We start from the raw sequence: 53,278 nt of genomic DNA, 5'->3' as shown, positions 1-53,278 counted from the left end.
TGGCACCACCGATCAGCAGGCCCAGGGCAAGGCCAAGACGCAGACCGACGAGCAGGCTCAGCGCAAGGCCGGCACCACCGATCAGCAGGCCCAGGACAAGACCAAGATTCAAACCGATGAGCAGGCTCAAGGCAAGGGCGGCACCACCGAGCAGCAGGCTCAGGATAAGGCCAAGATGCAGACCGACGAGCAGGCCCAGGGCAAGGCCTCGACACAGGATACGACGTCGACCGGCTCCATCAACAACGTGACGGTGGAGCAGAAAACCCAAGTCACTCAGGTCATCCGGGAGACGAAGGTCGAGCCTGTGTCTAATGTCGATTTTGATATCACCGTCGGCGTCGAAGTTCCGCGGCAGAAGGTCAGGCTGCATCGTTTGCCGGCTCGTATCGTCAAGATCGTTCCCGCTTACGAGAGCTACGAGTATTTCGTGCTTGCGGACGGACGGATCGTCATCGTTGATCCGGATACGTTCAAGATCGTGCTGGTTTTGACCTGATATGTCCACCAGCGGTCCGCCCTCTAGAGGGCGGACCGTCATTGCTGGACTGCCATGGGTTCAAGCAACGCAGAGGACCGCAGTCGGCCAGTTGGTACATCCACCCGGTTAGAGGCGCCCGAGCACGACCAGGACTATGACTACAAGCAGCACCAGACCGAGGCCGCCGCCACCGTAATAACCGGTGCCGTAGAAAGGCCCGCCGCCAAGCCCACTAAAACCGCCAAGCAATGCGATAATCAGAATGATGATAAGAATTGTGCCGAGACCCATGACTTGCTCTCCTGTTTGCGGCTTCGCGCCGTATAGACGGAGCGGCGGTCGGCGGCTGATGAGAATAGGAACTCGCTACAAGCCTTCCTGTTCCCGACTGAGACCTCATGACGCTGCCAGGTTCAAAGATGTCGGGCGAACAAAGGTTACCCCGAGACCCCCAAGTAGCCCCGGTCTTTCAGCAATCCAGCGAGATGGGCGGCGTTTGATGCTGCCATTTCGATCGCACCCGAGACTTTTTCCGGAGTTGCCGGCAGGTCGACATAGTTGACATCCTCCATGGCCTCGCCAACCCAGTAGACCCCGCCATTGGCCGGGATGGTGAAGCCAACATCGTTCAATGCCTGGAAGCATTCCGCGTGGCAGTGATGCGCACCGTCCTCATTGCCGACGATGGCCACCAAGGCCACCTTTCCTGCTGCCGGCATGCGCCCTTTGTCATCGGTCTCCTCGAGAAACGCATCCATCCGCTCCAGGACGCGCTTGGCCACACTCGAGGGCTGGCCAAGCCAGATCGGGAGGCCGAGTACGAAAATGTCGGCCGCCAGTATTTTTTCTCTGAGTTTCGGCCAATCGTCGCCCTCGCCCATGTCGGAGAGCACGCCGGGCTTGATATCGTGACTGAGCGCACGCACGATCTCGCCCTTCACCTCGTATTGCATCAGCGCCGCCAGGACATCGGCGAGCAACCGATCGGTGGAGGATTTTTCCCTGTCGTTCGAAGCTTTGAGCGAGCAATTGAGTGCGAAGGCCGTAAGCGGCATCTGGATCTCCCTGCATTGTCCTAATTGCAAATCGCCGCGACGACGTCGCGACAGCCCATTCGCCCGTTGCGGGAGCGCCCGGCATTTAACGCCAGGGTTGAATGCTTGTTCCGCCAAGCGGACCAACAGGCCGGGGGCGAGATGGCCCCCTCCTCCCACTTGGTGACGGTCCAGCCGGCTCACAGGGGCACTGACCACTACTGGAGGACAGACAGCGATGAGCGATTCCGACGCAGGCTGTCTGGCGCAAAGAACCTGCAAGGTCACATGATCGCCAACTGCGGCGAATTCCTGCCGATCGAGGCACCGGCAGAATTCGTCAAGGCGTTGGTGGAATTTGCACCGAGATAGGTGAAGCGATCCGCGTTTATGCAGGTGCCTACTGGCTCGCGGAAGTTACGCGCCAGACCGTGTTTCCGACATCGTCGGCGATCAGCAACGCGCCCGATTTGTCGACGGCAACACCGACCGGCCGCCCGTGCGCCTTGTTGTCCTTGTCGAGGAAACCGGTGACGACATCCTGCGGCTTGCCGTCTGGATGACCGTCCTTGAACGGCACGAAAACGACCTTGTAGCCGTTGAAGCTCTTGCGGTTCCAGCTGCCATGCTCGCCAACAAAGGCGCCGTTGCGATACAGGTCCGGCAGGTTGGTTCCAGTGTAGAACGCCAAGCCCAGAGGTGCGACGTGGGAACTCAAGGCATAATCGGGAGGGATCGCCTTGGCGACCAGGTCCGGCCGCTGCGGCATCACGCGCGGGTCGACATGCTGACCATAGTAGCTGTACGGCCAACCATAGAACGCGCCGTCCTTGACCGAGGTCATGTAGTCGGGAACCAGGTTAGGACCGAGCTCGTCGCGCTCGTTGATAACAGCCCACAGCGCGCCGCTCTGCGGCTCCCAGCTCAGTCCGTTGGGGTTGCGCAGGCCGCTCGCGAAAACACGATAACGGCCAGTGGCCCTGTCGACTTCCCAGATGGCGGCCCGGTCCTTTTCCGCCTGGATGCCGTTCTCGGTGATGTTGCTGTTGGATCCAATGCCGACATAAAGCAGAGACCCGTCGCGGCTGGCCACGAGAGACTTTGTCCAGTGGTGATCGATAGGCCCGCCGGGCAACGGCGTCAGCACGGTGCCCGGGGCGGTGATCTTGGTGTCGCCCGACGTGTAGGGGTACCGCACGATGGCGTCGGTGTTGGCGACGTAGAGATCGTTGCCAACCAGGGCCACACCAAAGGGCGAATTGAGATGATCGAGAAAAACCTCCTGGACATCGGGCACACCATCGCCGTTGGTATCGCGCAGCAGGGTGATACGGTTGCTTCCTTCGGTGCCGCCGCCCGACGTCGCCATGGACTCGATCCAGCCCATGACCAGGTCTTTCGGCCGCTTGATCGCCGCACCGGGCGGCGCCACGGATTCGACCACCAGAACGTCACCATTCGGCAATGTGTAAAGCGAGCGCGGATGCTTCAATCCCTTGGCGAAGGCCTGGATTTGCAAACCCTTGGCGACCGTCGGCCTTTCCTCCTGTTTCCAACCGATGACCGACGCGACATGCATCGGCGGCACCAGATACTGGATCGGTTCAGGCAGCGTCGGGTTCGCTCCGACCTGATCGGTGGGATCCGGTTCGTTGTCGCTGCATGCGGGCAGCACCAAAATCGATCCGCACAGCAGACCGAGGCTGGCGATCCGCGGGATATATCTGGCGGAGACATTCATTCGACCACCTCCACTTGAGTGCGGCCGGAACTCCATCCCAGCAGGCTCAGCAAGAGAATAACGATCACGGCGGCGGCGGACAGGATGAGCCCCGTCGGCATGACCGAGGTCCAGGCATCCCGGCTGTGCACCAGTGCGTTGAAGAGCGATATGACGAGCACGACGAGGCTGCCGAGGAGATATGGCCATACGCGCCCGGCTTCACCGGAAAGCCGGTCGGTAAACAAATCGACCAGTGCTGCAAGAACCGCGAGCACGCCTACAAGCAGGCCGGCAAGCAGCAGCCAGGCGGAAAAATCGGCCCACATCATTTCAGCGCTTCGCCAATAGGCAACGTCGGTCAGCAATGTGCCGACGAAACATGCATTTGCGACTGCCATCGGCGTTCTATGCAACGGACGCCTGGCGGCCACCAACACGGATCGGGCGCGGGCCATGGACATTCTCCACCTTTGAAGCTGTACCTGTCCTCCAAACCAACTTGTGGTTGGGAGGTTCCCGGAACCGTTTGCGTTCAAGAACTCGTGATGGCGCTGACGATGCCTCAGAACGGCGAGGTGCGCGATGCTCCTGCGGAGTTAGCGCAATGTCCGCAAGGTGATCGAGTATCGATGCAGGTCAACTGGCGGAATGCTGTGCTCCCATTCCGTGCGCGATGATCCAGTCATGAGATACGCCGACCTTGGTTCGACGACGATGGTCCGGCGATCCCACTTGGCGCCATTCTTCCGCCGGAGCCGGAAGCTGCAAGGCGCCAGTAACGAAACACCCGCAACGTCTTCGAAATGAGGTTTGTCTCGATGCCAGCCGATGCCGGCGCCGGGCCGGTATTCATTGATCAACACTTGCGCGAAGGCATCGGCGGGCTTGCCTGCCAACGCCGCGATCTGGTCGCGCAGGGCCAACAGGAAGTCAGGGATCGGCGGGGCCTCGACCACCTGGCGCCTATCGTAGTCGTAGCGCAGGCCAAAACCCACGACGCGCCGGTTTGCCAGATGGCCATGGAAATCGAACGCCTCGAAAGGCAGGCCTTCGAGATGCCGGGCGAGTTCGGTTTCTTCTTGCGCGGTGATAAGATCAGGCTGGTAGAGGAAACCTTCCGGCAGGTCGTCGGCGGCACCAAAGAGATCGTGCTGGAGCCCGGATGAGCCGGAGCCGAGTGCTTTCGATTTAGGTGTCGCCATCCCAGCTAGATGGTGAAGGCCAGCCCGCCTGGCAATATCGGAACCGAGCCAGCAAATCTGCACTCCGCCCTGCGGATATCACCGCGCTGACCGGACAAAGCCTGTCAATCCGGAGTCTATCGGGGTGACTGTATTCAATCCAGGATTCCGCGGGCATGCCTTGAATGCGACCGAGGGAGGTTGCATGCATGTACGTACGGTTCTTACCAAACCGCGAGCCTTCGTTGCCAGTTGCTTGTCAGCAACTAGATTGGCAACGCGGCATCCCCAAAACATGCCGCAGTGGCCGGCGCGGGTTTGGGCAACGGTGTCTCACCGGCATCATCGCGTCGGCCACTCGAAATGTCTTCTTGGCGGTTCAGTGGCGGAGAAGCCTCTGTTGGCCCCGGCCCTCAAGCGAGTGGCCGCTCCTGCCTCGCAGGATGCTTCGAGCCCAAATCTCCGATCAGCCGGCGGTACTGGGTTTCGGGTGGACCGTAAGAGTCTCGCGCCAACTTTATGAGACCATCTCGATCGCGGATCGTGATCTCTCCGCGGCGCGCTCGGATATAGCCGTAACTCTCGATCATCTGCAGACCGACGGTAACCCCCGGACGCCTGACACCAAGCATGATGGACAGAAATTCATGGGTTATCATAAGTCTGTCGCCGACAGTGCGGTCGCTGCACATCAAAAGCCATCTCGCCAGCCGGACTTCCAGGCTCTGCCGTGCGTTGATCGATGCCGTGTAGCTTGTCTGAACATGGAAATATTGGACATAGCGCAACAGGAACGGCCGCAATGTAGGACTGTCCTCCAGGGCTTCGACGAATGGAGCAGCCTCTATCCGGAGGGCCTCGCATGTCGACTGGACGTAACAATCAAAGTTCGCCTGGTCGTCCCCCATGATCAGGGCCGAACCGGTCATTCCTTCGAACCCGATGATTCCGACTTCCGCTTCGGTTGCCTCCGAAGTACTGGCCACCACCGATGCCAGTCCGCTTTCCAGAAAATAGACGGCTTCGATCTTCTGCCCCGCAGTCTCCAGCGGCGCGCGCAACTCCAGGAAAACGCTCGCCAGATGCGGCCTCAGCCGCGCGAGATCGTCCGCGCTCATGCGGCGAAGCAATTCGCTCTTGGCTTGCAGTATCTGGTAATCCACGAGACTCTTTTCCCTTGGGCAAGAGCACTGGAATCTCTTAGCCGGCCGCGCCCGTCGAACGAGCGGACGGTAACGAACCATAGACTTCGTCTCGCGCAGCACTAGACGAGCCGGCGTGTTGGTATGAAACCGACAGTTACTGCTGAAGACTCGAAGGCCTTGTTGGCTGACCATCTTTCGCCAGCAAACGAGCCTCCCGCAGGATAGAGGCGCGATCGAACCCGAGGAGCGATATGATATCATGTATCTGTTGTTCAGCGGCGCCTGTATCCCGCGCAAGCGCGGTTATCGCGACTACTGGCAGACCGGGGTGCTCGGGCTCCTTCGCCATGCAACGCCATGCCTCGTGATGGGCAAGAGCGATGGTCACTCCCAAGCGTCAACGCCCAAACTGTGCTGCTGACGATTGCCCTTTGTACGCTTCCGTACAGAGCTTTGCGAGTCAATTCGGGCCGAGGCTGATTTGAGGGTTCTTGCGTCCTTGCGTCGTCCGTCCGTCGCCCCGAAATTCTTCGGAACGATTGCCCGGCTGAGAGGTTCAAATATTCCACCCAACAGGAGTCCGAACGATGGATCACACCAACCACGTACGCCTCACAAGCACTGAACTGACGCCAGACATTCTCGAAGACGCCACCATTTACGACGCGGACGACAACAAGGTCGGCAGCGTTTCGCACGTCCACGGCTCTGGAGCCGCCAGTCAGGTCGTCATCGACGTCGGCGGCTTTCTCGGTATAGGCGCCAAGCCGGTGGCCGTTCCCGCGAGCCAGCTGGAATTCATGCGCGATGAAGACGGCGACGTTCACGCGGTGACGAACTGGACCAAGGATCAGCTCAAGAGCATGCCCGAGCATCACGATGCATGATTCGAGGAAATCACCTTCAATGGGAGCGGCCGCTTGGCCGCTCTCTTAACGTCGCTTGGGCGCGACAGGATGGACAGACAATGCGGCGCGAGACCGGAGCCTGCTTCTGCGGAGGGATCGCCGCAGCCATGGACGGAGAGCCTTTCTGGATATGCTACGACCACGACGACGATTGCCGCCGGGCCACCGGAAGTCCGCTGACGATCTGGGTCGGTTATCGGCCGAAGCAATTTCAGCTTCTTAGGGGAACACCGAAGGCCTTTTCCAAAACGCCGGGCGTCACCCGCACGTTCTGCCCGGATTGTGGAAGCTCGATAGGCTATAGCGACGAAGGTCTGCCGGACGAGTTCTACGTGACGGTCGGCTTTCTTGACAAACCTGAAGGTTTTCAGCCGCAAGCCCATGCCTATTGGGACCTGAGGCTGCCGTGCATCGAGTTCGACGACGGCCTGCCACGCATCGACCGATATTCAAGGAAGCGCGACCCGAAGTTTGGCAACCCGCGCGACCGGTAGTCGCGGTGCAAGGCGCGAGGGTATCGGCGGAACCTGACGATCGCTAGCGGGTTATTCGGGCAGACCCGTCGGGTGCCATTATGCCATCGACCGTGATCCGAAACGCACAATACGATCCCGCTACCAGGATCCTCTCGGTCTGGTTTGTGCCGAGCGGCAGACGTTACGACTATGAGGATGTTGCGCCGGCAACTTATGCCGCTTTCACCAAGGCTTCCTCAAAAGGCCGCTTCTTCAATGAATTCATCCGAGACCGCCATCGGTACCGCCGCGTGGCGTGACAAGTTCGACATGAGCAGGCGATGCACGGAACCTGACCGGCATCGTCTCGTTGACGTCTCGTCGAAGCAAACCAGGCAATGACAATTCATCTGGATATGCTCGGGTGTTCGCACCGGCAAAGATCGGAGTTCAAGAGCCATGACGGCCAAGAAGCAGAAGACCGAAAGCAAGGACAAGAAGGCGCTGCGCTTGGCAGAGACCACCGACGTCTCACCCAAGCAGGCCAAGGAGCTCATGCAAAAGCATGGCAAGGACAGCCCCAAGGTCGAGAAGGAAGCCAGAAACTTCAAGGCGGAAGGATAGGATCCGCATTGAGGCCGGCCTGTATGGCCCCTGTAAGCGACAGGCCGCCAGGCAATTCGAGTTTAAGGGGATGGCCCGGCTCTTTCGGCCGCGAGCGCAAAGGGAAAGCGCAGCACCAGGTTGCGGTTCTCATCAAAAATCTCGAAGGCCAATCCGGTACGCAGCGGCTTGCCATGCAGCAGCTCTTCGGCGAGGATTTCCTTCGCCGACGCCATCGCGTTTTCCTCGGCGCTCGCGAGATCCGAAAATTCCTGGCCCTCGGGATCCTCCTGCAAGCTTCCGCTTTCGTCTCGAAGGTTGAAAAAGTACCTGGACATGCCGGCTGAACTCCTGCTTATCGCGAGCCGGCATCGGAAGCCAGCCTCAGATTTCAGTGCCTGATGTACCCGGATTGTCGAAGAGCACAGCGAGGCCATGCTCGATGGCGCAGGCCGCAATCAGATCATCGAAGGCCTTTCCCGAAAGCGGGCAACTTGGCATCACCTCTCGAATTGCGGTTCCCGCCTTGGCGGTGGAGATCACATCGTGGCGTTTCTTGCGTGTCTCGACATATTGCTCGACCAGGATTTTCAGGCGCCTCACCGCAACGTCGTTCGTGAACATGGATTCCTCGGCCAATGCCTGAAGTAAGGCTGTCGGCCTGATCATCCGCCGACGATCTCGGGGTTAGCCGGGATTGCTCGCAAAATACTTCCATAGGCAGTTGGTTCCCCCGACTGCTTGCTTGGTAATTTTCGTACAGGAAATACCCTTGCCCCGCGCTTTCATCGGCCCGAACCGACAGCCGATTTTCCGATCCCGATGGCTTCAGGCTTGCATCACCATGCGGCTGTGACGTGCAACGACACTTTCCTCATCGGTCGCCATCACGCGTACTTCCACCTTGCTCTCGGGAAGACTGATGATCTCGGCGTGGGTGTCGTTGGCGTGTTCTTCAAGCACCACGCCAAGCCAGGTCAATTTTTCGCATATGGCCTTGCGGATGGACGCGGACCGTTCGCCGATGCCGGCGGTGAACACCAGGCTTTCCAGACCACCCATCGTGTTTGCGAGCGCCGCGGTCTCTCTCGCGGCGCGAAAGGCGAAAAGCGCCATCGCCTCATGAGCGCGAGGATCATTGCTCGCTTCCAGCGTCCTCATGTCGCCCGAAATACCGGATACGCCGAGCAGTCCCGACCTTTCGTAAAGCATCGTCTGCAGTTCCTCAGCCGCGATGCATGTTTCCAGCAGGAAGTACAACAGCACGCCGGGATCGATGGCGCCGCACCGCGTGCCCATGACGAGGCCATCGAGCGCCGAAAACCCCATCGTCGTATCGATGCTCTTGCTCTCGCGCAAAGCGCAAAGGCTGGCACCGTTGCCGAGATGGGCGACGATGGTGCGTTTTGCCGCAAGAGTTGGCGATATCCCGCTGAGCCGCCCGGCGATGTATTCATAGGAGAGACCGTGAAACCCGTAGCGGCGCAGGCCTTGCCCTTCATACTGGCGCGGAAGGGCGAAGCGCCGCACGAGTGGATCGATCGTCTGGTGGAACGCGGTGTCGAAACAGCCTACCTGTGGCAGGTCCGGTTGCATGGCACTTATCGCGCGGACCGGCGCGAGACTGCGGGGCTGATGCAGCGGAGCGAGCGGCGTCAGTCTGTCGATGGCGTCGATGATCTCTGGGGTCAGACGGACAGGTTCGATGAATTCGCTTCCGCCATGCACGATGCGATGGCCGGCGCAGATCAGGTTTCTTTCGCCAATTTCGCCCTGCACCCAATTCAGCATCTCGCCTATGGCCGCGTCACGCGGCTTGTCGGCGGCGAGCGGCCGATCGCACTGCACCGTTCCGTCGGCCGCTTTTGCGCGGAGTGTGGGTTTGTCGCCCAGATCCAGCGTGCCGCGCGAAACGAGCTGCATATCCTGCGACGAGGCAAGATCGTAAAGCGCGAACTTGATGCTGGACGAACCGGCATTCAGCGCCAGGATCGATTGGCGCATCATTGGCGAGCCTTTGCCGCGCTTTTGTCGGGCCAGCTCCATTTCTGGATTTCGGGCATGTCTTCGCCGTGCTCGCGGACATAGGCCTTGTGCTTCGCCAGCCTGTCATGGAGTTCGCCGGCAAGCCCTTCGGCCCTTTCGGCCAGTCCCGGCACGCGTTCGATAGCGGCAAGCGCGAGGTGGTAGCGATCGAGTTCGTTGAGCACCACCATGTCGAACGGCGTCGTCGTGGTGCCCTCCTCGCGGAAGCCATGCACATGCATGTTGTCATGGTTGGCGCGACGGTAGGTCAGGCGATGAATGAGATAGGGATAGCCGTGATAGGCGAAGATGACAGGCCGTGTCTTCGTGAACAACGCGTCGAAGTCCCCGTCGGCTAGGCCGTGCGGATGCTCCGTGTTCGACTGCAGCGTCATCAGGTCGACAACGTTGACGACACGGATCTTCAGGTCGGGGATCGCAGAGCGCAAAATGTCGGTCGCAGCCAGCGTTTCAAGCGTCGGCACGTCGCCGGCGCAGGCCATGACCACGTCGGGCTCCTCGCCCTGAGCAACCGTACCGGCCCATTCCCAGATGCCCGCCCCCGCCTTGCAATGCGCTTCGGCTTCTTCAATGGACAGCCATTGCGGTGCCGGCTGCTTGCCGGCGGTAATGACATTGATGCGATTATAGGTTCTCAGGCAATGATCGGTGATCCACAGCAGGGTGTTGGCATCCGGCGGGAAATAGAGCCTTACCGTATCGGCCTTCTTGTTGGCGACCAGATCGGCAAAGCCCGGATCCTGATGGCTGAAACCATTGTGGTCCTGCCGCCAGACATGCGAGGTCAAAAGGTAATTGAGCGAGGCGATCGGCTTGCGCCAGGCAAGTTCGCCGGAGGTCTTCAGCCATTTGGCATGCTGGTTGACCATCGAATCGACAATGTGGATGAAGGCTTCATAGCAGGAGAACAGGCCGTGGCGGCCGGTGAGCAGATAGCCTTCAAGCCAGCCCTGGCAGAGGTGCTCGCTGAGCACCTCCATGACACGTCCGTCACGGGAAAGATGGACGTCGTAGGGCTCGATGCGCTGCATCCAGACCCGATCGGTGACCTCGAACACGTTGTCGAGGCGGTTGGACGACGTCTCGTCCGGTCCCATCAGGCGGAAGTTCCGCGCTTCGGCATTGAGGCGGAACACCTCGCGCAGATAGCTTCCGCAAATCCGCGTCGCTTCAGCGATGACGCCACCTGGACGCGGCACTTCCAGCGCCAGGCTTTTCCAGTCGGGAAGCACAAGATCGCGCTTCAACAGTCCGCCATTTGCGTACGGGCTTGCGCCCATGCGCTTCGTCCCTGTTGGGGCAAGTGCCGCGAGCTCTGGCAACAGGTGCCCGCTTTCATCGAACAGCTCTCCCGGTTCGTAGCTTCGCATCCAGTTTTCGAGGATCTTGCGGTGGCCCTCATTTCCGCGTGCGTTCGACACCGGCACTTGATGCGAGCGCCAGAAACCCTCAACCTTCTCGCCATCGACCTCCTTGGGACCTGTCCATCCCTTGGGGCTGCGCAGCACGATCATCGGCCATTGCGGGCGTTGACCATCCCATCCCGGAGCCCGTGCCTGTTCCTGAATGGACCGGATGCGATCGAGCACCATGTCGAGCGTCGCGGCCATCGACTGGTGCATGGCAAGCGGCTCGTGTCCTTCGACGAAGAACGGTTCGTAGCCATAGCCGGCGAAGAGATTTCGCAACTCCTGATCGTCCATGCGGCCGAGGATCGTTGGATTGGCGATCTTGTAGCCGTTGAGATGCAGGATCGGCAGGACTGCGCCGTCCGACATCGAGTTCAGGAACTTGTTGGAATGCCATGCCGCCGCGAGCGGACCGGTCTCGGCTTCGCCGTCACCAACGATACAGGCAACCACCAAATCCGGGTTGTCGAAGGCCGCACCAAAGGCGTGAACCAACGCATATCCCAATTCACCACCCTCATGGATGGAGCCTGGCGTCTCGGGCGCGGCATGGCTTGGCACGCCGCCGGGGAAGGAAAACTGCCGGAACAGTTTCCTGAGGCCGTCTTCGCCCTGCCCGATATCGGGATAGACCTCGCTATAGGTGCCCTCGAGCCAGGTGTTGGCGACCATTGCGGGACCGCCATGGCCCGGCCCGCAGATAAACAGAACATCGAGGTCGCGTTCGCGGATAACGCGGTTCAGATGCACGTAGAGAAAGTTCAGCCCCGGCGTCGTGCCCCAATGGCCAAGCAGCCGCGGCTTGACGTGTTCGGCCTTCAACGGTTCGCGCAACAGCGGATTGTCGAGCAGATAGATCTGGCCGACCGAGATGTAATTCGCGGCGCGCCAGTAGCGGTCCATGAGGTCGATCCGTTCGTGGCCGATGGCCTGCGGCGTCGCGGCAGCCTTGTCGTTCATCGACATCTCCAGCTTCGGTTCGCTGGTGATAACTGGGGCATCTTTGCGCTTGAGCAACCCCCGACTGCCGCGTTCGGGTCGGCGTCACGACCCACGCGGCCGAGAGACCGACGCCATCTCGGCCGGGTTTGCGGCCCTGTCCGCAAATAGGCGGGAACCTTGAAGTCCTCCGGCGGTTAGAAACTGGAATCGCGAAGGCCAGGCTCAAGGCAGGTACCGCGAAGGATAGCCTCGAAGCGTTGCACCAAAGGGAGCTAAAAGATGCTCGATCTTCCTCGTGCCCGTGATCGAATGGTCAATATCCATGTCGGCCGGCGTGGCATTCATGACCGTGAGATTCTGCAGGCAATGCGCGAAGTTCCGCGCGAGGCCTTCGTCGAACCCGGTTTTGAGGAATTTGCTTACGAAGACACGCCGCTGCCGATCGCCGATGGCCAGACCATATCGCAACCCTACATTGTCGCGTTCATGATCGAGATGGCGGATGTCAAACCGGGTGACCATGTGCTCGAAATTGGCACCGGCTCGGGATACGCGGCCGCGGTGATGAGCCGGATCGTCGAACAGGTCTACACGATAGAGCGTCATCCCGGTTTGGCCGAAACGGCGAAGCGGCGGTTTGAAAAACTCGGCTACCAAAACATCGAGGTTCGGACAGGCGATGGCACCAAGGGCTGGCCGCAGGCGGCGCCGTTCGACGCCATCGTGGTGACAGCCAGTGGTCCCGGCGCACCGCTCGCCCTTCAGGAGCAACTCGATGTCGGCGGCAGGCTCGTCATTCCGGTCGGCGACGACCCGGATTTGCAACGTCTGCTCAAAGTCACCCGGACAGGCGCCGCAACCTATAGCGAGGAGGATTTCGGCGGCGTGCGCTTCGTCCCTCTGATCGGCGAGCAGGGTTGGTCGGAAAACGGCACGGCCACCGACGTTGGTCGTCCGCTTCGACATCCCCATCCGATCAGCCTGCCTGATATGATCGCGGCCGCGGCCGAACCCCTGCCCGATTTCGACGATCCGGCCTTCGGCGCATTGTTCGATCGGTTCGCCGACCGGCGCATTGTTCTGCTTGGCGAGGCAAGCCATGGCACGTCCGAATTCTACAGGGCGCGCACGGCAATCACCCGCAGGCTCATCGAACGCCACGGCTTCACCATCGTCGCGGTCGAGGCGGACTGGCCCGACGCGGCGGCGATCGACCGCTATGTTCGCCATCGTCGGCCGCGCACCGGCGCCAGTGCACCATTCCAGCGATTTCCGACGTGGATGTGGCGCAACACCGATGTCGCGGCCTTCACCGACTGGATGCGCCGTCACAACGAGAAGCTAGAGCCTTCGGAGCAAGCAGGGTTCTACGGCCTCGACATCTACAATATGAGCGGTTCCATCGGCGCGGTCCTCGACTATCTCGACCGGGTCGATCCCCAGGCAGCCAGGATCGCGCGCGAACGCTATGGCTGCCTGACGCCCTGGCAACACGAACCGTCTACCTACGGCCGTGCGGTGCTCACCGCCGGCTATCAAAAATGCGAGAAAGCCGTGCTGGAACAATGCCGGGACTTGCTCGCCAAACAGCTCGAATATGCAAAACGGGACGGCACCGACTTTCTCGACGCCAGTCAGAATGCCCGGCTGATCGCGTCCGCCGAACACTACTACCGGATCATGTACTATGCCGGCGCGGAGTCCTGGAACCTGCGCGACACGCATATGTTCGAGACCCTGGAACATGTGCTGCATGCCGGCGGCCCCAAGGCCAAGGCGGTGGTGTGGGCGCACAATTCCCATATCGGCGATGCCCGCTTTACCGAGATGGGTGTCGTCAGGGACGAACTGAACATCGGCCAGCTCTGCCGGCAGCGTTTCGGGGATGAAGCAGTGCTGATCGGTATGGGCACGCATTCCGGCACTGTGGCGGCCGCCAGCGACTGGGATGGCAAAATGGAGGTGAAGCAGGTTCGCGCGTCGCACGCCGACAGCTACGAACGGCTTTGCCACGATTCTCTTGTGTCGCGGTTCCTGCTCGACCTCGGGCGCGACAAGACGCTGCGTGAGCGGCTGCTGGAACGCAGGCTGGAGCGATTCATCGGGGTGATCTACCGGCCGGAAACCGAGCTGCGCAGCCACTATGCGGACGCTTCCCTGCCCCAGCAGTTCGACGCGTTCCTATGGTTCGACAAAACCACGGCAGTGACGCCGCTTGGCCCGGAGCATGCAAGAACCGGCGTTCCCGACACCTATCCATTCGGGCTTTAGCCGGCGCGCGACGAACCAATGAAGAAGCAGAGGCGTGGAACCGGAAGGATTCATCTGTCTGCGATTTTTGAAACTGCAATCCCCGTCGAAGGAGTTTTCTCATGACCGGAACCAAACATCCGAAATGGAAAAAACCGAGCGATGCCGACTTGGCGAACAATCCTGGTATCGGGACTTCCAAGGGAACGATCAAGGAAGGCGAAGAGTTCGAGCTTGAAGGCGAGAACACGGTCGAAGGTGATGTCGAAAACGACACGACCGCCGCTGGCGGGATCGATCCAAGACAAAAGATGCGGACCAACAAATAGCGTGCCGTTCGCGTCGCTGCGATCAAACTTCGACCGGAAGGAGTGAACCATGCCACTTGCCCTCAGCAGTGCCGCCTTTGCCGAAGGCGGACCAATTCCCGAAAGATATACACGAGACGGCAAAAACGTATCGCCACCGCTGAAGTGGTCTGGAGTGCCGGATAAAGCAAAGAGCCTCGTTCTCGTCGTTCAGGATCCTGATGCGCCGAGCGGAACGTTTGGTCATTGGGCGGTGTTCAACATCTCCGCGGACACAAGGGAACTTCCCGAGGCCGAAAGCGGCAAGCCGGGTCCGGGCGCCCTCAGGCAAGCAACGAATGATTTTGGCAACGCCTATTACGACGGCCCTGAACCGCCCGTCGGACATGGCGTTCACCACTACCATTTCCGGTTGGCCGCGCTCGACACGCCGAGCCTTGCCATTCCAGCCAGCGCGGGCGTCGAGCGCATCTGGCGGGAGGCGCAGAAACACTCGCTCGAGCAGGCTGCCCTCATCGGAACCTACGAACGCAATCCGTAAGTTGATGGCCGAGGTGGCATTGCCCTGCTGCTGCACGGAACGGTTCTCGTCCTTGCCGGTTGTCTGGGAAAGGAGATGCCGCCATGTTTGGAGATATCATGTGGTTGGTCGTCGTTGCCGGCGGCCCATTGTTGCTGATCGTGCTGTTGGCCTATGCCGTTATCGCACGCCGCCGGCGTGGACCCGCCGAACGAAGGGAAAGCGACCGGGCAACCGATCGGCTATACCAGGACAAGCATTGATCCGCATCGGCAAGACATCCGACCGGCAAGACATCGGCAAGACAGGGGATCGTATGCCGCACCGAAGCGACGACGATCCCCAACTACGGTCAGCGCATTATCCTTTGCCGCAACCACGCAAAGAACCTGCCGCTGATGGCTGAGCGGACCCGCGTCGCAGCCCAGCGCGCTTTCATGGTTGAGCCGACGTGGCAATCGCAGACGATGTCGTGCAGTTGCCAGTCGTTCAGCTCGAAAAAGCGCTTTGCCTCACCATAGGTATCGTCTTTCAAACCCGATGCGCGCAGCACCGGGTCTTCGAAGGCAACCGAAATTGCCGTACCCTCGCCCCGCATCAGTGAACGTGCTTCAGGGTGCAGATGTTCAGTGCCTGCAAACGCGCCAAGGCATCGCTCGGGATTACGCTCCAGCAGTTCAGCCCAGCGCTCTATGCGTTGATTTCGTGTCATTGCGGAATATGCAGCCGACGATTCAATCCTGGCGACGGCATGCAGTTGGTCGAGTGTTTGATGTTTCATGGCCAGCTCCTGTTGAGGCAGCGAAGCGCCCACGCCTTCAAGGGAATTACCGCGCCTAAATGCTTCGACAAGAGCGCCAGGCTGGAGAATTCGACACAACCGGCTTGGGCTGGGGGATCATAAACACACGTGCTAGGGCGAGGCGCTGAAGGTGCGTTTCATCGGCACCCACAATGGCTCCGTCATCCAATGCACGACGAATAACAATGTCGAGGAAAAGGTCGTCATCGACGTCGGCTAGATCTGCCAACCCTTGTGGATTTGCCGATGCGGTCTGGGCGCGCGTCGCTGCGCGCTACTTCTTGATAATGGTTCCGTTGCGCAAGTCGAATGCTTCGGTACCGCGAGCCTGGCGGTAGAAATCATCCTGCAATTCGCCCCATTCGCCGAGAAAGGCGCCGCAATTGCTGCAATGAATTGGCGTCGACTCCTTGGCGTTGTCGGGAATGTCCATTTGGATAGTCCCACAAGCCTTGCAATCGAGTTTGTCGTCCAACCGTCGTCCCATTTCCCAATGATTACGCATTTTCGACCATGAGCCAATTGTCGATTTCGTACCAAGTCGCATCGACCATGGCTCATCGGTCAATCGCGAGAGTCAAAAAGGACTGCCAGCCCCAGTTCCCGTGCCAGGTCGACGATCGTCTCCATCAACTCATCATCTGTATCCTGCAAATAAGGCGCGTCCCTGCGAGCGGCCTCTATCGCCGCTTTGACCGAAACGATGTCGCCGTATCGTGCACTTCGAAGCTCCTCTGCCAGAAACGCCTTGGCGGCACCGACAGGTCTTATTGCCCATCTGGCGATGCTCATGCGGCTCCCTCCCATGGTCACCTCTGTTTCATTTTGATCCTGTCCAAGGTGCAGATCAATCGATGGTACGATTCCGTACGCAATCGCCAATCCGATGGCGAGACAGCCGTGTGACGAACGCCTTGGCCATGGTCTTTCGGCTGTCTCCCAGGGCGGGTCGGGACGAAATCGCCCGGTGTGACCGGCCCTGCGGAACCATCGCTCAGCATGGGGGTTTCTTCAAAATCTCCCTCGAAGAATGCAAGGAGCGACCATGCGCATGTTGACGATAGCTGTCGCACTTTCCGGGGCGGTCATCATTCAACCCGTCCACACTCAAACTTTGGGACCGCAGCTTCCCCCGGTGACGCCGCAGGACGAAGCGCAGCCGGAGCTGGCGCCGCCCGATCCGGGCTCTTCCGATTTGAATTTCACCGGCGTCGCCATTGTCGCCGTCGAGGATTTACCTGACGAAATCAAGGCGCAGGCGGATGCCGTGATCGATCAGACCAGCGCTGAAGATTTGCTTCGCCTGCAAAACTCCGTCGATGCTTCACCTCAGGCGACATCCGCTTTGAGGGCGAATGGGCTCAACTCCTCGCAGGTCGTCGCTGCAAACATAGATGGCGATGGCACCCTGACGCTGATCATTCAGACCACGACTTGAGTCTTTGCTCACCTGCAGGCGATGGATGTTCTGTCTCGAGGGCACATGATCGCCGACGTTGCCGCGATCATCGGATCGCTGGACGTCGTGTTTCGTCCGAGGCACTTGCCCCGCGATGCAGGAACTCCCCTCGTCCTATGCGTGGACGGGAGGCTCTTCATTCTCGTCGGGGTTGGGCAGCGGAGTTTCGTCCGGGAGCCTGTCCGGTTCGGGTTCCTCGATCGGCTCGGGCTTCCATGTTGGAGGCGGCACGGGCACATCGCGATTTGGGTCTGGCTGTCTTGGCTGCGGCATCGAAATAGTCTCCGTTCAGTCGGAACAACTCGTGCGTCGTGGCATGGTTCCTGGCAGAATCCAGCCATCGAGATCGTTACGCCCTCAAGGCACGCGCATGTCGGTCCGCCCAGGTGCCGGCGCAAAAGTTGCATATCGTTCGGAACCGGTCCGATTTTCGAGCCGTTGTCGTCGACAGGGATCAAGGAGAAGCGTGATGAAGGACAAGGAAGGAAATATCGACCATACATTGCCGCAGGTCGCCATAGACCATCAGCAGGTGCGACAACTGGCGGCCACGACCGATTTGCCCTCCAGGCAGGCTCGCGAACTGGTTCGCCGTCACGGCAACGATCCGCGGAAGCTGGAAGAGTTGGCGAAGTCGATCAACGCCACCAATTGAGTCCAGACCGATGGACATCGACGACGCATGCTGTGGCATCAGATTTCGAGCAAGGCGTAGGGGCGGCCGCCAGGCTTGGCCACATGCATGGCGACGTTGTAGACCTTGGCTCCGCCAGGCGTTTGACCTTCGTAAGAACCGCGATGTGCATGACCGTGCACGACAGCACTGACCTGGAAACGATCGATCGTTTCGGCCAGGCGTGAAGAGCCCAAAAACGGAAATATCTCCGGCGGTTCTCCCGCGACTGTGTCGGCGATCGGCGCGTAGTGGAGGATCACCAGCGTGCGCTTCGCCCGCACTTGGCGCATCGCATTTTCAAGTCGCATTGCTTCGTTCACGCTTTCCGCGACCATCGTCTTGATCGCCGGTTCACCGAATGAGCCGAGCATGCGTGACCCGAAGCCGCCTATGAATCCCTTCACGCCGACAAAACCGACCTCCTCGATTTCGACTGCCTGCCCGTCGAGGAGATGAACATGCGCCTGGCGCAGGATCTTCGTGACGTCTTCCACCGCTCCAGACTCGTAGTCATGATTGCCGAGCACCGCCACAACCGGGATCGAGCAGTTGCGCAGATCCTCGGCCAGCATCTCCGCTTCACGAGGCTTGCCGAGATTGGTCAGATCTCCCGTGAGAACGAGAATGTCGGCTTCGCTCGATATCTCGCCGAAGAGGTCGCGATACGAGGTTTGCGCATCTTCCCGCACATGGAGATCCCCGACCGCGGCAACTTTGAGCGCGCGTGCGCCCTCCTTGGGCGCGCTGCTCTTGACGGGATCAGCCATCACGGAATTCTCCCACACCACCGACGCCGGCGAAGCCCCATTCCTTGACGTCGATTTCGTAATCGGTTTGCGAAAGCAGCCGCCCACGGCAGATCTTCATCCTTGGAGACGGCAACTGCCGTTGCTTGGCGAGGCGGTCGAGCAATTCATCGAGCAGCCACGCCGGGATATGATCGCGCTCGCTCGGATAGATCCATCTGAAATTGATAAGCTGCATCAACAGAACCTCCCAGTGAACCTCCAGATAAGAAAGCAGCCGGTGCCAATCGATCTGATCGCCCGCCTTGAGAATCGTATGAGCGATATCGGCGCCATCGTGTCGCCCTCTGTCCTGGATAAAGCATTTGGACCAGATGAGTTCGGTCGGGCCGATGATCCGCACCCTGCTGCCCAACAGCTCTGTTTGGCGGGCGTGTTCCAGCCACAGGTCGCCAACAGGCACCGTGCCGTTGGCCGAGCCGAATATGACGTCGAAGAAATGCGTGCCCTTGAACACCTTGCCGAGCCACCGGTCATCCTCGATTTCGACGGCATATCCAAGCTGCTTGAAATGGGCGAGGATCCGCGCGTAGTCGCCTGCCTTGCAGAAGATGTCGAGGTCCTTGGTCTGGCGGGTGACACCCGTATAAGCGCTTACCGCGTAGGTCCCGGCGACCAGAAAGGGTATGTCGGTGGCGGTAAGCTCGCGGATTGCTTCCGTGTAAAATACCTCCGCCTCGGCATTTTTGAGCGTCGGCGCCGCCTTTGCGTCGATCATGGGAAGCGAGACCAGGACGTTTTCAGGCAATGGACCATTGGTCATGAAACGATGACTCCGAATCCGGCAACCGGCAGTCGCCCGCTGTGGTAACAACGTGAACCTCGCCTGGTTCCGCTACCAGGCGACCAGCCAAGGTTCATTCTCGTCACGCACTGGAAATTCCGGGATCACGCCTGCCGGTCCTAGCAACGTCTTCGCCGCCAGCGTAAGTCCCTATACCGCCTCGAAATCGGCCTATGCCATCGCCAATGCCCCATTGGCCCAAATTCGAACACCAGGTGGGTGATCGATCTCGATTGTTTTGGAGTTTATTGGGCTTACGCGGTCGGCACACAAAGCTGGAGCCGAGGCGTTTGACTTAAACGCACCCGATCAGCGTGCGCCAAGCTATCATCAGGATCATCAGGCATGACCCCCTCGCCTCCCTTTCTCGGCTTTCCCGACCGCCTCGCAGATGGCCGGGTGCCCCGTGCAGTGATCTTCGGGGCCCGTCACGGCAGCACTTATCCCGGCAAGGACAGCCGCGGCCACGCCTTGGCGGCGGATGCCATCCGCGCTGCGAGCCAGGACGACGCCGCGTTCGTCGGGCACTGGGATTTCGATCTCGGCGGCCCGCTGTTCGACGGCAAGCCGGCCTCTTGCATCGACGCCGGCGATATCTTGACCACCATGCATGACAACGCCGGAAACCGGGGCAGGATCGAGGCAAAAACGCGCGAGATCCTGGCATTGCCGGCCGTGCCGATCCTGATCGGTGGCGACTGTTCCATGACCATTCCCTTCCTCGCCGGCTTTGCGGAGCACGGGCCGGTCTGGGTCCTGCAGATCGACGCCCATATCGACTGGCGCGACGAGGTTCATGGCGAACGCCACGGCTATTCGAGCCCGATGCGCAGGGCGAGCGAGATGCCGCATGTCGCAGGCATGGTGCAAGTCGGCCTGCGCAGCGTCGGCAGCGCACGCATCACCGAGATCGAAGCGGCACGGCGCTATGGCAGCCGCTTCGTGACCGCCCGCGAGGTTCACGCTCAGGGCGTCGAAGCCGCGCTCGGGCATATTCCGGAAGGCGCGCGGGTCGTTGTCACCCTCGACTGCGACAGCCTAGATCCAAGCATCATGCCGGGCGTGGCGGCGCGTACACCCGGCGGCCTCACCTACACGCAGGTGATCGACCTGATCGCCGGCCTCGGCAGACGGGCCCGGATCGCAGGGTTCGACCTTGTCGAGTTCTATCCTCCGGCCGACATTGACGGCCTGTCAGCGCTGACCGCCGCGCGCCTTCTCGTCAATGTGGTCGGCACCGTCGTCCGGCAGGTTTGATATCAAAACCCTGCTTTTCGCCGCAGACCGGCCCAAAAGCGCGTGAGCGAGCTTGCGGTTGAAATGCCCTTTTCCACACCTGGGTACTCGATCCTGCCTTGTCCGGCCGGCTCGTCGCTCCAGACCAAATTGAAAGCGATGCCCTTGAGCCCAAGTTCCCCGATCCGGCGTACGATCGTCTCCTGCAGATAGATATCGGATAGTCGCACCCCATCGGCACGCTCCGGCAGCTTGAATATCTCGGCACCGCCGATTGCGTCCGCTCGAAGGACGAGGCTTTCGATCACCATTATGCCGCCATCGTCAAAGCGAACGATCTTTGAACGTTCCTCGTCCAGCGCATCGATCACGGTGGTGACATTGAAGAGCGATATGGCCTCGTCGGCACGAAGCGGCAGGAATTCACCGTACGGCTCGAGGGTTGGCCGAAGCAACTTCAACGCGCCCTCGCCCGCAGGATGAGCACATGCTCGCCAAGCCATGGAAAATCTGAATATTGCCGGAGCGTACCATCGTCGTGCTCGCGCAGGATCTCCATCCCGGGCGGATGCCATTGTCTCTGCTTCCGGCCGCAGAGCATCGAAAACAGCTGGTAGTCGTCCGCCTGTCGAGGAAGGACCCATTCCTGTCCTTCGACCACACTCAGGACATAGATATTCATCCGATCCCCCGCACATCATCGCCTTGGTAGACTCGGCCTGCTGCGCGGTTCTTCGCGCGCATTCTCACCGCTGGTCCCCGACAGCCGTTTGCGGCACCGGCGGCAATTCGGGTGCATCCATCCCCTTGAAAGGGTCACGCCAGGCGTCGATGTCTTCAAGCCGACGGTACCAGCGGCTGACAGAAGAATAATCGTCGAGCGGCAATCTGGCGGCATCGTTGAACGGCAGGAAGGTCGCCATTCGAAAATCGGCATAGGAAATCGAATTCCCGACCAGCCACTGCCGCTCGGCAAGCACGGCGTCGATTATTGCCGCGGCCGTATGGAATTGGTTTAGGCCCTCCTCCACCCGCTTCTGATCGATCGGGCCGATGCCGTACCGCTGTTTGGTTCCACGTTCGAAATGCACCGTGTCGCAAGCGGATGCGAAGTGCTCCTTGCCCCAGCTGAGCCACCGGATCATCTCGGGTTCGTCATCGCCGGTGCGCCAGAAATCCGAATGCGCGTCGCGCGAGAGCCTGCAGGCTATGGCGTCTGCCTCCCAGAGGCTCTTTCCCTCATCATCCACAAGGATGGGCAGTGAGAGATTGGGATTTAACGGCCGATATTTCTCCGCCTGCCCCGGAGCGAAGGGCGAGGCGAATTCGAATTCGACTTTCGCGTCGAGATAGCGTGCGACCGTGACCGCCAATCGAGGATTGGGATTGCGGCTGAAATACAGCTTCATTGGGCACTCCCGGTGTGGCTGGATCTGCCGATCAGGAACGTCACAGCAGCCGTATCTGATAGCTCATCACGCGCTTTGCCCCCGGCGCGATCAGCATCAGGCCCGGTTTGTCGACAAAATCACCATCGAAATCCACCGGGCTTGCAAGGCCATGCCAAGGTTCGATGCAAAGGAATGGCGCGCCGCTCGGCTTTGACCAGACGCCCAACTCCCGAACCCCTTGCCAGGACATCTCCAGAGCCGGGCCACGCTCGGCGGCATAACGCACGCTGGAGCTGGCGGGCTGGTCCATGATCACCGCGTCCTCGTCGAACAACCGCTCGGAGAGCGGGAGTATGTTGCCTTCGACAGGCGTCGGCTGTGGCGTTTTCAGCAGCAGTCCGTCCTTAAGGCGGCGGATCGGCGCCGGCTCATCATCGGCAAAGATCAGCCGGTAGTCCGTCTTGGCCAAATCCGGCTGCAAGGGCCAATTGAATGCCGGGTGCGCCCCGATCGACGCCGGCAGGAGCTCATCGCCGGTGTTGGTGATGTCGAAAGTCACATCAAGCTGCTGGCGGACCAGTGTGTAGGTCACTTCAAGCCGAAAGGCGAACGGATAGCGCGCCCGGGTGTCGGCGTCGTCGGTGAGCACCAGCGTGCAGGATCGCGGTCCCTTCCGCGCCCAGGCAAACGGCTTGTCGCGCGCAAACCCGTGCTGCGTCATTGGATAGGTCCGGCCGCGATGGCGCAGATGATCGCCCGCTAGCCGCCCTACGATCGGGAACAGCACCGGCGAGTGCCGCCGCCATTCCGGCCCCGCCTGCCACAGGAATTCAAATCCGTTCGCGTCTTGCAGCGAAATCAGTTCGGCGCCCTGCGCGACCATGGTCGCCGAAATACCGTCGCCATGAAGCCTTTGGCTGTCCTGTGCCACATTTCCTCGCGGGTCGGAGTTGAAGGCCGGCGCGGTGGGCAGACTAGCAAAAGCGCTTGGGGACTCAAGGTGTAGCCTGGTTCTGCAGGAACGAATTGTGGCCGGAGGATCTCCCTCCGGCCACCTCTCCGCATCAAGAGCAATAACCCTCGCTCTTGCCCACAGCGGATAGTCGTTATTCGCGTTCGCCGGTAAAATTCAGCAGCAGCTGGAAGATGTTGATGAAGTTCAGATAGAGCGAGAAGGCGCCGAAGACGGCAAGCTTCTGGCGCGATTCCGCATCGAAATTCTCGGCATACTGTTCCTTGATCGTCTGCGTATCCCAGGCGGTCAGGCCGATGAACACGGCGATGCCGATCACAGAGATGGCGAACTGCAGCGCGGTCGAGCCGAGGAAGATGTTGACGATGCTGGCGATCACCACGCCGATCAGGCCCATGATCAGGAACGACGAGAACTGGGTCAGGTCGCGCTTTGTCGTGTAGCCGTAGAGGCTGGTGGCGCCGAACATGGTGGCGGCGATGAAGAAGGTGCGCGCGATGCTGGTTCCGGTGAAGACCAGGAACACGGAGGCGAGCGACAGGCCCATGACCGCGCAGAAGGCCCAGAACATCGCCTGGGCACTCGCCGCCGACATGGTCTGCATCTTGAACGAGAACAGCATGACGAAGGCGAGCGGCGCCAGCATCACCACCCATTTCAGCGGGCTGGAGAAGATCGGCACGTAGAGCGCCGGCGTCGATGAGATCATGAAGGCGACGAGGCCGGTGACCACCAGGCCGACGCCCATGTAGTTGTATACACGCAGCATGTGCTGGCGCAGGCCCTCGTCGAAGATGGCTCCGGTTTGGGCGCCGGCGCCGACGCGATATCCCAGATTGGGGGTGTTCATTTGCGTTCTCCTTTGTGGATCGATCAGTAAAGCGTCTTGGCGAGCGTCTCGGCGGCGCGGTCGAGGTCACGGATCTCGCTTCGTCCGACCACCGCATAGGCGACCTCGCCGATCTGGAAATAGGCCGAGGAAATATCGCCCGAGGGCGCTATCGTCGGCTTGACGACGTCGAAGGTTCCAGGCCGGATCGCAAACAGCGACACCAGCCCCATGTCTTTCGTCTCGACCGCCATCTCGACGCTCGGCCCAAAGCGGGATGGATAGATCTGCACGTCGCGCACCCTCCAATCCGTCGGCAGCGATGGCATGACGATGGCGGTCGCGGCGCGAATCTCGCCGGCGTTGTAATTGGGCGCTTCGGGCTGCGACGGCATGCTCTCGCGCACCAGCGTCGTCCTGTGGGCCCGCACCGCCTCGTCGACATAGGCGGGCGGCTGCGGCGAGGCGACGACCTTGGTCACCGACATCGGCCCGATGATGCCGTTCGCCAGCCAGCCGGCGGCGACGAAGGCAGCAACCACCGCGGCGCGCTGCAGCACACCGAAGATGCGGCCGCGGGCAAGCCCCCTCTCCAGCCGCCGCGCGGCATCGGCGGTCGCGGGCCGCGCCATGCCCTTGGAGCCGGCAAGCGCCACGCGCAGTTCATCGCGGGTCCTGAGATCCGACATCACGCGCGCCGCCGCCTCCGGGCGAGCGGACAAGAATGCCTCGACCTCGATACGGCGGGTGACGTCGATCTGGTCGTCGACATAGGCGTCGAGGTCGATATCCGTCACGGGATCGACAGTTGCGGTCATGACGGGCCTCCAACGATCCTGAGGTGGTTTTTTGCCTTCGCCGGCTCCTCCATCTCGCGCAGTGCGGCGCGCGCCCTGCCGATGCGTGACATCAGCGTGCCGAGCGGCACGCCGCTGGCATCGGCGGCCTGCTGGTAGGAGAGGCCTTCGATGGCGACGAGGTGCAGCGCTGAACGCTGTTCTTCCGGCAGGCTGAAAAAAGCCTGGCGCACCTGCGCCAGGCGCACCGAATGTTCCTGCGGTGCCGGCGTGCTGCCGTCGGCGAGGTATCCAGCCTGTTCGAGGCGCGACGCTTCGGACTTGCGGGACCGCATCTTGTCGATGAAGGTGTTGTGGACGATCGACAGCAGCCACGCGCGCAGGTTTCCGCCGGAGCGGAACGTGCTGCGCCGCTCATAGGCGCGCACCAGCGCGTCATGGACAAGATCCTCGGCGTCGGTGCTGTCGCGCGTCAGCGAGCGCGCATAGCGGCGCAGCGAACCGAGCTGTCCTATGATGTCAAAGCGTGGCATCGACGGTTTCATGTCCTGTTTACGGAGCATGTGGGGATTTTAATCCCTGCCCTGCCAATTTTTTCCCTTCGGAGGACATCGTTCGAATGTAACGATTGTTGCCGGCATCAATTTTATCATTGGTATCGGCACAATGTGCGATGCCCGGTAGATCGTGTCTACTTTACACGCCTCTTCTCCAGCTTCCGCGCCAGCGTCCGACGGTGCATGCCCAACCGTCGTGCTGTCTCGGAAATGTTGAAGTCGGCCTCCACCAGCATTTCGTGGATGCGCTCCCATTCGAGGTTCTTTATCGAGGTTGGTCGCTCGGCGAGCGGCACCGAAGCATTGCCCTCGACCTGGCCGAAAGCGGCTTCAATGTCGTCGGTGTTGGCGGGTTTGGCGAGATACTGGCAGGCGCCGAGCTTGATCGCCTCGACAGCGGTGGCGATGCTTGCAAAGCCGGTCAACACGACGATCCGCATTTCAGGATCGTGCTCGTGCAGCGCCCTGACGCATTCCAGGCCCGAGCCGCTGGCAAGCTTGAGATCGACGACGGCATATTGGAAGGCAACGGTGCCGATCAGCGCATGCACGCCGTCGACGCTCCGGCAGCTATGCGTTTCGTAATCACGCCGTTCGAAAGACCGGCGCAGTGCGTTGGCAAAGGCGATGTCGTCCTCGACGATCAACAGCGTGCGTTTAGTCGGCATTGTGCCCTCGCGGAGACAGAGCAGCCAGCGGCAGATTCAACGTGACCGAAGCTCCCCCCTCGGTTCTGTTTCTTACGGTGACGGTACCCCCCAGCTTGCGGATGACATTGACGACCAGAAACAGGCCGAGCCCGCTGCCTGGTCGGTTTTTGGTCGACGTGTAGGGCTTGCCAAATTCTGCAAGCATGGCTTCTTCAAATCCCGGTCCCACGTCGACAACTTCGATGATGAGATCGTTCGCCTGGCGGCTGACGGTCAACCCCACCCATAGAGGCGACGCTTCAAGTGCGTTGTCCAGTACATTGAACATCACCTGTTTGAGCGCGGGATCGGAGACGATCTCCTGGTTGGCGCCGAAACGCCTGGTGTATTCGAAACCTTGCGGCAATCGTGTCGATTTCCATTCGGCCACCAGCTCCGCCAGGAAAGCGTCGACGGAGGTGCGAACCGTGCCTTCGCCGCGCAATTCGCCCGACGACATCAGGATTCCCGAAACGATCTTCTTGCAACGGTCCAACTGGCCCTGCATCTCCCGGATTTCCTGCGCCAGATCCGGATCGGCTTCGAGAGCCGGCATGCGCTGCCAGTCGTTGAGGATGACGGAAAGCGTGGCCAGCGGCGTGCCGAGTTCATGCGCGGCGCCGGAGGCGAGCAGGCCCATCCTGACGATGTGAGCCTCCTCCGCCGATTGCTGGCGCAAATCCGCAAGATGGGCGTCGCGGGTGCGAATGTTGTTCTGGACCCTGGTGATGAACAGCACCAGAAGCGTTGCCGCCAGGACAAAACAGATGAACATGCCCTGGATGTGCAGGCTGAACAGCCCGGCACCGTGTGCGGCGGGCAGGCTGATCTCACGGTAGAAAGTGGTCAGCGCGATGAAGCACGTGCTTGCAATGAAGACAAGCGCCCAGACCGACCATGTCTCCAGCAGCACCGCGCCCAGGATGACCTGGAGCAGGTAAAGCGAAATGAAGGGGTTGGACGCACCGCCGCTCAGGTAAAGCTGGACCGTCAACGCGGTGACGTCGAGCAGCAGCCCAAGAAACAGCTCGGTGTTGGTGATCGCGTCCTGGCTGCTGTGCCGGCGCAGGCTGGCGACGTTGAGAGCGATCAGCAGCAGGATCACCACCGCCATCGGCACCAGCGGCAGGCCGATGCCAAGCGCGTAGCGGACGAACAGGATCGTCACGATTTGACCACCGACCGCGATCCAGCGCAGTTGGATCAGAAGCAGGAAATTCTGTTTGTTGGTCTTGTCGTGCAGAGTCATTGGGCCGGGAGGTCCCCAGCCCTGGCCAAGCAGGTCACTCAAGCGGGCGTCCGATCCAGGCGCTGGTTGAGCCTCAGCGCAAGCAACGTGCATAGCGCTCCCGACAACAGATAGGCGCCTGATGAGATCAGCCCGAAATGGGCGGACAGGAACAGGGCGACTATGGGGGCGAAGCCCGCCCCGAACAGCCAGGCGAGATCCGAGGTCAGCGCCGCCCCTGTATAGCGGTAGGTCTTTGAAAAGTTCGAGGCGAGTGCTCCTGAAGACTGGCCGAACGACAGGCCGAGCAGGACGAAGCCCAAGACCATGAAGACGGACTCTCCGACGAAGCCGCCATCGAGCAGCTGTGGCGCGAAACCGCTGAACACGGCAATGGCCACCGCCGAGCCTCCGAGCAAGGGCCAACGCCCAACCCGGTCGGCGACGAAGCCCGAGATCGCGATCGCCGCCAGGCCGAAGAAGGCTCCGATCGTCTCGATGACCAGGAACCGCGCCGGTCCCTCGCGGGTGAACAGGAAAATCCAGGACAGAGGAAACACCGTCACCATGTGGAACAGGGCGAAGCTCGCCAGCGGCGCGAAGGCGCCGAGCACGACAGTGCGCCCTTCGGCGCGCAACGTCTCGCGGACGGAAGTCGGCTCCAGTTCCTGGCCTTCGAACAGTTTGGTGTATTCCGGCGTCACCACGATGCGCAGCCGTGCGAACAGGGCGACGACGTTGATGGCGAAGGCGACAAAGAACGGGTAGCGCCAGCCCCAGCTGAAGAAGTCTTCGGCCGACAGGTTGCCGACGAAATATGCAAACAGGGCGCTGGCAACGATGAGCCCGAGTGGCGCACCCAACTGCGGGATCATCGCATACCAGCCGCGGCGCTTTTCGGGCGCATTCAACGCCAGCAGCGAGGCAAGTCCGTCCCATGTCCCGCCCAGCGCCAGTCCCTGACCGATCCGGAACATGGCCAGCAGCCAGGCCGAAGCCGGGCCGATCTGGTCGTAGCCGGGCACGAAGGCGATCGACACGGTCGAGGTCCCCAGCAGGAACAGCGCGATGGTGAGCTTGGCGCTGCGTCCGTAGGCGCGGTCGAGCGCGGTGAAAATCGCCGTCCCGATCGGCCGCGCGATGAAGGCAAGCGCGAAGATGGCGAAGGAGTAGAGCGTGCCGGTCAACGGGTCGGCATAAGGAAATACGAGCTTGGGAAAAACGATGACGGAAGCGATCGCGTAGACGAAGAAGTCGAAGAATTCCGACGTCCTGCCGATGATGACGCCAACGGCGATTTCGCCGGGCTTCACCTCATGATGGCGCGCGGCGAGCCGTCTTGCGTCGGCTTCGATCTTCGAAGTTGGGCTCACAGCATTCTCCGTCGCCCCGCCGCAGTCTCATACGATCGCTTGCCATGTGCGCGGGCCAGATGCTTTGATGACGCCTGCCGCGTCATTGCGGCATTGGACAAATTGTCCAATGCCTTCATTGCCGCGGTGCGGTTAGCACTGGGGGGAACAACCGACAGGTCATACATTGAGCCGTCTCCGTACCCTTTTCCTGCTGCCCCTGCTGGCATCGCTCGGCTCCTGCAGCATGGTCGTCCTGAACCCTGCCGGCGACGTCGCCGCGCAGCAGCGCGACCTGCTGATGGTGTCCACGGCACTGATGCTGATCGTCATCATACCGGTGATGGCTCTCACCATATTCTTTGCCTGGCGATACCGCCAGTCCAACCGCGAGGCGCGCTACGAGCCGGATTGGGACCACTCGACCCATCTCGAGCTCGTCATCTGGGCTGTGCCGCTTCTGATCATCATCTGCCTGGGCGCAGTGACCTGGATGGGGACCCATCTGCTTGACCCCTATCGTCCGATCGGACGTGTAGCGGCCGGCAAGCCGCTGCTGCCGGACGTGCGCCCGCTTGAGGTCGAAGTCGTCGCGCTCGACTGGAAATGGCTGTTCATCTATCCGGAGTACGGCGTCGCGGCGGTCAACGAACTGGCTGCGCCGGTCGACCGGCCGATCAGCTTTCGCATCACCTCCGCATCGGTGATGAACTCCTTCTACATTCCAGCACTGGCCGGCCAGATCTATGCGATGCCGGGTATGGAAACCAGGCTGCACGCGGTCATGAACAAGCCCGGCAACTATGAAGGGTTCTCAGCCAATTACAGCGGCGCCGGCTTCTCGGGAATGCGCTTCGCGTTCCACGGCCTCGACGATGCCGGTTTCCAGGCATGGATCGCGAAGGCAAAGGACGGCGGCGGCAAGCTCGACCGAAACGGCTATCTGGAGCTTGAACAGCCCAGTGAGAACCAGCCCGTGCGCCACTATGCAGCGGTGGATACCGATCTCTACAAGGCGATCCTCAACATGTGCGTCGAGCCCGGCAAGATGTGCATGAGCGAGATGTCGCAGATCGATGCCAAGGGCGGTCTGGGAATGGCCGGCATCCGCAACACCGTTCCGCTGCTGTACGACAAGTTCGCCCGGCGCGGCACGATATTCGGCCCTGCCCCATCCTATGTCGCGAGCATATGCACGACCGAAGAAGCACTGGCGGCTTCGAAGGCCGATCAATCCGCCACGCCGATGACCTCGACGCCGATCGTCGGCGCCGGTCTGCAACGGCCACTGCCCCTGTCGATCCGACTGCCGTCACCTTCCGCAACCGGCACGCTTCGGTCGCCCTTCAACTCCTGAGGCGCCACGCAAGACATGTTCGACAATCCTGCTCTTCTCAAGGCGATCTTCGGCCGGTTTACGCTCGAGTCGCTGCCGCTGCACGAGCCCATCGTGGTCGCGACCTTCATAGTCGTCGCGCTGGGCGGCATCGCCCTCGTCGGCGCGCTTACCTATTTCAAGCTCTGGGGCTATCTGTGGCGCGAATGGTTCACCAGCGTCGACCACAAGCGCATCGGTGTCATGTACATGGTGCTCGGCATCGTCATGCTGCTGCGCGGCTTCAGCGACGCCATCATGATGCGGCTCCAGCAGGCGATGGCCTTCGGCGGTTCGGAAGGCTATCTCAATTCGCATCACTACGACCAGATCTTCACCGCGCACGGCGTGATCATGATCTTCTTCGTGGCGATGCCGCTGGTGACGGGCCTGATGAATTTCGTCGTCCCGCTGCAGATCGGCGCGCGCGACGTGTCGTTTCCGTTCCTCAACAATTTCAGCTTCTGGATGACGGTCGGCGGCGCGGTCATCGTCATGATGTCGCTGTTCGTCGGCGAATTCGCGCGCACCGGCTGGCTTGCCTATCCGCCGCTGTCGGGTATCGGCTACAGTCCCGATGTCGGTGTCGATTATTATATCTGGGCACTGCAAGTGGCGGGCGTCGGCACGCTGCTATCGGGCGTGAACCTGGTCTGCACCATTGTCAAGATGCGCGCGCCTGGCATGACCATGATGAGAATGCCGATCTTCACCTGGACCGCGCTTTGCACCAATGTGCTCATCGTCGCCGCCTTCCCGGTGCTGACGGCGGTGCTGGCCCTGCTGGCTCTCGACCGCTATGTCGGCACCAACTTCTTCACGAACGACTTCGGCGGCAATCCGATGATGTACGTGAACCTGATCTGGATCTGGGGCCACCCCGAGGTCTACATCCTGATCCTGCCGGCCTTCGGCATATTCTCCGAAGTGACCTCAGCCTTCTGCGGCAAGCGGCTCTTCGGCTACACGTCGATGGTCTACGCAACCATCGTCATCACCATCCTGTCCTATCTGGTCTGGCTGCATCACTTCTTCACCATGGGGTCGGGAGCGAGCGTCAACTCGTTCTTCGGCATCACCACGATGATCATTTCGATCCCGACAGGCGCCAAGATATTCAACTGGCTGTTCACCATGTACCGCGGCCGCATCCGCTTCGAACTGCCGATGATGTGGACTGTCGCCTTCATGCTGACCTTCACTGTCGGCGGCATGACCGGCGTGCTGCTCGCGGTTCCGCCGGCCGACTTCGTGCTCCACAACAGCCTGTTCCTGGTCGCGCACTTCCACAACGTCATCATCGGCGGCGTGCTGTTCGGCCTGTTTGCCGGGATCAGCTACTGGTTTCCCAAGGCATTCGGCTTCCGGCTCGATCCGTTCTGGGGAAAGATGTCGTTCTGGTTCTGGGTGGTCGGCTTCTGGTTCGCCTTCATGCCGCTCTACATCCTCGGCTTGATGGGCGTAACGCGCCGGCTGCGCACCTTCGAGGATCCCTCGCTGCAGATCTGGTTCATCATAGCCGCCTTCGGCGCCTTCCTGATCCTGCTTGGCATCCTGTCCTTCCTCATCCAGATCTTCGTCAGCGTGCGCCGGCGCGAGCAGCTTCGCGACGATACCGGCGACCCGTGGGACGGGCGTACGCTCGAATGGGCAACCTCGTCGCCGCCGCCGGCCTACAATTTCGCCTTCACGCCGGTCGTCCATGATCTCGACGCTTGGGCCGACATGAAGAATCGCGGCTACCAGCGTCCGTTGACGGGCTTCCGCGACATCCACATGCCGCGCAACACAGGAGCCGGCGTCATCCTGGCGGGGTTGAGCGTGGTGCTTGCGGTAGCGCTCATCTGGTACATCTGGTGGCTGGCGATCGTCAGCTTCGTCGCCCTGATCGGCTACGCCATCGCGCATACCTTCAACTACAGCCGGGATTTCCACATTCCTTCCAGTGACGTGACGCGCGTCGAGGACGAGCGGACGCGTCTGCTCGCGGCAAACGGCCAGGCAGGGTGAACAGCATGGCACACGCCGACACGGTGATCGACGACACGATCTTCCACCTGGAAGACGACCACGGCCATGCCGAGAGCGGCAGCAGCACCATGCTCGGCTTCTGGATCTATCTGATGAGCGACTGCCTCATCTTCGCGATGCTGTTCGCGGTCTACGGCGTGCTCGGTGGCAACTACGCGGCCGGACCCGCGCCGAAGGACCTGTTCGATCTTCCGCTGGTCGCGCTGAACACCACCATGCTGCTCCTGTCCTCCATCACTTACGGCTTCGCGATGCTGGAGATGGCGAAGGGACGAGTGAAACCCATGCAGGTGTGGCTGGTGATCACTGGCCTGTTCGGCCTCGCCTTTCTCAGCATCGAACTCTACGAATTCGCCCATTTCATCCACGAGGGGGCGACGCCGCAGCGCAGCGGCTTCCTGTCGTCGTTCTTCACGCTGGTCGGAACGCACGGCCTGCACGTCACCTTCGGCCTGGTCTGGCTGGTGGTGCTGATGGTGCAGGTCTCCAGGTACGGGCTGATCGCCGCGAACCAGCGGCGCCTGATGTGCCTGAGCATGTTCTGGCACTTCCTCGACGTCATCTGGATCGGCGTCTTCACCTTCGTCTATCTGATGGGAATGTTGCGATGAGCGCCGGACACCACACAGACACCAGCGACCAGAGCCACGCGCATCACGGCGTCGATCACGGCTCGCTGCGCGGCTATCTGACAGGCTTCGGCCTGTCGGTCGTGTTGACCGCCATTCCCTTCTGGCTGGTCATGACCAACGCGCTCGGCAATCAGATGGCGTCGGCGATTGCCATCATGGCCTTCGCCGTCGTGCAAATCATCGTCCACATGGTGTTCTTTCTGCATATGAACACCAGGTCGGAGAGCGGCTGGACCATGATGGCCCTGATCTTCACCCTCATCCTGGTGGTGATCGCGCTGACGGGCTCTCTCTGGGTCATGTACCATCTGAACGTCAACATGATGCCCAGCCATGACATGAGTCAGATACCCTGAGAGAGGGACCTGGCTTTGGACGAGCAGGCGCGGACGACACCGCATTCGAATACACGCGACGGCCAAAGGGTTACGCGTTCGAGATGGACGCTGTTGATGCTTTGCCTTTGCGGGGCCATCGGCATCGCCGGGTTCTCGGCGCTTGGTGTCTGGCAGCTGGAGCGCCGCGTCTGGAAGCTCGACCTGATCGAGCGTGTTGACCAGCGTCTCAAGGCGGTACCCGTGGCCGCCCCGGGGCCTTCGGCCTGGCCGGCGATCAACGCCAGGGATGACGAGTATCGCCAGCTTGCCGTCACGGGCCGGTTTCTCGGTGATCGCGAGACCCTGGTCCAGGCGGTCACCGATCTCGGCGGCGGTTTCTGGGTAATGGCGCAGTTCCGCACCGATGATGGCTTCACGGTTCTGGTGAACAGGGGCTTCGTGCCGACGGACAAGCGCGATCCGGCAACCCGCCTCGAAGGCAAGCCCTCGGGCGATCACACCGGAATTCACGGCCTGTTGCGCATCAGCGAACCGAAAGGCGGCTTCCTGCGTAAGAACAATCCGGCTGCCAACCGCTGGTATTCGCGCGATATGCAGGCGATCGCCACGACGCAAGGCCTCGGGCAGGTCGCTCCTTATTTCATCGATGCCGATGTCACGCCCAATCCGGGAGGGTGGCCGGTCGGCGGCCTGACGGTCGTTTCGTTCCACAACAACCATCTGGTCTATGCCCTGACATGGTTCGGGCTGGCCTTGATGGTGCTGGGCGCGGTCGTCTATCTGTTGCGGCAGACTGGGAAACACGGCGGGGGCTGACCGCTGGCCGAGGCAAAGCCGGAAGGAGCATGCAGGGCAGGCTTCCCGGTACCCCCGCCTCGGGCTGGAGCACCTAGCTAAAACCGCTGGCGAAACGCGATCGATTTGCGTATCACTCCGCCGCGCCAATGGAACCATTTTCGATGTTTGAAGCCCTGCAGCCCGCCCCCGCCGACAAGATCCTGGCCCTGATCGGCCTTTATCGTGCCGATCCGCGTCCAGACAAGGTCGACCTCGGTGTCGGCGTCTACAAGGATCGCGACGGCAAGACGCCAGTCATGCGCGCCGTGCGCGAAGCGGAAAAGCGCCTGCTGCAGGGTCAGGACACCAAGACCTATCTCGGCCTTGCCGGCGATACCGGCTTCAACACGGTGATGGCCAAGCTCGCCTTCGGTCCGGGCGCCGACATGACGCGCATCCGCGCCGCACAGGCGCCCGGCGGCTCCGGCGCGTTGCGGCTGGTCGCGGAACTGCTCAAGCGGACACGCTCCGATGCCACCATCTGGGTGTCGGACCCGACTTGGCCGAACCACATGCCGGTGATGCGCGCCGCCGGCCTGCAGATCCGCGAGTACCCCTATTTCGACGCCGCATCGGGCGCCGTTCGTTTCGATGACATGCTGGCGGCCCTGCGGACGGCAAAGAGCGGCGACGTCGTATTGCTGCATGGCTGCTGCCACAACCCAACCGGCGCCAATCTGGATGCGGGTCAGTGGGCTGCCGTTACCGATCTGGTCGTCGAGCGCGAGCTGCTGCCGTTTGTCGACATCGCCTATCAGGGCTTTGGCGATGGCCTCGAGGCCGATGCCCTCGGCTTGCGCCTGCTGGCCGCGAAGGTTCCGGAAATGGTCGTCGCCTCGAGCTGCTCGAAGAATTTCGCCGTCTACCGCGACCGCGTCGGCGCGGCGATGATCCTGGCCAGGGACGGCGCACAGGCGGACGTGGCGATGAGCCAGATGCTGTCGGCGGCACGCGCCATGTATTCGATGCCGCCTGACCATGGTGCTGCCGCAGTGCGCATCGTGCTGGAAGATGCCGCCTTGCGTGCGGACTGGGAAGCCGAACTTGAAGAGATGCGCCTGCGCATGCTCAGGCTTCGGGTCCAATTCGCCGAGGCGCTGCGCCGGCAGTCCAATTCCGATCGCTTCGACTTCGTCGCCAGCCATCGCGGCATGTTCTCCCGCCTTGGCCTCACGGAAGCGCAGGTCGAACGGCTGCGTGCCGAGCACGGCATCTATATGGTCGGCGACAGCCGCATCAACGTCGCCGGCCTGCCCGAGGACGGCATGGACGAACTCGCCAAGGCGATCGTCTCGGTTCTTGATTGATAAGCTGGCAATCCAGCAGCTGTGGACAAGGCGCCCCCGCCGACTGACAGTGTTGGCGGCGCGGCGGGCGGCGGGATAGCATCCGCATCATGACGCCATCGAAAGACATTTCGCGCCTGATCGAGATCATGGCGGCGCTACGGGCGCCGAAGACCGGCTGCCCCTGGGACATCGAACAGGATTTCTCGACCATCGCGCCCTATACGATCGAGGAAGCCTATGAGGTGGCGGATGCCATCGCGCGCGGCGATCTCGACGATCTGCGCGACGAACTCGGCGACCTGCTGCTGCAGGTCGTCTATCATGCCCAGATGGCCGAGGAGGCCGGCGAGTTTGCCTTCCCCGACGTGGTGCAAGCCATCACGACGAAGATGATCCGTCGCCACCCACATGTCTTTGGCGACGAAAAGGCCCGTAGCGCCGGCATGGCCAAGGGCATGTGGGAAAAGATCAAGGCCGAGGAGAAGGCGGAGAAGCGAAGCGCTCGTCTCGCCCGCGGTCTCGATCCCGAAGACAATGGCAAGGGGTTTCTGGACAGCGTTCCGGTCGCCCTGCCCGCGCTGACCCGGGCGCTGAAACTTCAGGAGAAGGCCGCCCGCGTCGGCTTCGACTGGAGCGAGGCAGCGCCCATCCTCGACAAGATCGAGGAAGAGATCGGCGAATTGCGCGAGGCGCTGGCCAAGGGCGACACCGCCTCGATCAAGGATGAGTTCGGCGACATGCTGTTTGCGGTCGTCAATCTCGGCCGTCACCTCAAGCTCGATTCCGAAGCAGCGCTAAGCGGCACCAACGAAAAATTCCGCTCGCGCTTCCACTATGTCGAACAAGCTCTGGAAAAATCCGGTAGCACACTGGAAAAGGCTGATCTGGCCGAGATGGAAGCGCTCTGGCAGGAAGCAAAGACAGCGAAGTAAGTTACATTACCCGTTGTTTTTACGACGCAATCTGCTTTCGATCTCTTCGCGGGCGCTTTGCGTGGCCTTGAGCGAGAGGGTGGCACTGCCGTCATCATTGTCGCTCCTCGAAACGACATCGCCATTGCGGTAAAGCCAGTCGACAAGGCCGAACTGGGCCGGCTCGATCGTCACGGTGAGGTCTTCGAGTTCGCCCGCCATCCGCGTTTCGACGATCGCCTTCAACGCATCGATGCCCTCGCCGGTCACAGCCGACACCGCAATCGGCGGCGCCTTGCTGGCATCGGCGCCGTCTGCAAGCAGCCGGGTCCGGTTGCCTTCGTCGAGCCGGTCGATCTTGTTCCACACTTCGATCACGCGCTTGGCGTCGCCGGCGTCGACACCGAGGTCGGCCAGGATGCGCTCGACATCTTCCGCCTGTGCCGCAGTGTCCGGATCGGAAATATCGCGCAGATGAAGCACGAGATCGGCCTCGACCACCTCTTCCAGGGTGGCGCGGAAAGCCGCGATCAGATGCGTCGGCAGGTCCGAAATGAAGCCGACCGTGTCGGAGAGGATGATCGGCGTGCCATGTGGGAGGCGCACGCGGCGCAGCGTCGGGTCGAGCGTGGCGAACAGCATATCCTGCGCCAGCACATCCGCCCCGGTCAGCCGGTTGAACAGCGTCGACTTGCCGGCATTGGTATAGCCGACGATCGCCACCACCGGGAACGGCACCTTCCTGCGCTTGGCGCGGTGCAGGTCGCGCGTGCGCCGCACCGTTTCCAGCTCCTGCTTCAGCTTGATGATCTTTTCCTGCAACTGCCGCCGGTCGGATTCGATCTGTGTTTCGCCGGGGCCCCCGAGGAAGCCGGCGCCGCCGCGCTGGCGCTCGAGGTGGGTCCAGCTGCGCACGAGGCGGCCCTTCTGGTAGTTGAGATGGGCGAGTTCGACCTGCAGCGTGCCTTCCTTGGTGCGTGCACGCTCGCCGAAGATCTCAAGGATCAGCCCGGTGCGATCCAGCACCTTGGCGTTCAGCTCTTTTTCGAGATTGCGCTGCTGCACCGGGGTCAGCGGATGGTCGACGACGACCACTTCCGCATGTCCCTCTTTGACGATTTCCGCAAACTCGGCGACCTTGCCGCTGCCGAGCAGCGTCGCCGGGCGCGGATCGTTGACGGTCACTACCGCTGTGTGGACCAAGTCCAGGTTGATGGCGCGGGCAAGGCCAACGGCCTCGTCGTGACGAGCATCGGCCGAACGCATCAGCCGCGGGCGGTTGGTCTCGTCGTCGTTGCGCTGGTGGCGGGTAAGGACGGGCACAATGACAACGGCCCGGGTCGGGCCCTTGGCTTCCGTCCCGGGATGATGTGTTGGTTTTCCGCGAACGGTGGCGTCCGCGTCTTTCTCACGTGCCAATCAGGCGCCCTGGCTTTCCTCGCCATCGAACATCTGAACCGGCTGGCTCGGCATGATCGTGGAAATGGCGTGCTTGTAGACGAGCTGGGAGTGACCGTCACGGCGCAGCAGGACACAGAAATTGTCGAACGAAGTGACCACGCCGGTCAGCTTGACGCCGTTGATAAGGAAGATGGTGAGCGGGTTCTTGCTCTTGCGAACTGAATTCAGGAACAGGTCCTGAAGGTTTTGCGATCGTTCCGCCATTGTTCTTGTCTTTCGCCGATCCCCTTCGGTTTGCAAGCCAATGCGCCAAATTAACGGGCGCATGTCAAGCTCGCAAACACCGTCTTGTCGTCAGTAACGACAAGCAGAACGAGATATATTGATGTTCATTCCACCTGTGCGGTTATCAGGCTGGACTTTTTTCCGCAATGTCAAAAAAGGCCTGCCGCAAGGAAAGTGTTATTGAGCCGGGGTGCCCATTGGCGACCGTATCGCCGTCGATGGCCACCACCGGCATGGCGATTGTCGTCGCGGAGCTGATGAACGCCTCGCGTGCCGCCTTGGCCTCGGCGACGGAAAAACCGCGCTCCTCGATCTTCAGGCCAAGCTTGGCCGCCACTTCGAACATGGTCGTGCGGGTGATGCCGCGCAAAATGCCGTGCTCGGCCGGCCTAGTGACCAGGACGCCGTCCCGGGTGACGATCCAGGCATTGGACGAGCCGCCTTCCTTGACGTTGCCTTCACCGTCGACGAACCAGGCTTCCTGCGCTCCGGCTTCCTTGGCCTTCTGCTTGGCCAATACATTGGGCAGCAGCCCGACGGTCTTGATGTCGACGCGGTCCCAGCGGTTTTCCGGCACGGTGATGACCGCGATTCCGGTCTCGGCGCGCTTCGCACCAGCGGCAGGATCGGCCTTCCTGGCGGTGACCACCAAGGCCGGCTTGGTGTCGGCGGAAGGGAAGGCGAAATCGCGGCTGGCCACGCCGCGCGTCACCTGCACGTAGACCAGGCCATTGGCGACGTGGTTGCGATTGACCACCTCGCGCAGAATGAGTGGCAGCACGTGAGAGGTGACCGGCCAGGCGATCGACAATTCGGTCAGTGAGCGGTTCAGCCGGGCCAGATGGCGCGGCATGTCGACGATGAAACCACGCGCCACCTCGCAGACCTCATAGACGCCGTCGGCGAACTGATATCCACGGTCCTCGATATGCACGGCAGCATCGGCGTGCGTGACATAGCGCCCGTTGACATAGGCAATGCGCGGCATGGGCAACCTCTAGGAAATTCTCGGGGCTTTCTTATGCGATTCCACCGCCGCCGTAACCGGCAAATGCTTGGCCCAGGCGCGGCTGATATGACGCGCTCAGACGCCCAGCGACTTCAGCTTGCGATGCAGAGCGGAGCGCTCCATGCCGATGAACTCGGCGGTCTTTGAGATGTTGCCGCCGAACCGGTTGATCTGGGCGATCAGGTAATCCTTCTCGAACTGTTCGCGCGCCTCGCGCAGTGGCAGCGCCATGATGTGCTGGTCGGATTGATTCGGCGTGCGTGGCATGACATCGCCGATCTCGGCCGGCAACAGGTCCGCGGTGATCGGCGCGTCGACGTCGTCGCCGCGCGCAAGGATCATCAGGCGCTCGACATTGTTGCGCAGCTGACGAACGTTGCCCGGCCAGTTGTGCGCCTGCAGAACGGCCAGCGCATCGTCGCCGATGCGGCGCGGCTTGATGCCGGCTTGGCGGGCGATCTGCTTCATGAAATTGTCGACGAGGTAGGGAATATCCTCGCGCCGCTCGGCCAATCCCGGCACGATGACCGGAACAACCGCCAGGCGATGGTAAAGATCCTCGCGAAAACGCCCGTCGGCAATCATCGCTTCGAGGTTCTGCGACGTGGAGGAGATGATGCGGACATCGACCTTGACCCGCTTGGTGCCCCCTACCCGCTCGAACTGTTGCTCGACGAGAACGCGCAGGATCTTGTTCTGCGTCTCGCGCGGCATGTCGGCCACCTCGTCGATGTAGAGGATGCCGCGATGGGCCTCCTCGAGCGCGCCGACCTTGCGCTCGACGCCATTCGATTCGGTGCCGAACAGCTCGATCTCCATGCGCTCGGGCGTGATGTTGGCGGCGCTCAGCGTCACGAAAGGTGCCCCCTTGCGCGCCGACAGCGTGTGGATGGCGCGAGCGGCCAGTTCCTTGCCCGAGCCCGAAGGTCCGATGATCATCACGCGGCTGTTGGTCGGCGCGACGCGTTCGATGGTCTGGCGCAACTGGCTCATCGCCGACGACATGCCGATCAGGTCGAAGGTTTCGCCGCTGCGCAGCTTGAGGTCGGAAACCTCGCGCCGCAATTTCGAGGTCTCCAGCGCACGCTCGGCAATAAGGATCAGCCTGTCGGCCTTGAACGGTTTTTCGATGAAGTCATAGGCGCCGCGACGGATGGCGGAGACCGCCGTTTCAATGTTGCCGTGGCCGGAGATCATCACCACCGGCAAGGTCGGATGCATGGTCTTGATCTCGTCGAGCAGCGCCAGCCCGTCCAGGCGCGAGCCCTGCAGCCAGATGTCGAGGAAAATCAGCCGCGGCGCGCGATCAGCTATAGCAGCGAGCGCGCTGTCGGCATCGAATGCCGTACGGGTTTCGTGACCCTCGTCGCTCAGGATGCCCGCGACGAGTTCACGGATGTCTTCCTCGTCATCGACGATGAGAATATCAGACGCCATTACCGACCTTTTCAGTTTCTCTTTCGTTTTCCGCCGCCCTGCTTTCGCCGCGTGGAGCCGCGGCAGCAGCCGGCGGCAGGATGATGCTGATCATCGCGCCGCGCCCATCGTGAAAGTCCGCCGGGGCGTCGTGAAGTTCCAGCCTGCCACCATGGTCCTCCACGATCTTCTTGACGATAGCGAGACCGAGCCCGGTGCCCTTCTCGCGCGTGGTCATATAGGGCTCGAGCAGCCGTTGGCGATTCTCGCGCGGCAGGCCTTTGCCATTGTCGATGACGTCGATGCGAATCGCACCATTCTGGCGCCCGGCTTGAATCCGGATTATGCCGTGCGAACCGTCCTTCTGTTCCAACCCATCAATCGCCTCGGCCGCGTTCTTGATCACATTGCCGAAAGCCTGCGCCATCAGGCGGCTGTCGAAAGTGCCCTTGAGCGGCTCCGTGCCGAAGATCCGCTCGAAAGTGATGTCGGCGCGGCTGACCTCGACCAGGAACGAGGCCTCACGCAGCGATTCGCGCAGATCTATCGCCTTCATCTCGGGCTTCGGCATGCGCGCGAACGCCGAGAATTCGTCGACCATACGGCCGATATCCTCAACCTGACGGATGATGGTGTCGGTGCATTGGTCGAAAACCTCGCGGTCCTCGGTGATCACCTTGCCGTAACGGCGCTTGATGCGTTCGGCCGAGAGCTGGATCGGCGTCAGCGGGTTCTTGATCTCGTGGGCGATACGCCGCGCCACATCAGCCCAGGCCGACGAGCGCTGCGCCTGAACCAGGTCGGTGATGTCGTCGACCGTCACGACATAGGATTTTTCCTCCGAGCCGTCATCGCCGGCCTCGATGGTGATCTGCACGTTGAAGGTCCGCTCGGCGCCGGCGCGGTAGAAGGTCACCTGCTCGCGATAGACGGGTTTGCCGGACTTGCGGCCGATCTCGAAGACGCGGCCGACATGCGGCAGCACGGCGGAAAGGTTCTGCCCAAGGGCGGCGCTGGCCGAAATGGCCAGCATCGCCTCGGCAGAGCGGTTGACGATGGTGACGATGCCGTAGGGATCGACGCCGATGACGCCGGCGGTGACGCCGGCAAGCACGGCTTCCGAGAAGCGGCGCCGTTCGTCGATCAGGTCCTTGGCCGACAGGATCTCGTTGCGCTGCGATTTCAGTTCGAGAAGCATCTTGTTGAACGTGTCGCCCAACGAAGCGACATCGCCGTCCGAAGGCCTGACCGGAACCGCGACGTCGAGATTGCCGGTCGCCACTTCGTCGGCGGCGCCGATGAGCTGGCGAATGGGTCGCACCAGACGGTCGGCGACCGCTATGCCGGTCCAGATCGCGGACAGGATGATAATGAGGGTCAACGACAGATACGGCAGCGCGAAGGCCACCTGCGAGGTACGGCGGTTATCTTCCAGCCCCCGATATTCGTCGGTATTGGACCTGACGATCTGGCGTGCCTTGATCACTTCGGGATCGACGAGCCTGATGGTGTAGAGATAGAGCCCTTCGATCTCGCGCAGCTTGACGATGGCGCCCATGATGTTGCGCGTTTTCGGTTCGATCAGCACCGGCTTGCCGTCGGCAGCGCTGGCCACGGCGCCTTCCGGCGGCTCGGGCATGGCAAAATCCGTATCGGTCTTGGCGCTCATGACGAAAGAGCCGTCAGGTTTGATCAGCGCCGCATGGGCCAGCGAACGGCCCACGGCTTCCTTGTTCATCAGATCGAGAAAGCCAGTACGATCAAGGCCGTAGAGTGTCCGCGACGCATCGAGGTCATAGGCCATCGACAGCGTCGTGCCCTGGAGGTTGCGGGCGTTTTCCTGGACATAGGCATCGGCGATCGACAGCGACGAGTTGACGATCGTCTTGGTGCGGATTTCGAACCAGCGGTCGAGACCGATGTCGAGCGTGATCGACGCGATGATGGCCACCATGATGGCGGGAATGGCGGCAACCAGGGCGAACATGGCGACAATGCGCACATGCAGCCGCGAAGCGGCCTTGCCATGCCGGCGCGCCATGACGATGCGGTGCACTTCACGTCCGACCAGCGCCGTGAGGAACAGAACGAAAGCCGCGTTGAGGGCAATCAGCGCCAGCGTCGTCGACTCGTTCGGTGTGATCGGCGTGGCGCCAACGAGGATGGTGAACGAGATCGCCGCCGTCATCAGCGCGCCGACGACCGCGATCACGCCTGGCAGCGCAAGCAGCCGGCGCCCGTCACGAGCGCCGGGTTCGCTGAAAAGCGGTTGGTTTGTTGTCGGTGCCTGCGGAGCCATGTCGCCGTCTAGAGCCATGATTGCGTCGGATGTATGCAACGCATTGTGGCGATTATGCAACAAGTGTGACCGAGACGGAAATCTTTCGCGAGCCGATCCCCTGAAAAGAGCGCGGGCTCAGATCAAGGGTCAGCCTTGCCGCGACGATTTGTAGACGTTGACGCCTAGTTCGCGAATCTTCTTGCGCAGCGTGTTGCGGTTCAAGCCCAGCAGTTCCGCAGCCTTGATCTGGTTGCCGCGGGTTGCCGTCATCGAGGCCAGGACGAGTGGAAACTCGACCTCGGACAGGATGCGCTGATAAAGCCCTGTAGGCGGCAATTCGCCGGCAAAGGAAGCGAAGTAGCGCTGCAGGAAATGCTCGACCGCCTGGCCGATCGACAAATCGTCGGGAATGAGATTGCCGCCACCCGGCACCACCGGACGTTCGCCGGTCTTGAGCTCCGCCTCGATGATCTCGGCGGAAATCTCGTCCTGCGAATAGAGCGCGGCGAGCCTGCGAACCAGGTTTTCCAGTTCGCGCACATTGCCCGGCCACGGATAGCGCTTCATCAACTCGATGCCGCCGGAAGAAATGCGCTTGGTCTGCAGGCCTTCCATTTCGCCGAGCTTGAAGAAGTGGCGGACGAGGTCCGGCACATCCTCGGAGCGCTCACGCAGCGCCGGCAACCGGAGCGGCACGACGTTGAGGCGATAGAAAAGATCCTCGCGGAATAGTCCCTGGTTGATCAGCGTGCGCAGATCCTTGTTGGTGGCGGCAACGATGCGCACGTCGGTCTTGATCGGCGTGCGTCCGCCAACCGTCGTGTACTCGCCCTGCTGAAGCACGCGCAGCAGGCGCGTCTGCGCCTCCATCGGCATGTCGCCGATCTCGTCGAGGAAAAGCGTGCCGCCTTCAGCCTGTTCGAAGCGCCCTGTCGAGCGGTTCTGCGCGCCGGTGAAGGCGCCCTTCTCGTGACCGAACAGTTCCGATTCGATCAGGTCGCGAGGGATCGCCGCCATATTGATGGCCACGAACGGGCCGCCGCGGCGGCGGCCATATTCATGCAGCGCGCGCGCCACCAGTTCCTTGCCGGTGCCGGATTCGCCCGAGATCATCACCGTCAGGTCGGTCTGCATCATGCGCGCCAGCATGCGGTAGATGTCCTGCATGGCGGCTGAACGGCCGACCAGCGGCATAGCGTCGGGCTGCTCTTCCGGCCGCGCATCGATCTTCGGCCGCCGCGGCTCGGAAAGCGCCCGGTTGACGATGTTGAGCAGTTCGGTCAGGTCGAACGGCTTCGGCAGATATTCATAGGCGCCGGTTTCGGACGCGCGGATGGCCGTCATGAAGGTGTTCTGGGCGCTCATGACGATGACTGGCAGTTCCGGCCGCGCCTTCTTGATGCGCGGCAGCATGTCGAAGGCGTTTTCGTCCGGCATGACCACATCGGTGATGACCAGATCGCCCTCGCCCGCCGCCACCCAGCGCCATAGCGTCGAAGCGTTGGAGGTGACGCGCACCTCATGGCCTGCGCGCGAAAGCGCCTGGTTGAGGACGGTGCGGATCGCCGCGTCGTCGTCGGCGACGAGAATATTGCCGCGAACGGTCATTTGCCGTCTCCTTCACCGTCATCATCGGCGCCGTTTGGCGCTTCTTTCCAGGCCGGCATCAGGATGCGGAATGTGGTCCCGCGCGGCGTCGATTCGCATTCGATGATGCCGCCATGCTCGCCGACGATCTTGGCGACCAGCGCAAGACCCAACCCGGAGCCGTTCGGCTTGGTCGTGATGAACGGGTCGAACAGGATCGGCAAGATGTCTTCGGAGACGCCGGAGCCATTGTCGCGCACGCAGAATTCCAGCGGCAGCGACACGCGGTCCTGCGTGCCCGGAACGGAAACACGGATGCCCGGCCGGAAGGCGGTCGACAGCACGATCTCGCCCTGCGGGTCGCTGCCGATCGCCTCGGCGGCGTTCTTGACCAGGTTGAGGAACACCTGGATCAACTGGTCGCGGTTGGCAAACACCGGAGGCAACGAAGGATCATAGTCCTCCAATATCTTGATTCTCTTGGCAAAACCGTTCTTGGCGATCGCCTTCACATGGTCGAGCACGACATGGATGTTGACGGGGTAGCGGTCGATTGGCCGCTCGTCGGAAAACACCTCCATGCGATCGACCAGCGACACGATGCGGTCGGTCTCGTCGGTGATCAGCCGCGTCAGCGCACGGTCCTCGTCGGAAGCCGACAGTTCCAGCAACTGGGCAGCGCCGCGGATGCCGGAGAGCGGGTTCTTGATCTCATGGGCAAGCATTGCCGCCAGGCCGGTGACCGAGCGTGCCGCGCCGCGATGCGTCATCTGCCGGTCGATCTTGTCGGCCATCGACCGTTCCTGGAACATCACCACCACCGAGCCCGGAAATTCCGGCACCGGCGCGACATAGAGATCGACGACCTTCTCGATGCCGAGGCGCGGCGACGACACGTCGACCCGATACTCGTTGACCGGGGCCCGGCGCTCGCGCACCTGGTCGACCAGCGTCAGCAGCGGGCTGCCGAAGGGAATGAGTTTTGACAGCGTGTTGCGCGCCAGCATGGTCGCGCTCGAACGAAAGAAGTCTTCCGCGTCGGCGTTGGCGAAGGTGATGAACCCCTCCTCGCTGATCATGATCACCGGGCGGCGGATGGTGTTGAGCACGATCTGGGCGGCATCCGCCATTTCAGCGCCTTGGACGGCGGCGGCGTTCATGCGGCGCTCCGCAGGTTCAAGGGTTGCGGATCGCGCGAAAACACATCGCGCAACAAGGCAATGACGCGCGCGGGCTCGAATGCGGTCAGTATGGCCTTTCGGCTGTCCTCAGCGGCACCGCCGGCATGCCGGTCGAGATACCAGCCAAGGTGCTTGCGCGCCTGGCGCAGGCCACTCTCGGCGCCGTAGAGCGCCAGCATGTCCTCGTAGTGGGCCACGATGTAGTCGGCGAGCGCGGTCGGGTGCTGTGGAACATTTGGCGTCGCTTCGCCTTTCGCCGCGGCCGCAATGCCGCCTGCGATCCAGGGCGCGCCATAATGGGCACGGCCGATCATCACGGCGTCGGCACCCGATTGATCAAGGATCGCAGCCGCTTCCTCTGGCGAAGAAACATCGCCATTGGCAACGACCGGGATGGACACGGCTTCCTTGACCCGGGCGATGGCGCGCCAGTCGGCCTTGCCCTGATAGAACTGGCAGCGCGTGCGGCCATGCACGGTCACCATGCTGACGCCGGCCTGTTCGGCGCGGCGCGCCAGCATCGGCGCGTTGAGCGCGCCCTCGTCCCAGCCCAGCCGCATCTTGACCGTCACCGGCACCTCGACCGCGCCGACAACGGCGTCGATCAGCGACAGCGCGTGGTCGAGATCCAGCATCAATGCCGAACCCGCATAACCGCCGGTGACCTTCTTGGCCGGGCATCCCATGTTGATGTCGATAATGTCGGCCCCCTCACCGGCGGCGATTCTGGCACCTTCGGCCATGTGCATCGCCTCACGGCCTGCTAGCTGAACCATATGGACCGGCAGGCCGGAGTGGCGTATGCGCAGGTTGAAACCGGCCCTGCCCTTGGCGAGCTCGCCACTGGCAACCATTTCGGACACGACCAGGCCCGCTCCATGCGCGTGGGCACGCTGCCGGAACGGCTCGTCCGTAATGCCCGACATCGGTGCGAGGAACACGCGATTGCGGAGTCTCGCGCCGCCGACGTCAAGCGGCGCGGCCAATTGGGTCAAGTTAACCATGCACAAAAACCAAGCATCTTCATTCGCTGCACATTCTCTAGCCATATCGGCCGCAATGTGCAACGCGGAATGACGCCACATTAAGGCGCAATTGGGAAAATGCTGGCCTTCGGCTTTGGCCGCGACCAAAGCGCCGCGCGTCGCTGAGGACGCGCAAAGGACGCTTTGGAATTTCATACTTAGCGCACGATCTTTCCGAAAACCGATTACACTTTTCGGGATCGTGCGCTAGGACCAAACGGGCATGACTGACGCAGGTGAAAATCACGTTTCGGGCGGGGATGGCAAGGTCGCGGTGGTGATCGTTGCGGCCGGCCGTGGCGCTCGCGCCGGACAGGCCAACGGACCGAAGCAATATCAACACATTGGCGGCTTTGCCGTCATCGCACACACGCTGGAAATTTTTCTGGCCCACCCGCGGACCAGCGAGATCGTCGTCGCCATCCATGCCGACGACCATGAACTGTTCCGGCAGGCGGCGGGCGCCGACGCCGAGCGGGTCACCGCCGTTATCGGTGGGGCGACCAGGCAGGAGTCCGTCCGGCTCGGCCTGCTTGCGCTGAGAGGCCACGCGCCGGGGCAGGTTCTGATCCATGATGCCGTCCGCCCGTTCGTCGATGCGGACCTGATAGATCGCACCATCGCCGCCATCGGCGAGCGCGAGGGCGCGTTGCCCGCTTTGCCCGTCGCCGACACGCTGAAGCGTGAGTCGGCCTCCGGCGTGGTTCGAGAAACCGTTTCGCGCAGCGGGCTTCACGCGGCGCAAACGCCGCAGGGCTTTCCGTTCTGGCCGATCCTTGCCGCGCACGAGAAAGCCCATCATCTGGGAAAAATGGATTTTACCGACGATGCCGCGATCGCCGAATGGGCGCATATTCCGGTCAAGATCGTTCCGGGCTCGCCGGACAATGTCAAACTCACCTGGGCACGGGATATTGCGATGGCGGACCAGCGGCTTTCCGGCGAACGCGTGCGCTTTCCCGACATCCGGACCGGCAATGGCTATGACGTCCACGCCTTCGAGCCTGGCGACCATGTCACCCTGTGTGGCGTCGCCATTGCGCATGACAAGAAACTGTCCGGCCATTCCGACGCCGATGTCGGCCTGCACGCCTTGACCGATGCGCTGCTGGCGACTTGCGGCGCCGGCGACATCGGCACGCATTTTCCGCCGTCCGACCCGCAGTGGAAAGGCGCTGCGTCGCGGATCTTCGTCGAGCATGCGGCAAGGCTGGTGCGCGAGCGCGGCGGCCGCATCGCCAATGCCGATATCACGCTGATCTGCGAAGCGCCGCGCGTCGGCCCGCATCGCGAGGCGATGACGGCAGCCCTGTCGCAGATGCTGGCAATTTCCGCGGACCGCATCTCGATCAAGGCAACAACCAACGAAAAGCTCGGCTTTGTCGGGCGTGAGGAAGGCATTGCGGCGATCGCCACCGCCAGCGTGGTGTTTCCCGGCGAGGTGCCGGAATGACCAACAACGAGCTGGCGAATGCCCTGCTGCAAGCCTGCCGAAAGCGCGACATCATGCTGGCAACGGCGGAAAGCTGCACCGGCGGCATGATCATCGCCGCGTTGACCGACATCGCCGGCTCGTCCGCCGTGGTCGATCGCGGCTTCATCACCTATTCCAACGAAGCCAAGATGGACATGCTCGGTGTTTCCGCCGCCACGCTCGAGGCGCATGGCGCGGTTTCGCGCGAGACGGCGGTCGAAATGGCGACAGGCGCGCTTGCTCGTTCGCGCGCCCGACTGACTCTAGCAGTTACCGGGATCGCCGGGCCTGGCGGCGGTTCGGCGGGAAAACCGGTCGGTCTGGTCTGGTTCGGGGTTGCGCTGGACGGCCGACCGATTGTCGCCGAGCACCAGCTCTTTGCAGACAAAGGCCGCGATTTCATTCGTCGCGAAACGGTCCGGCAAGCGCTGGAACTGGGCCTGCAGGCACTCGGCTAACCTTGGGCCCGGGGTGCTGCGCCGTAAATGACGTCTGCGCGCTTCTCGAAAGCTTCGGCGAACATGCGGAAGGCACGGTCGAACATGGTGCCCATCACCGCGCCGAGAATGCGGCTCTTGAACTCGTAGTCGATGAAGAAGCGGACGGCGCAGCCGGCGCCGTCCGCTTCGAAACGCCAGACATTGCTCAGATATTTGAACGGGCCGTCGATGTATTTCACGTCGATGGTGTTCTCATCGGGCTTCAGCAGCACCTGCGTCGTGAAGGTTTCGCGGATCGCCTTGTAGCCGATGCTCATGTCGGCAAGGAGAACGGTACGCCCGTCACGCTCCTTGCGCGAGCGAACCGTCAGCGCTTCGCAAAGCGGCAGGAATTGCGGATAGGATTCAACATCGGCGACCAAAGCGAACATCTGCTCGGGTGTATGGGATACGCGTCGGGTGGCTTCGAATTTTGGCATGAAACCGGCTGATTAAGCTGATTTCTTGAGAATCGCTTCCCGTGCCGCGCGCAGCTTGGCGAAATCGTCGCCGGCGTGATGCGATGAACGCGTCAGCGGGCTGGACGCCACCAGCAGGAAACCCTTGGTCCGGCCGATCGTCTCGAAGGACTTGAATTCCTCCGGCGTGACGAAGCGGATCACCGGATGGTGCTTCTTCGACGGCTGCAAATATTGGCCGATGGTCATGAAGTCGACATTGGCCGAACGCAGATCGTCCATCAACTGCAGGATTTCATTCCGTTCTTCGCCCAGCCCCACCATGATGCCGGATTTGGTGAAGATCGACGGGTCGAGTTCCTTGACCCGCTGCAGCAGCCGGATCGAATGGAAATAGCGGGCGCCCGGACGAACCGTCAGATAGTTCGACGGTACGGTTTCGAGATTGTGGTTGAAGACGTCGGGCTTGGCGGCCACGACGATCTCCAGCGCGCCGTCCTTGCGCAGGAAGTCGGGCGTCAGGATTTCGATCGTCGTCAACGGCGTCGCCGCCCTGATGGCGCGGATGACCTCGGCAAAATGCTGCGCACCGCCATCGGCGAGATCGTCGCGGTCGACCGAGGTGATGACGACATGGGTCAGACCCATCTGCTTGACCGCGTGTGCGACGCGGGCCGGTTCATCCGGGTCAAGAGCGGTTGGAATGCCGGTGGCGACATTGCAGAAGGCGCAGGCGCGGGTGCAGATCTCGCCCATGATCATGAAGGTGGCGTGCTTCTTTTCCCAGCACTCGCCGATGTTGGGACAGCCGGCCTCTTCGCAGACTGTCACCAGCTTGTGCGATTTAACGATCTCGCGCGTTTCGGCATAGCCCTTCGACATCGGCGCCTTGACGCGGATCCAGTCGGGCTTGCGCAGCACATCCTGATCGGGCTTGTGCGCCTTTTCAGGATGCCGCAGGCGCGGTGCGTTGGCGATCGTATCGAGGACAGTGACCATCGGGAAACCTGGTTCATTGGCGAGCGCCAGTCAGGCGTTCGTTGTCATAAGTTCATCTAGGACTTTTCGGCGCAAAGAAAAAGGCCGCCGCGGCGCATGCCGCAACAGCCTTTTTCGCATGGCAGCTGTTCAGTGATGTTAACGGCGCACCAGGCGCCCTGCCCAGATAAGCAGGCACGCTCCGATAAAGCCGGTGATCAGATATGCAATCCAGCCAACCCCGAACGGGCCAAAATTGAGAGCCTGCAGAATGGCGTTCAACACGACCGCGCCGACGATGCCCATAACGATGTTCATGAAGATGCCGGTGTTGCTCTTCATGAACATTTCGGCGAACCAGCCTGCCAGGCCGCCGATGATGATGGCTGCAATCCAGCCGACGCCATTCAGGTGCATATGCCTTCTCCTTGTGTGATGGGTGAAAACGCATCCGCAAACGAAGTACCTTGCCGCCGGGTTCCATCTGGACCAGCGCTTTCAATCTATCACGCGTTGAGCGCGCGGCCATAGGCGTCGAGCACGCTTTCCTTCATCATCTCCGACAGCGTCGGGTGCGGGAAAATGGTGTGCATCAGCTCTTCCTCGGTCGTTTCGAGGTTCATCGCCACGACAAAACCCTGGATCAGTTCGGTCACTTCGGCGCCGACCATGTGGGCGCCGAGCAGCTGGCCGGTCTTCTTGTCGAAGATGGTCTTGATGAAGCCCTGATCCTCACCGAGCGCGATCGCCTTGCCATTGGCGGCGAACTGGAAGCGCCCGACCCGGATGTCCTTGCCCTCGGCCTTGGCCTTGGCTTCCGTCAGGCCAACCGAGGCGACCTGCGGATTGCAGTAGGTGCAGCCCGGAATCTTCAGCTTGTCGGTGGCATGCACGCCGGGGAAATCGGCGATCTTCTCGATGCACACGACCCCCTCATGTTCGGCCTTGTGGGCGAGCATCGGCGGGCCGGCGACATCGCCGATGGCGTAGATGCCCGGCACATTGGTCTTGCCGTAACCATCGATGACGACGCAGCCACGCTCCGTCTTCACGCCGAGCGCCTCGAGCCCGAGGCCCTCGATGTTGCCCTGCACGCCGACGGCCGAGATCATCCGATCGGCGGTGATCTTCTCGACCTTGCCATCCTTCATCTCGACATGCGCGGTGACCGAGTTCGTACCCTTCTCGACCTTGGTCACCTTGGCTTCGAGGATGATCTTCATGCCTTGCTTCTCGAACTGCTTCTGCGCGAATTTCGAGACTTCGGCGTCCTCGACCGGCATCACCGCAGGCAGCAGCTCGACCACCGTCACATCGGCACCCATGGTGCGGTAGAAGGAGGCGAATTCGATGCCGATGGCGCCTGATCCCATGACCAGCAGCGACTTCGGCATTTCCTTTGGCACCATGGCCTCGAAATAGGTCCAGATCAGTCTGCCGTCCGGCTCGATGCCGGGCAGCGCGCGTGGCCGGGCGCCGGTGGCCAGGATGATGTGCTTGGCGGTGTAGGTGCCCTCGCCCTTGACGCCTTTCGGCACCGGCGGCTGCGGCTCCATCGGCTTCTTGGCCGTCTTCGACACCACGATTTCGCCGGGCTTCGACAGCTTGGCTTCGCCCCAGACGACGTCGACCTTGTTCTTCTTCATCAGGAAGGCGACGCCGCCATTGAGCCGCAGCGAGACTTTTCGCGAGCGGTCGACCACGGCTGACGTGTCGACACTGATCTTGCCGTCGAGCTTCAGCCCGTAATTCTTCAGGTGATCCGAATAGTGCATGATCTCGGCCGAGCGCAGCAGCGCCTTGGTCGGGATGCAGCCCCAGTTGAGGCAAATGCCGCCGAGATGCTCGCGCTCGACGATCGCCGTCTTGAAGCCGAGTTGCGCGGAACGCACCGCCGTGACATAGCCGCCAGGGCCGGAGCCGATGATGATGACGTCGTAGTTCTCAGCCACGGTTTTTCTCCTTATTCACAATTCAAGCATGACGCGCACGACGGGTGCCAGCGCCTTGCCGATGTTTCGCGTGTTTTCGGCGTCGAGGTGGACGCCATCAAGCGGTGTGGTTTGCGCCACGCTGCCGGCGTCGAAGAAGCCGCAGCCGGCTTCATCGGCGAGCGCGGCATATTGCGGTGCCAAAAACTTCGAGGCGTCATCGCCACCGGCGAACATTTCCTTGAAGTCGGCATTTTCGGTACGGCTGACGACAGGCGGCGAAACGATCAGGATCTGCGGCGCCGGCCAGTCGAACGGATAGTCGTGACCGCGCACGATGTCGATCAGCCGCTGGATGCCTTGCTTGGCCGCGACGGGATTACCGTGGATCCATGGCTTCATGTCGTTGGCGCCGAGCATGATGACAATCAGGTCGATCGGCGCATGCGTCGTCAGCACCGTTGGCAGCAGCCTGGCGCCGTTGCGATCAGCACCAGCCAGATGGTCGTCGAAGGCGGTGGTGCGGCCATTGAGGCCATCGGCTATCACTTGCACGCCGACGCCGAGTCCGGCCTGCAGCACGCTCGGCCAGCGGTCTTCCAGCGGGTGACGACCACCTTCGGCATTGTAGCCCCAGGTCAGCGAGTCGCCGTAACAAAGAACCGTCTTCATGCGCCCACCTGTGCGTTAATCGAGCCGCGCCTCAACCGCCAGCGCACGAACAGCCAGTGAACCAGCACAGTGGCCAGGTTCGGCAAAACCAGGCCGGCGACGATCGGCAGGTCACCTCCCCACTGGCGCTTGTCGACCGGCTGAGAGAACGTCCAACCGATCAGGCCGAGCCCGATCAGCACGAACACGACAATTGCGCAGAGGCCCAGCCAGTTGATGATCGTCGGTGCGTTCGAAAAAAGCTGCGCGATGAAAAATACGATCGTCGTGGCAATGGTGACAAGCACCGACGTCATGAACACCAGAATGTATTCTTCCTGCGCATGGGTTGCGACCGCCAGCTGTTGAGCAACCAGGCCGCCTGCCAATCCTGACAGGAAAAACGCCATGAGGGAGGTGAAGAATATCCGCACCGCCCTCTCCTCCCTAGACCAGCATGCCCATCGGGTTTTCGATCAGCCGCTTGAAGGCGACCAGCAGTTCGGCACCCAGCGCACCATCGACGGCGCGATGGTCGGTCGACAGCGTCACAGACATCACGGTCGCGATCTTGATCTCGCCGTTTTTGACCACTGCCCGCTCTTCGCCCGCACCGACGGCCAGGATGGTCGCATGCGGCGGGTTGATGACGGCGGCAAAATCCTTGATGCCGAACATGCCGAGGTTGGACACCGCCGTGGTGCCGCCCTGGTATTCTTCCGGCTTCAGCTTACGGCTGCGCGCACGGCTGGCCAGGTCCTTCATCTCGTTGGAGATGGTGGACAGCGTCTTTTCGTCGGCCTTGCGGATAATCGGCGTGATCAGCCCACCGGGGATCGACACGGCAACGCCGACATCGGCATGCTTGTGCTTGACCATGGCGCTTTCGGTCCATGAGGCATTGGCATCCGGCACCGCCTTCAGTGCCATCGCCATCGCCTTGATCACCATGTCGTTGACCGACAGCTTGTAGGCNGGNGCNTCGCCCTTGTCGGTTTTCTTCACCGGGGCAGCCGCATTGATCTGCGTGCGCAGCGCCAACAGTGCATCCAGCTCGCAGTCGAGCGTCAGGTAGAAATGCGGGATGGTGGTCTTGGCCTCGACCAGGCGCCGCGCAATGGTCTTGCGCATATTGTCGTGCGGGACGAGTTCGTAGGAGCCCTG

Annotated in this window: 62 protein-coding genes and 1 pseudogene (1 of these 63 cut by a window edge); 23 read left to right on the top strand and 40 right to left on the bottom strand. The window is 61.7% G+C overall.

What is annotated here, in order from left to right:
* Positions 1–499, top strand: the 3' portion of a protein-coding gene (locus MESCI2_RS0109955) for a DUF1236 domain-containing protein (protein WP_027036454.1). The gene continues 347 nt to the left of window position 1, outside the view; 499 of the gene's 846 nt are visible here — the last part of the coding sequence; the start codon falls outside the window, past its left edge; its stop codon occupies positions 497–499.
* 108 nt (positions 500–607) lie between these two features.
* On the opposite strand, the gene MESCI2_RS1000000136680 is transcribed toward MESCI2_RS0109955, so the two are convergent.
* The 6 genes from MESCI2_RS1000000136680 to MESCI2_RS0109920 all read right to left on the bottom strand — a co-directional run bounded on the left by MESCI2_RS1000000136680 (position 608) and on the right by MESCI2_RS0109920 (position 5,582).
* Positions 608–772 carry a DUF3309 family protein gene (locus MESCI2_RS1000000136680; protein WP_081738680.1) on the bottom strand — a complete coding sequence of 55 codons (165 nt, stop codon included), beginning with the start codon at positions 770–772 and terminating at the stop codon, positions 608–610.
* A gap of 146 nt (positions 773–918) precedes the next feature.
* Positions 919–1,536: a flavodoxin family protein gene (locus MESCI2_RS0109945; RefSeq protein WP_027036453.1), complete on the bottom strand. Its 618-nt coding sequence runs from the start codon at positions 1,534–1,536 to the stop codon at positions 919–921.
* A gap of 379 nt (positions 1,537–1,915) precedes the next feature.
* Complete coding sequence (locus MESCI2_RS0109935; RefSeq protein WP_027036451.1) at positions 1,916–3,256, bottom strand: PQQ-dependent sugar dehydrogenase; 1,341 nt, start codon at positions 3,254–3,256, stop codon at positions 1,916–1,918.
* Positions 3,253–3,693: a DUF2231 domain-containing protein gene (locus tag MESCI2_RS0109930; RefSeq protein ID WP_027036450.1), complete on the bottom strand. Its 441-nt coding sequence runs from the start codon at positions 3,691–3,693 to the stop codon at positions 3,253–3,255. The genes MESCI2_RS0109935 and MESCI2_RS0109930 overlap by 4 nt, the downstream gene beginning before the upstream one ends.
* Positions 3,694–3,834: 141 nt before the next feature.
* Positions 3,835–4,440 carry an alpha-ketoglutarate-dependent dioxygenase AlkB gene (locus MESCI2_RS0109925; protein ID WP_027036449.1) on the bottom strand — a complete coding sequence of 202 codons (606 nt, stop codon included), beginning with the start codon at positions 4,438–4,440 and terminating at the stop codon, positions 3,835–3,837.
* A 392-nt stretch (positions 4,441–4,832) separates the two neighbouring features.
* A complete protein-coding gene (locus MESCI2_RS0109920) occupies positions 4,833–5,582 on the bottom strand; it encodes a Crp/Fnr family transcriptional regulator (protein ID WP_027036448.1) in 750 nt (249 codons plus the stop codon).
* A 241-nt stretch (positions 5,583–5,823) separates the two neighbouring features.
* Here MESCI2_RS0109920 and MESCI2_RS1000000137885 point away from each other — a divergent pair, with 241 nt between their 5' ends.
* The 5 genes from MESCI2_RS1000000137885 (at position 5,824) to MESCI2_RS1000000136675 (ending at position 7,551) form a co-directional block, all read left to right on the top strand.
* Positions 5,824–5,985: a hypothetical protein gene (locus MESCI2_RS1000000137885; RefSeq protein WP_155936599.1), complete on the top strand. Its 162-nt coding sequence runs from the start codon at positions 5,824–5,826 to the stop codon at positions 5,983–5,985.
* A gap of 166 nt (positions 5,986–6,151) precedes the next feature.
* The gene (locus MESCI2_RS0109910; protein WP_013531539.1) at positions 6,152–6,451 is read left to right on the top strand and encodes a PRC-barrel domain-containing protein; all 300 of its coding nucleotides are present in this window, start codon (positions 6,152–6,154) and stop codon (positions 6,449–6,451) included.
* Positions 6,452–6,531: 80 nt separating this feature from the next.
* Complete coding sequence (locus MESCI2_RS0109905; RefSeq protein ID WP_027036446.1) at positions 6,532–6,966, top strand: GFA family protein; 435 nt, start codon at positions 6,532–6,534, stop codon at positions 6,964–6,966.
* Between the two features lie 80 nt (positions 6,967–7,046).
* Complete coding sequence (locus MESCI2_RS0109900; protein WP_027036445.1) at positions 7,047–7,247, top strand: KTSC domain-containing protein; 201 nt, start codon at positions 7,047–7,049, stop codon at positions 7,245–7,247.
* A gap of 139 nt (positions 7,248–7,386) precedes the next feature.
* A complete protein-coding gene (locus tag MESCI2_RS1000000136675; protein ID WP_081738679.1) occupies positions 7,387–7,551 on the top strand; it encodes a hypothetical protein in 165 nt (54 codons plus the stop codon).
* Positions 7,552–7,613: 62 nt separating this feature from the next.
* Here MESCI2_RS1000000136675 and MESCI2_RS0109890 read toward each other — a convergent pair whose 3' ends face one another.
* The 4 genes from MESCI2_RS0109890 to MESCI2_RS0109875 all read right to left on the bottom strand — a co-directional run bounded on the left by MESCI2_RS0109890 (position 7,614) and on the right by MESCI2_RS0109875 (position 11,945).
* On the bottom strand, positions 7,614–7,868 hold the full coding sequence (locus MESCI2_RS0109890; protein ID WP_027036444.1) for a DUF6894 family protein: 255 nt from the start codon (positions 7,866–7,868) through the stop codon (positions 7,614–7,616).
* Between the two features lie 46 nt (positions 7,869–7,914).
* Positions 7,915–8,154, bottom strand: coding sequence for a hypothetical protein (locus tag MESCI2_RS0109885; RefSeq protein WP_027036443.1), 240 nt, complete (start codon positions 8,152–8,154; stop codon positions 7,915–7,917).
* Positions 8,155–8,358: 204 nt separating this feature from the next.
* The gene (locus MESCI2_RS0109880) at positions 8,359–9,537 is read right to left on the bottom strand and encodes an acetate/propionate family kinase (RefSeq protein WP_081738712.1); all 1,179 of its coding nucleotides are present in this window, start codon (positions 9,535–9,537) and stop codon (positions 8,359–8,361) included.
* A complete protein-coding gene (locus tag MESCI2_RS0109875) occupies positions 9,534–11,945 on the bottom strand; it encodes a phosphoketolase family protein (protein WP_032900706.1) in 2,412 nt (803 codons plus the stop codon). The genes MESCI2_RS0109880 and MESCI2_RS0109875 overlap by 4 nt, the downstream gene beginning before the upstream one ends.
* Before the next feature lie 261 nt (positions 11,946–12,206).
* Between MESCI2_RS0109875 and MESCI2_RS0109870 the strand changes: the two genes are divergently transcribed.
* The 4 genes from MESCI2_RS0109870 to MESCI2_RS1000000136670 all read left to right on the top strand — a co-directional run bounded on the left by MESCI2_RS0109870 (position 12,207) and on the right by MESCI2_RS1000000136670 (position 15,268).
* Positions 12,207–14,198 carry a protein-L-isoaspartate(D-aspartate) O-methyltransferase gene (locus MESCI2_RS0109870; protein ID WP_027036440.1) on the top strand — a complete coding sequence of 664 codons (1,992 nt, stop codon included), beginning with the start codon at positions 12,207–12,209 and terminating at the stop codon, positions 14,196–14,198.
* Positions 14,199–14,299: 101 nt separating this feature from the next.
* The gene (locus MESCI2_RS0109865) at positions 14,300–14,506 is read left to right on the top strand and encodes a hypothetical protein (RefSeq protein ID WP_013531530.1); all 207 of its coding nucleotides are present in this window, start codon (positions 14,300–14,302) and stop codon (positions 14,504–14,506) included.
* Positions 14,507–14,555: 49 nt separating this feature from the next.
* On the top strand, positions 14,556–15,026 hold the full coding sequence (locus MESCI2_RS0109860; RefSeq protein WP_027036439.1) for a YbhB/YbcL family Raf kinase inhibitor-like protein: 471 nt from the start codon (positions 14,556–14,558) through the stop codon (positions 15,024–15,026).
* Between the two features lie 83 nt (positions 15,027–15,109).
* Entirely contained in the window at positions 15,110–15,268 is a 159-nt protein-coding gene (locus MESCI2_RS1000000136670; RefSeq protein WP_081738678.1) for a hypothetical protein, read from the top strand.
* A gap of 89 nt (positions 15,269–15,357) precedes the next feature.
* On the opposite strand, the gene MESCI2_RS0109850 is transcribed toward MESCI2_RS1000000136670, so the two are convergent.
* The 3 genes from MESCI2_RS0109850 to MESCI2_RS0109835 all read right to left on the bottom strand — a co-directional run bounded on the left by MESCI2_RS0109850 (position 15,358) and on the right by MESCI2_RS0109835 (position 16,599).
* A complete protein-coding gene (locus tag MESCI2_RS0109850) occupies positions 15,358–15,786 on the bottom strand; it encodes a hypothetical protein (RefSeq protein ID WP_027036438.1) in 429 nt (142 codons plus the stop codon).
* Between the two features lie 295 nt (positions 15,787–16,081).
* Positions 16,082–16,282 (bottom strand): hypothetical protein, encoded by a 201-nt coding sequence (locus MESCI2_RS1000000136665; protein ID WP_197031546.1) that lies wholly within the window; start codon positions 16,280–16,282, stop codon positions 16,082–16,084.
* Between the two features lie 89 nt (positions 16,283–16,371).
* On the bottom strand, positions 16,372–16,599 hold the full coding sequence (locus tag MESCI2_RS0109835; RefSeq protein ID WP_027036437.1) for a hypothetical protein: 228 nt from the start codon (positions 16,597–16,599) through the stop codon (positions 16,372–16,374).
* Between the two features lie 253 nt (positions 16,600–16,852).
* Between MESCI2_RS0109835 and MESCI2_RS0109830 the strand changes: the two genes are divergently transcribed.
* From MESCI2_RS0109830 to MESCI2_RS01000000134570, 3 genes and pseudogenes are all read left to right on the top strand, one after another.
* Positions 16,853–17,245, top strand: a complete 393-nt coding sequence (locus tag MESCI2_RS0109830; RefSeq protein WP_027036436.1) for a hypothetical protein — start codon at positions 16,853–16,855, stop codon at positions 17,243–17,245.
* Positions 17,246–17,248: 3 nt separating this feature from the next.
* Positions 17,249–17,338: pseudogene (locus tag MESCI2_RS1000000136660) on the top strand (hypothetical protein); the annotation flags it as partial.
* Positions 17,339–17,735: 397 nt separating this feature from the next.
* Positions 17,736–17,921: a hypothetical protein gene (locus MESCI2_RS01000000134570; protein ID WP_032900610.1), complete on the top strand. Its 186-nt coding sequence runs from the start codon at positions 17,736–17,738 to the stop codon at positions 17,919–17,921.
* Between the two features lie 38 nt (positions 17,922–17,959).
* On the opposite strand, the gene MESCI2_RS0109820 is transcribed toward MESCI2_RS01000000134570, so the two are convergent.
* On the bottom strand, positions 17,960–18,709 hold the full coding sequence (locus MESCI2_RS0109820; protein WP_027036435.1) for a metallophosphoesterase family protein: 750 nt from the start codon (positions 18,707–18,709) through the stop codon (positions 17,960–17,962).
* A complete protein-coding gene (locus tag MESCI2_RS0109815) occupies positions 18,702–19,511 on the bottom strand; it encodes a nucleotidyltransferase family protein (protein ID WP_013531518.1) in 810 nt (269 codons plus the stop codon). The genes MESCI2_RS0109820 and MESCI2_RS0109815 overlap by 8 nt, the downstream gene beginning before the upstream one ends.
* Before the next feature lie 366 nt (positions 19,512–19,877).
* Between MESCI2_RS0109815 and MESCI2_RS0109810 the strand changes: the two genes are divergently transcribed.
* Positions 19,878–20,789, top strand: a complete 912-nt coding sequence (locus MESCI2_RS0109810; protein ID WP_027036433.1) for an agmatinase — start codon at positions 19,878–19,880, stop codon at positions 20,787–20,789.
* Positions 20,790–20,791: 2 nt separating this feature from the next.
* On the opposite strand, the gene MESCI2_RS01000000134565 is transcribed toward MESCI2_RS0109810, so the two are convergent.
* From MESCI2_RS01000000134565 to MESCI2_RS0109765, 10 genes are all read right to left on the bottom strand, one after another.
* Positions 20,792–21,229 carry an imm11 family protein gene (locus tag MESCI2_RS01000000134565; RefSeq protein ID WP_050596535.1) on the bottom strand — a complete coding sequence of 146 codons (438 nt, stop codon included), beginning with the start codon at positions 21,227–21,229 and terminating at the stop codon, positions 20,792–20,794.
* Positions 21,226–21,450, bottom strand: coding sequence for a hypothetical protein (locus MESCI2_RS1000000138815; RefSeq protein ID WP_050596534.1), 225 nt, complete (start codon positions 21,448–21,450; stop codon positions 21,226–21,228). The genes MESCI2_RS01000000134565 and MESCI2_RS1000000138815 overlap by 4 nt, the downstream gene beginning before the upstream one ends.
* A 64-nt stretch (positions 21,451–21,514) precedes the next feature.
* The gene (locus MESCI2_RS0109800) at positions 21,515–22,177 is read right to left on the bottom strand and encodes a glutathione S-transferase family protein (protein ID WP_027036432.1); all 663 of its coding nucleotides are present in this window, start codon (positions 22,175–22,177) and stop codon (positions 21,515–21,517) included.
* A gap of 40 nt (positions 22,178–22,217) precedes the next feature.
* Entirely contained in the window at positions 22,218–23,090 is an 873-nt protein-coding gene (locus tag MESCI2_RS0109795) for an aldose 1-epimerase family protein (RefSeq protein ID WP_027036431.1), read from the bottom strand.
* A 175-nt stretch (positions 23,091–23,265) separates the two neighbouring features.
* Positions 23,266–23,982: a Bax inhibitor-1/YccA family protein gene (locus MESCI2_RS0109790; protein ID WP_023812012.1), complete on the bottom strand. Its 717-nt coding sequence runs from the start codon at positions 23,980–23,982 to the stop codon at positions 23,266–23,268.
* 23 nt (positions 23,983–24,005) lie between these two features.
* On the bottom strand, positions 24,006–24,779 hold the full coding sequence (locus tag MESCI2_RS0109785) for an anti-sigma factor family protein (protein WP_027036430.1): 774 nt from the start codon (positions 24,777–24,779) through the stop codon (positions 24,006–24,008).
* Positions 24,776–25,291, bottom strand: coding sequence for a sigma-70 family RNA polymerase sigma factor (locus MESCI2_RS0109780; protein WP_245270293.1), 516 nt, complete (start codon positions 25,289–25,291; stop codon positions 24,776–24,778). Before MESCI2_RS0109780 ends, MESCI2_RS0109785 begins: the two co-directional genes overlap by 4 nt.
* Before the next feature lie 158 nt (positions 25,292–25,449).
* Positions 25,450–25,983, bottom strand: coding sequence for a response regulator transcription factor (locus MESCI2_RS0109775; RefSeq protein ID WP_023812014.1), 534 nt, complete (start codon positions 25,981–25,983; stop codon positions 25,450–25,452).
* Positions 25,973–27,253, bottom strand: a complete 1,281-nt coding sequence (locus MESCI2_RS0109770) for an ATP-binding protein (RefSeq protein ID WP_032900608.1) — start codon at positions 27,251–27,253, stop codon at positions 25,973–25,975. Before MESCI2_RS0109770 ends, MESCI2_RS0109775 begins: the two co-directional genes overlap by 11 nt.
* A 38-nt stretch (positions 27,254–27,291) precedes the next feature.
* The gene (locus tag MESCI2_RS0109765; protein ID WP_027036427.1) at positions 27,292–28,605 is read right to left on the bottom strand and encodes an MFS transporter; all 1,314 of its coding nucleotides are present in this window, start codon (positions 28,603–28,605) and stop codon (positions 27,292–27,294) included.
* Positions 28,606–28,771: 166 nt separating this feature from the next.
* Here MESCI2_RS0109765 and cyoA point away from each other — a divergent pair, with 166 nt between their 5' ends.
* From cyoA to mazG, 7 genes are all read left to right on the top strand, one after another.
* Positions 28,772–29,941: a ubiquinol oxidase subunit II gene (cyoA, locus tag MESCI2_RS0109760; protein WP_027036426.1), complete on the top strand. Its 1,170-nt coding sequence runs from the start codon at positions 28,772–28,774 to the stop codon at positions 29,939–29,941.
* Positions 29,942–29,956: 15 nt separating this feature from the next.
* Positions 29,957–31,969, top strand: a complete 2,013-nt coding sequence (cyoB, locus tag MESCI2_RS0109755; protein WP_027036425.1) for a cytochrome o ubiquinol oxidase subunit I — start codon at positions 29,957–29,959, stop codon at positions 31,967–31,969.
* Between the two features lie 5 nt (positions 31,970–31,974).
* Positions 31,975–32,601, top strand: a complete 627-nt coding sequence (cyoC, locus tag MESCI2_RS0109750) for a cytochrome o ubiquinol oxidase subunit III (RefSeq protein WP_027036424.1) — start codon at positions 31,975–31,977, stop codon at positions 32,599–32,601.
* The gene (cyoD, locus tag MESCI2_RS0109745) at positions 32,598–32,978 is read left to right on the top strand and encodes a cytochrome o ubiquinol oxidase subunit IV (RefSeq protein WP_027036423.1); all 381 of its coding nucleotides are present in this window, start codon (positions 32,598–32,600) and stop codon (positions 32,976–32,978) included. The genes cyoC and cyoD overlap by 4 nt, the downstream gene beginning before the upstream one ends.
* A gap of 96 nt (positions 32,979–33,074) precedes the next feature.
* On the top strand, positions 33,075–33,776 hold the full coding sequence (locus MESCI2_RS0109740; RefSeq protein WP_027036422.1) for an SURF1 family protein: 702 nt from the start codon (positions 33,075–33,077) through the stop codon (positions 33,774–33,776).
* Between the two features lie 143 nt (positions 33,777–33,919).
* Entirely contained in the window at positions 33,920–35,104 is a 1,185-nt protein-coding gene (locus MESCI2_RS0109735) for an aromatic amino acid transaminase (RefSeq protein ID WP_027036421.1), read from the top strand.
* Positions 35,105–35,193: 89 nt separating this feature from the next.
* Positions 35,194–36,018, top strand: coding sequence for a nucleoside triphosphate pyrophosphohydrolase (gene mazG / locus MESCI2_RS0109730; protein WP_027036420.1), 825 nt, complete (start codon positions 35,194–35,196; stop codon positions 36,016–36,018).
* Positions 36,019–36,024: 6 nt separating this feature from the next.
* Here mazG and hflX read toward each other — a convergent pair whose 3' ends face one another.
* The 8 genes from hflX to dusB form a co-directional block, all read right to left on the bottom strand.
* Complete coding sequence (hflX, locus tag MESCI2_RS0109725) at positions 36,025–37,416, bottom strand: GTPase HflX (protein WP_027036419.1); 1,392 nt, start codon at positions 37,414–37,416, stop codon at positions 36,025–36,027.
* On the bottom strand, positions 37,417–37,662 hold the full coding sequence (hfq, locus tag MESCI2_RS0109720; protein WP_006202172.1) for an RNA chaperone Hfq: 246 nt from the start codon (positions 37,660–37,662) through the stop codon (positions 37,417–37,419).
* Between the two features lie 145 nt (positions 37,663–37,807).
* Positions 37,808–38,671, bottom strand: a complete 864-nt coding sequence (locus MESCI2_RS0109715) for a D-amino-acid transaminase (RefSeq protein ID WP_027036418.1) — start codon at positions 38,669–38,671, stop codon at positions 37,808–37,810.
* A 96-nt stretch (positions 38,672–38,767) separates the two neighbouring features.
* On the bottom strand, positions 38,768–40,129 hold the full coding sequence (locus MESCI2_RS0109710; protein WP_013531496.1) for a sigma-54-dependent transcriptional regulator: 1,362 nt from the start codon (positions 40,127–40,129) through the stop codon (positions 38,768–38,770).
* Positions 40,119–42,407 carry a sensor histidine kinase NtrY-like gene (locus MESCI2_RS0109705; protein WP_027036417.1) on the bottom strand — a complete coding sequence of 763 codons (2,289 nt, stop codon included), beginning with the start codon at positions 42,405–42,407 and terminating at the stop codon, positions 40,119–40,121. The genes MESCI2_RS0109710 and MESCI2_RS0109705 overlap by 11 nt, the downstream gene beginning before the upstream one ends.
* A 129-nt stretch (positions 42,408–42,536) precedes the next feature.
* Positions 42,537–43,997 (bottom strand): nitrogen regulation protein NR(I), encoded by a 1,461-nt coding sequence (ntrC, locus tag MESCI2_RS0109700; RefSeq protein WP_027036416.1) that lies wholly within the window; start codon positions 43,995–43,997, stop codon positions 42,537–42,539.
* Complete coding sequence (locus MESCI2_RS0109695; protein ID WP_027036415.1) at positions 43,994–45,136, bottom strand: two-component system sensor histidine kinase NtrB; 1,143 nt, start codon at positions 45,134–45,136, stop codon at positions 43,994–43,996. The genes ntrC and MESCI2_RS0109695 overlap by 4 nt, the downstream gene beginning before the upstream one ends.
* The gene (gene dusB / locus MESCI2_RS0109690) at positions 45,133–46,161 is read right to left on the bottom strand and encodes a tRNA dihydrouridine synthase DusB (protein ID WP_027036414.1); all 1,029 of its coding nucleotides are present in this window, start codon (positions 46,159–46,161) and stop codon (positions 45,133–45,135) included. The genes MESCI2_RS0109695 and dusB overlap by 4 nt, the downstream gene beginning before the upstream one ends.
* Before the next feature lie 244 nt (positions 46,162–46,405).
* Between dusB and MESCI2_RS0109685 the strand changes: the two genes are divergently transcribed.
* Both MESCI2_RS0109685 and MESCI2_RS0109680 read left to right on the top strand, forming a co-directional pair.
* On the top strand, positions 46,406–47,635 hold the full coding sequence (locus tag MESCI2_RS0109685; RefSeq protein ID WP_027036413.1) for a bifunctional 2-C-methyl-D-erythritol 4-phosphate cytidylyltransferase/2-C-methyl-D-erythritol 2,4-cyclodiphosphate synthase: 1,230 nt from the start codon (positions 46,406–46,408) through the stop codon (positions 47,633–47,635).
* Complete coding sequence (locus MESCI2_RS0109680; protein ID WP_027036412.1) at positions 47,632–48,114, top strand: CinA family protein; 483 nt, start codon at positions 47,632–47,634, stop codon at positions 48,112–48,114. The genes MESCI2_RS0109685 and MESCI2_RS0109680 overlap by 4 nt, the downstream gene beginning before the upstream one ends.
* On the opposite strand, the gene MESCI2_RS0109675 is transcribed toward MESCI2_RS0109680, so the two are convergent.
* From MESCI2_RS0109675 to MESCI2_RS0109645, 7 genes are all read right to left on the bottom strand, one after another.
* Positions 48,111–48,575: a type II toxin-antitoxin system RatA family toxin gene (locus MESCI2_RS0109675; RefSeq protein WP_027036411.1), complete on the bottom strand. Its 465-nt coding sequence runs from the start codon at positions 48,573–48,575 to the stop codon at positions 48,111–48,113. The two genes, MESCI2_RS0109680 and MESCI2_RS0109675, sit on opposite strands and share 4 nt — an antisense overlap.
* Positions 48,576–48,587: 12 nt before the next feature.
* Positions 48,588–49,553 (bottom strand): lipoyl synthase, encoded by a 966-nt coding sequence (lipA, locus tag MESCI2_RS0109670; protein ID WP_024505190.1) that lies wholly within the window; start codon positions 49,551–49,553, stop codon positions 48,588–48,590.
* 138 nt (positions 49,554–49,691) lie between these two features.
* Positions 49,692–49,949: a GlsB/YeaQ/YmgE family stress response membrane protein gene (locus MESCI2_RS0109665; protein WP_023812036.1), complete on the bottom strand. Its 258-nt coding sequence runs from the start codon at positions 49,947–49,949 to the stop codon at positions 49,692–49,694.
* 89 nt (positions 49,950–50,038) lie between these two features.
* Positions 50,039–51,484 (bottom strand): dihydrolipoyl dehydrogenase, encoded by a 1,446-nt coding sequence (gene lpdA / locus MESCI2_RS0109660; protein ID WP_027036410.1) that lies wholly within the window; start codon positions 51,482–51,484, stop codon positions 50,039–50,041.
* A gap of 15 nt (positions 51,485–51,499) precedes the next feature.
* Positions 51,500–52,135 (bottom strand): SGNH/GDSL hydrolase family protein, encoded by a 636-nt coding sequence (locus MESCI2_RS0109655; protein ID WP_027036409.1) that lies wholly within the window; start codon positions 52,133–52,135, stop codon positions 51,500–51,502.
* A complete protein-coding gene (locus MESCI2_RS0109650) occupies positions 52,132–52,548 on the bottom strand; it encodes a hypothetical protein (protein WP_027036408.1) in 417 nt (138 codons plus the stop codon). Before MESCI2_RS0109650 ends, MESCI2_RS0109655 begins: the two co-directional genes overlap by 4 nt.
* Positions 52,549–52,561: 13 nt before the next feature.
* A partial coding sequence (locus tag MESCI2_RS0109645; RefSeq protein ID WP_027036407.1) for a 2-oxo acid dehydrogenase subunit E2 occupies positions 52,562–53,278 on the bottom strand: 717 nt, incomplete at its 5' end.

Source organism: Mesorhizobium ciceri WSM4083, assembly GCF_000519305.1.
Lineage (GTDB): Bacteria > Pseudomonadota > Alphaproteobacteria > Rhizobiales > Rhizobiaceae > Mesorhizobium > Mesorhizobium ciceri_B.
This window is presented reverse-complemented; position numbering and strand designations above follow the sequence as displayed.

Excerpts from the sequence above, each read along its gene's own strand:
- ntrC (WP_027036416.1), bottom strand. The coding sequence starts at position 43,997 with ATGACCGTTCGCGGCAATATTCTCGTCGCCGACGACGACGCGGCGATC.
- MESCI2_RS0109800 (WP_027036432.1), bottom strand. The coding sequence starts at position 22,177 with ATGAAGCTGTATTTCAGCCGCAATCCCAATCCTCGATTGGCGGTCACG.
- MESCI2_RS0109810 (WP_027036433.1), top strand. The coding sequence starts at position 19,878 with ATGACCCCCTCGCCTCCCTTTCTCGGCTTTCCCGACCGCCTCGCAGAT.
- MESCI2_RS01000000134570 (WP_032900610.1), top strand. The coding sequence starts at position 17,736 with ATGAAGGACAAGGAAGGAAATATCGACCATACATTGCCGCAGGTCGCC.
- MESCI2_RS0109865 (WP_013531530.1), top strand. The coding sequence starts at position 14,300 with ATGACCGGAACCAAACATCCGAAATGGAAAAAACCGAGCGATGCCGAC.
- MESCI2_RS0109780 (WP_245270293.1), bottom strand. The coding sequence starts at position 25,291 with ATGCCACGCTTTGACATCATAGGACAGCTCGGTTCGCTGCGCCGCTAT.
- MESCI2_RS0109945 (WP_027036453.1), bottom strand. The coding sequence starts at position 1,536 with ATGCCGCTTACGGCCTTCGCACTCAATTGCTCGCTCAAAGCTTCGAAC.
- MESCI2_RS0109880 (WP_081738712.1), bottom strand. The coding sequence starts at position 9,537 with ATGATGCGCCAATCGATCCTGGCGCTGAATGCCGGTTCGTCCAGCATC.
- MESCI2_RS0109830 (WP_027036436.1), top strand. The coding sequence starts at position 16,853 with ATGCGCATGTTGACGATAGCTGTCGCACTTTCCGGGGCGGTCATCATT.
- MESCI2_RS0109925 (WP_027036449.1), bottom strand. The coding sequence starts at position 4,440 with ATGGCGACACCTAAATCGAAAGCACTCGGCTCCGGCTCATCCGGGCTC.
- MESCI2_RS0109685 (WP_027036413.1), top strand. The coding sequence starts at position 46,406 with ATGACTGACGCAGGTGAAAATCACGTTTCGGGCGGGGATGGCAAGGTC.
- MESCI2_RS0109875 (WP_032900706.1), bottom strand. The coding sequence starts at position 11,945 with ATGAACGACAAGGCTGCCGCGACGCCGCAGGCCATCGGCCACGAACGG.
- MESCI2_RS1000000138815 (WP_050596534.1), bottom strand. The coding sequence starts at position 21,450 with ATGAATATCTATGTCCTGAGTGTGGTCGAAGGACAGGAATGGGTCCTT.
- MESCI2_RS0109835 (WP_027036437.1), bottom strand. The coding sequence starts at position 16,599 with ATGAGCATCGCCAGATGGGCAATAAGACCTGTCGGTGCCGCCAAGGCG.
- MESCI2_RS0109905 (WP_027036446.1), top strand. The coding sequence starts at position 6,532 with ATGCGGCGCGAGACCGGAGCCTGCTTCTGCGGAGGGATCGCCGCAGCC.
- MESCI2_RS0109900 (WP_027036445.1), top strand. The coding sequence starts at position 7,047 with ATGCCATCGACCGTGATCCGAAACGCACAATACGATCCCGCTACCAGG.
- cyoD (WP_027036423.1), top strand. The coding sequence starts at position 32,598 with ATGAGCGCCGGACACCACACAGACACCAGCGACCAGAGCCACGCGCAT.
- MESCI2_RS0109890 (WP_027036444.1), bottom strand. The coding sequence starts at position 7,868 with ATGTCCAGGTACTTTTTCAACCTTCGAGACGAAAGCGGAAGCTTGCAG.
- MESCI2_RS0109775 (WP_023812014.1), bottom strand. The coding sequence starts at position 25,983 with ATGCCGACTAAACGCACGCTGTTGATCGTCGAGGACGACATCGCCTTT.
- MESCI2_RS0109930 (WP_027036450.1), bottom strand. The coding sequence starts at position 3,693 with ATGGCCCGCGCCCGATCCGTGTTGGTGGCCGCCAGGCGTCCGTTGCAT.
- MESCI2_RS0109910 (WP_013531539.1), top strand. The coding sequence starts at position 6,152 with ATGGATCACACCAACCACGTACGCCTCACAAGCACTGAACTGACGCCA.
- MESCI2_RS0109815 (WP_013531518.1), bottom strand. The coding sequence starts at position 19,511 with ATGACCAATGGTCCATTGCCTGAAAACGTCCTGGTCTCGCTTCCCATG.
- MESCI2_RS0109735 (WP_027036421.1), top strand. The coding sequence starts at position 33,920 with ATGTTTGAAGCCCTGCAGCCCGCCCCCGCCGACAAGATCCTGGCCCTG.
- MESCI2_RS0109885 (WP_027036443.1), bottom strand. The coding sequence starts at position 8,154 with ATGTTCACGAACGACGTTGCGGTGAGGCGCCTGAAAATCCTGGTCGAG.
- lipA (WP_024505190.1), bottom strand. The coding sequence starts at position 49,553 with ATGGTCACTGTCCTCGATACGATCGCCAACGCACCGCGCCTGCGGCAT.
- dusB (WP_027036414.1), bottom strand. The coding sequence starts at position 46,161 with ATGGTTAACTTGACCCAATTGGCCGCGCCGCTTGACGTCGGCGGCGCG.
- MESCI2_RS0109715 (WP_027036418.1), bottom strand. The coding sequence starts at position 38,671 with ATGCCGCGCATTGCCTATGTCAACGGGCGCTATGTCACGCACGCCGAT.
- MESCI2_RS0109705 (WP_027036417.1), bottom strand. The coding sequence starts at position 42,407 with ATGGCTCCGCAGGCACCGACAACAAACCAACCGCTTTTCAGCGAACCC.
- MESCI2_RS1000000136675 (WP_081738679.1), top strand. The coding sequence starts at position 7,387 with ATGACGGCCAAGAAGCAGAAGACCGAAAGCAAGGACAAGAAGGCGCTG.
- MESCI2_RS0109665 (WP_023812036.1), bottom strand. The coding sequence starts at position 49,949 with ATGCACCTGAATGGCGTCGGCTGGATTGCAGCCATCATCATCGGCGGC.
- hfq (WP_006202172.1), bottom strand. The coding sequence starts at position 37,662 with ATGGCGGAACGATCGCAAAACCTTCAGGACCTGTTCCTGAATTCAGTT.
- cyoC (WP_027036424.1), top strand. The coding sequence starts at position 31,975 with ATGGCACACGCCGACACGGTGATCGACGACACGATCTTCCACCTGGAA.
- cyoB (WP_027036425.1), top strand. The coding sequence starts at position 29,957 with ATGTTCGACAATCCTGCTCTTCTCAAGGCGATCTTCGGCCGGTTTACG.
- MESCI2_RS0109655 (WP_027036409.1), bottom strand. The coding sequence starts at position 52,135 with ATGAAGACGGTTCTTTGTTACGGCGACTCGCTGACCTGGGGCTACAAT.
- MESCI2_RS1000000136680 (WP_081738680.1), bottom strand. The coding sequence starts at position 772 with ATGGGTCTCGGCACAATTCTTATCATCATTCTGATTATCGCATTGCTT.
- MESCI2_RS0109850 (WP_027036438.1), bottom strand. The coding sequence starts at position 15,786 with ATGAAACATCAAACACTCGACCAACTGCATGCCGTCGCCAGGATTGAA.
- MESCI2_RS0109695 (WP_027036415.1), bottom strand. The coding sequence starts at position 45,136 with ATGAACGCCGCCGCCGTCCAAGGCGCTGAAATGGCGGATGCCGCCCAG.
- MESCI2_RS0109675 (WP_027036411.1), bottom strand. The coding sequence starts at position 48,575 with ATGCCAAAATTCGAAGCCACCCGACGCGTATCCCATACACCCGAGCAG.
- MESCI2_RS0109740 (WP_027036422.1), top strand. The coding sequence starts at position 33,075 with ATGCTTTGCCTTTGCGGGGCCATCGGCATCGCCGGGTTCTCGGCGCTT.
- mazG (WP_027036420.1), top strand. The coding sequence starts at position 35,194 with ATGACGCCATCGAAAGACATTTCGCGCCTGATCGAGATCATGGCGGCG.
- MESCI2_RS0109935 (WP_027036451.1), bottom strand. The coding sequence starts at position 3,256 with ATGAATGTCTCCGCCAGATATATCCCGCGGATCGCCAGCCTCGGTCTG.
- MESCI2_RS1000000136670 (WP_081738678.1), top strand. The coding sequence starts at position 15,110 with ATGTTTGGAGATATCATGTGGTTGGTCGTCGTTGCCGGCGGCCCATTG.
- MESCI2_RS0109870 (WP_027036440.1), top strand. The coding sequence starts at position 12,207 with ATGCTCGATCTTCCTCGTGCCCGTGATCGAATGGTCAATATCCATGTC.
- MESCI2_RS0109710 (WP_013531496.1), bottom strand. The coding sequence starts at position 40,129 with ATGGCGTCTGATATTCTCATCGTCGATGACGAGGAAGACATCCGTGAA.
- MESCI2_RS0109770 (WP_032900608.1), bottom strand. The coding sequence starts at position 27,253 with ATGACTCTGCACGACAAGACCAACAAACAGAATTTCCTGCTTCTGATC.
- MESCI2_RS0109790 (WP_023812012.1), bottom strand. The coding sequence starts at position 23,982 with ATGAACACCCCCAATCTGGGATATCGCGTCGGCGCCGGCGCCCAAACC.
- MESCI2_RS0109820 (WP_027036435.1), bottom strand. The coding sequence starts at position 18,709 with ATGGCTGATCCCGTCAAGAGCAGCGCGCCCAAGGAGGGCGCACGCGCG.
- MESCI2_RS0109785 (WP_027036430.1), bottom strand. The coding sequence starts at position 24,779 with ATGACCGCAACTGTCGATCCCGTGACGGATATCGACCTCGACGCCTAT.
- MESCI2_RS0109860 (WP_027036439.1), top strand. The coding sequence starts at position 14,556 with ATGCCACTTGCCCTCAGCAGTGCCGCCTTTGCCGAAGGCGGACCAATT.
- MESCI2_RS1000000137885 (WP_155936599.1), top strand. The coding sequence starts at position 5,824 with ATGTATCTGTTGTTCAGCGGCGCCTGTATCCCGCGCAAGCGCGGTTAT.
- MESCI2_RS0109680 (WP_027036412.1), top strand. The coding sequence starts at position 47,632 with ATGACCAACAACGAGCTGGCGAATGCCCTGCTGCAAGCCTGCCGAAAG.